Genomic DNA, 57,221 nt, shown 5'->3' with positions numbered 1-57,221 from the left:
GGGCTTCACCTAACAATATGCTACCTAAAATCAGAGCGATGGCAGGAACAGAAAGCTGGCTAACCGCTGCTTGTAACAGAGATAACTTTTGCATTACCTGATACCAAAGTACATAACCAAAACCTGAGGCGATGGCACCCGATGCAATGGCTAATAATGTACCTTTTAAGGTTACTTGAATTGAATCTAATAACAGTGGGGAAAGTAAGAGTCCTAAGATGGAAGCGGTAATGAACCCCCAAGTAATCCCACTGCTCGGAGTTGGGGCGTGTTTACCTAGAGCGGTGAAGCCTGCCCAGCAAACACCGGAAAGTACCATCAATACAGCAGACCAGACATCTGGTCGAGTTGCCGATGGCAGCATGAGCCAAGCAAACCCCGCTAACGACACCGCAATGCCTAACACTTCGAGCGATTTAAAGCGCTGCCCTTGCCACCAATAAAGGGCGAGTAAGGTCAGCTGTACAGCACCAAAAAGTAACAAGGCTCCGGTTCCAGCTGCTAGTTTTATATAGGCGAAAGAAAACAGGGCGGCATATCCAAATAAGGCTACTCCTGCAAACAGACTGAATTTGGTTGTCGGTAGCTGGCTGCGAAAGTTTCCTCTCAGAAGTAGGATGGCAACTAAGGTGACTGCACCAGAGAGTAAACGGATAAGGGTGAAGCTGCCCGCGTCTATGAGACCTGCTGCTAATGCTAAGCGACACAGCAGTGAATTGGCAGCAAACGCCAACATAGCAATCGCGGTCAGTAAAAATGTCGACATTCCTTATCCTCAATCCTAAGTAAGATACGCAGTGTAGCGCCAAACATAAGAAGCTAATTAGTTGATAAAGTGATTAGTTATAGCTGAAAACGCACACTCATGGTGCATTGAGATATCGAAGTCTTGCCAAATTGAGTGAAAATAGTAATTGTTATAACATAACAATTTGGTTCGATAATAAATACAGAATGAGGAATTCGGGTTGAATCTATTTGTTAATGATCTCACGGTTATTGATGCATCGTATTTGTGTGAAAAACGAGGCATGGTCGGCGAGAGCTGGATTCTGGATGTCGTAATGCATGGCGATCTCAATGAGATGAGCATGGTGCTGGATTTCTCGAAAGTGAAGAAGCAAATCAAACAATTGTTCGATCAATATGTTGATCACCGTTTGCTTGTTCCCGTAGATAATGACGCGGTGGAAACCACAAGTATTCAATCAGGCTATTCCCAAGTCGACCTTATGCGTGGTGAAAAGGGCATTCATCTACATTGTCCGGATGAAGCCTTTTGCTTTGTTGATGCTAAAGAAATCTCAATAGAAAGCGTGACGAAACACATTCACCATGTTCTACAAGGTCATCTACCGAGTAATGTGGCATCGATTGATGTGACCTTACGTCATGAAAAACTCGATGGCGCTTACTATCATTACACCCACGGTTTAAAAAAACACGATGGTAATTGTCAGCGTATCGCACACGGACATCGTTCACCGATCCAAATCCTAGTGGATGGGCAGCGTGATATCGAACGCGAGCACGCTTTTGCACAGCGTTGGCAAGATATCTATCTCGCCTCCATCGAAGACTTAGTTGAAGTTGAGCATTTAGAGTTGAGTGAACACGCTAATGGCAGCATTAGCGATACCCACTTTGGCTTTCGTTACACCACGTCTCAAGGGGACTTCCAGTTAGCGATTGCACACAGTGAAACCGAAGTGCTGAACACGGATACAACGGTGGAACTGCTTGCCGTATTTATCGCTAATGAAATTGCTCCTTCATTAAATGAGGGGCAGTCACTGCAAATTATCGCCTATGAAGGTGTGGGAAAAGGAGCGATGGCGTTTCGCTAAGAGGGCGCTGCTCAATCTCAATTAAAACTCACTTTTACTCAATATTTGGAATATCACTTTTATGGACAAACTTAATCGTGTTCTGCTCGTGGCAGGTACGCATGGTAACGAGCTTTCTGGCATTTATCTTCAAAAGCTCATCAAAGATCGCCTCTATGTTGCTGACCGTTCGACGTTCAATACTCAGTGTGTGCTTGGCAACCCTGAAGCGGTAAAGCAAAACGTTCGTTATGTGGAGACCGATCTCAACCGTGAATTTGCCTTGGCGAATCAATCATCGCCTGCGACTCAGCAAGAAACTGAAATCGCGCAGCAATTCACGCAAGTACATGCTCACCAAGAGAATCAATTGATCATCGATCTGCACAACACCACCAGTAACATGGGTGCGACCTTGATTTTGGTTTCTAATGACGTGTTCTATCGCAAGATGGGGGCGTATGTGAAGCAACGCATGCCAGAAGCCAACATCTTGTTTGAAGACAGAAAAGCGTGGGATGACCAACCTTATTTGTGCACCACCGGGCAGCATGGCGTGATGATCGAAGTTGGAGCTCAAGCACATGGTTCACTGAAGTACGACACTCTAGAGCTAATGAAAAAGATGCTGACCATGGTATTAGATTACCTTGAACAGCATAACCTTGATCGTGTTGGTGAGTTGAACGACTACGACGCGTATTTTTACACCGAAGAAGTCATGATCCCTGTCGACCACGATGGTATGCGTGTCGCGACAGTACATCCTATGATCTGTGGACGAGATTTCGAGGTAGTCAAACCGGGCGAACCACTACTCGCGACCTTCTTTGGTTACGATATTTTCTGGGAAGGCAAACAGGATATCTATCCGCATTTCATCAACGAGAGTGCGTACAGCAAAGCCAATATCGCTATGGCACTTGCTGAGAAAAAATGCGTTCGCACGAGTGATTGAAACCGAGCTTAGCTTGAATGTTCGCCCTCAATTCTGAACTGTTTATAGTGTTCTTCGAATCGGTCGCTTATCCAGTCCATAAGCATTTTGACTCTTGGTAGTTGATATTTGACTGGCGGACAGACGAGCGAAAGTAAGGTTTTTTCTGACCATTCCGGGAGCACCTCGATAAGTCTTCCGGATGCCAAATCAGCATGGCAGTACACATCGGTTAGTCGCGTTACCCCTAGTCCAGAAGCCGCCGCGTGCCGCATGGTCCTGCCAGTAGCCGCTTTAATACCTTGCCCTACATTGATAATGCGCTGTTCTTTGTGATTTTTCATAATCCAATGATCAACACTGCCATGAATCAAAGGCAAGGCTTTAAGATCTTCTGGGACGAGGATGTTCGGGTGTCGTTCCAGAAAATCTGGACTTGCGACATAGTGCGTGCGAAGTGTGGTGAGTCGGCGCGCGATGAGAGTGGAGTCTGGCATTTCGCCGACACGGAGGACTAAGTCGTAGCTATCTTCAATAAGATCAACGCGATGTTTTGAGAAATCGAGCTCTACTTCTACGTTCGGGTAGGCGGATTGAAAACTCATCACCAATGGTGCAATGAGCTCTTCGCCAATCGGTCCTCCGACAGAATTCATGTGGATCCGACCCTTAATTTCGCTGGTGGTTTGCTGTGCCCACTCTGCGGCGGCATCCAGTTGTAGCATTGCTTCTTTGCACTTGCGAAAGTAGCCATCGCCAATTTCAGTAAGGCGAAGCTGACGTGTGGTTCTATAAAGCAATTGAACACCTAGCGAGGACTCTAATTCACTCACGAGCTGACTCACGTTTGCCTTTGATGCGCCCATCGCTTCGGCTGCGGAGGTAAAGCTTCCACATTCCGCCACATAAATAAACGCTCGAATACCTCGCCAAGATAGATTGTTCATGTAAACCTAACAGTGTTTTCATAATGCCTATATATATCTGAATAATAGCGCTCCTTATACTGGTTTAAAAGAGAGGAGCAGAGTACAAATGTTTGTGAATGCTCGTCTCTATCGTCTAAAAAACCGTTAACTATAGAGAGTGAATCGAGTGACAGTAACAAGATATGAGGCTTCATTTTTCAGCAATGGCAACCGACTTGCAGCGGAAATTCATCGTCCATCTGTAGTGGAGAATCCTTTACCCGCGGTTTTGATTGCAGCGCCACAGGCGGGTGTGAAAGAGCAGACGGTAAGAATCTACGCCGAGAAAATTGCTGCCAAGGGATTTGTGGTATTAACGTTTGACCATGCCAGTTTTGGCGCGAGTGAAGGTGCACCAAGATTTCATGAGAACCCATACAGTAAAGCGGAAGATTGCCGCAATGGGGTCACTTATTTACGTTCTTTAACGTATGTGAACAACGAGCAAATCCATGGGTTAGGTGTTTGTTCTGGCGGCGGGTATTTAGCTCATGCCGTTGCGACAGATAGACGCGTAAAATCACTTGCGACTGTGAGTGCTTACTTTGACCACCGAGGTTTTTATCACAACGTAATTGGTCGAGAGGGTTTGTTAGATTTACTGCTTAAAGGTAATGAAGCGAGAGAACGTTATCTTGCTACTGGGCAGATTGATTTTCTGCCTCATGCACCAACTGAAGACAGTGAGGAAATGCCACGTCTGTTTAGAGAGTTCTACCAGTACTACATGACAGAGCGCGGAGCAAAAGGCTTATACGAAAGCAAGTTTTTGCCTTGGTCTTATGAGACGTTGGCTAACTTTTCTGCGTTGGATATTGCTGCAAACCTGACACCGACACCACTGCTGATGATTGTCGGTACAGAAGCGGATTCCGCATACGAAAGTGAGCAAATGTTTGATGCGGCTTCGCAGCCTAAACAATTGATTAGAATTGAAGGTGCGAATCACATTGGGCTCTATGACGAAGACGAATACGTTGATCAAGCTGTTGAGCAGATCATTGAGTTTTTTAGCTAATCACACCATTAGAAGAAAAAGGGGCGAGAATATCGCCCCTTTTGCTATTTATCGATGTCACTGGAACAACCATAAAGTGACTTAATGGTATTTCGTAACCACACCAGTTTTGGGTTGTACGCATTACGTTTGTGCCAAATCATGGTGAACGGGATCAGCAGTTTATCTTGTTGAGTTTGTTCCAATGGAATGGGTAGACACACCAAATCTGGGTGTAGTTTCTTGGTGTAACTTTCACAGTATTGCGGTGCGGTGGTCAGCATATTGTGGTGTGGCTGTGCGGCCATAAATAGAGACTGCTCAAAGCTCGACATGGTTAAGCCAATTGAGCGCTGTAAGCCCAGTTCACTCAATACTTCATCCAATGCCCATGTTTCACTCTTTTCCCAAACAATATTGATGTGTTGATAGCTCAAAAAGGTCTCAAGATTCCATTCCTGCTTCAAAGCAGGGTGATCTTTGTGCAGGTACACCATAGGTAGGTCTGAGAACAGCACTTCAAAATCGAGGAAGTAAGGGAGCAGGTCGAGTGACTCTTTCGAGCGGGGATGGCTCTCTCTTCCGGTAAAGCCGATGTCTGCTTCTCCACGCACAATCGCATCGAGTGAATCATAATCCCAATTACTGGTTTTGACTTTAGCATCCGGGTAACGCTGGTGGATTGCGATAAGAAGCTCATCAAGAATCGTCAGCACTAACGGGGATTCAATGGTCAGATCAAAGCGTACGCCTTTTGGTGCTATATCGCTGCGTTTTTCCGCAATTTGGCTGCCAATTTGTAGCCATTCCGCCAGATCTTGCTCCATGCTTTGTGCTAACGGAGTCGGCGCTAATCCTTTCGGTGTTTTGACAAACAGAGGATCATCAAACCAGTCACGAAGCTTATTGAGCGATTTACTTACCGTTGACGGCGTAACGTTTAATTTCTTCGACGCTTTGGAAACACTCTGCTCTTGCAGCAGCAATTGCAGAGTGAACAATAAGTTGAGATCAAGACGGACTAGTGATTTCTTCATAGTGGCTTTCATGAGCAGGCTTAGGAATAAATAGTATTAGAGCCAAGCTGATTACGCCACCTATTGCTAAGATAAACACCAACATATTCAGCGCATTAACGCCAATCAATCCCATGAACCAGATGTAGATCGCAGAGCAACACACTTGAGCGATGCCCAGCAATGAGCTTGCTACACCTGCACGTTGAGAGAATGGGCTGAGCGCTTGACTCATGGCCACGCCAAAGCCAATCGAGAAGCCAGCGCAAATCAGCCCAAATCCGAATAAGTAAAATTGGATTCCCCATTGGTCTAGATGCGCAAAACCAATCACCATCGCAGCACTGACAAGCACGGTTTGCGACGTCAGCATCAGTGTACGTTGTTTAAAATAAGACAAAGCCAATGGCGCAGAAAAAGAGGTGAGCATACTGACGAGTGCCGTGCCTGCCATGACAGAAGAATAGCCACCACGATCAAAACCAAGTTCGCCCATCACCAGCATTGGAGAGACATTCACGTAGGTGAGAATGGTGGTCACGCCAATGGCAGTAATGATGAGTCGGCTAATAAAAAAGCGCTCACAGAAGGTTTCTTGGTTAGAAGCTGAAGCGGCGCTTTGTTGTGGTATTACGTTAGGTTTTGATTCTTTGAGCACCAAGGTTGAAAGCAAACAAACCACCACACCCATGCCTGCCATTGTGGTGAACAGGCTTGGCCAAGGGAATTTGAGCATAATGAGATGGCCAACAACGGGGGCGATGACAGGAATGATGCAGGTAATGCCGTTGAGCATAGATAGTACCTTCGCGCGACGTTTGTCATCCAACGTGTCGCGAAGAATGGCAAAAGCAACCACATAGCAAGAGCCAGCTCCAATACCTTGGGTAAATCGAGCAATTAAAAACGTCGTGGACTGCTCAGCCATGCTACCAAGTAGTGATGCTGCAATGAAGATCGCAGCGCCAACCATAGCAACAGGTTTTCGACCAATGGAGTCGGCGATCTTTCCTGCAAACAACATAGTCGTTGCCATACCGGCAAGGTAGATAGAGAACGCAATGTGTAACTGTGATTCACTGGCGCTTAAATCCGCGGCAATTTGAGGCAAACCTACAAGGTAAAGATCAATCGCGGTAGGATAGAGTAATACAAGGGAAAAACTACAAAGCAAAAAACGGAACATGGCAACCTCACTAACAATTGGTGAGGATCATAATGTGTGAAACGTTTGCCAGCGAGTGGGAATTGCGACCGTAGGTATTTCCATTTACGACATACCCTGTATGAAATGGGTATAAAAACAGCAAGGATGATTATGATTACCATTGAAAAGTACACGCCATGTCGTCATGAGCAAACCCTTGAGCTGCAAGTCTTGGAAGATCAAGCTCAGTTTACGGTTGAGAATATTGGTCAGCGATTGGAAAGTCTTAAACCGACAGAGCTGCCTCATTTGATCCTTGAAGATGATCGTGTGGTCGGGTTCTTTTTATTTGATGCTGCGTACAGTGAAGATTATGACTTTTGCCCTCAAAGAAGTTTAGGTGTTCGCTCATTACTGGTGGATCATCGCCATCAAGGCAAAGGTATTGCGAAGCAAGCCATTGGTTTGTTTAGGGACTTTGTTAAGTTGCACTATCCAACATTTGAATTTCTCTACCTAACGGTTAATTGTCGAAACGTCCCCGCCTATCAGTGTTACCTAAAGGCGGGTTTTGAAGATACTAATGAGCTTTATCATGGTGGACCAGTTGGACCTCAGCACATCATGCGACAGGAATTGTAAAGAAGAACAAAGCAATAGATTGTACCTACTAAAATTTTGCAATAAATTTGATGCAACTGAATGAATAACCACGAACTCTCAAGGGCGATATGTGAAAATTGAAGTCGACAATTTAGAAAGAACAGCCGTAATCGCATTACTAGAAGAACATCTACAAGACATGTATGCCACATCGCCGCCAGAGAGTGTGCATGCGTTAGATTTAGCTAAGCTCAAAGCGCCAGAAGTGACATTTTGGACCGGATGGAAGGATGAGCAACTGCTTGGGTGTGCAGCGATTAAAGAGCTGGATGATCAACATGCTGAGCTTAAATCCATGCGCACCACGCCAGCGGCAAGAAACCAAGGTGTGGCGTCTCAATTATTGATTCATGTGATTGAGCAAGCGAAGCAAAAAGGTTTGCAGCGCTTAAGTTTAGAAACTGGCTCGATGGAATTTTTTAAACCTGCGCGCCTGTTGTATGAAAAGCATGGCTTTGTGTATTGCGATCCGTTTGGTGACTACGAACTCGATCCAAATAGCCAGTTTATGACCCTAGAATTGAGCTAGGGTCATTGATTGATAGTGAATTGAAATTAGAAGTTCAAATTGAAATTGATGGTTGGCGACAAGAGGTTTGAACGTTCGTCAGCCAATCGCTTTCTCTTCTCTTTTAAGCGTTTAGCGTTGTCTTTATCTGGGTTGTTATCCAGTTGATTATCGATGATAGAAATTTCATTATCGATCTCTTGGATGCGCTGTTGGCGTTGGTACTCTTGATGGCCTAACTGATAGTTTTCAATGAACTGTTTATTGCTACACACACCATAATATTCTTTCCCTTCAATACCGACGGTATAGCCATTGTCTGGTGAGCAGTAAAGAATCGTGCCTTTATCAAAGCCTTCTTTCCACTGTTCTCGATCTGGAGTGACACCCGCTTCACCACAGTCTTCAGCGTAGCTGTTAATGATGCTCGGATTGTTACCTTCCTGCCCATCTTTGTAGCCTACTCTGTACCAGTCTGCTGTCTTACACTCATCTGGAGACATGCTGGTGCAACCAGAGAGCAAAGTGAGTACTGCTAGGGGGATTAGCGCTCTTTTCATCAGTTACTGTCCTTTAAACAAAATCGAATTGATATGGTTGAGTGTAAAATGAACACTGTTCATATCAATAGTTGAAATCATTGTATTCGCAATTGTAGTGAGTCATCAGTATCAGTGATAAGTTCAATTCGCTGAATGAATTCGAGTTTGATTAATATTGTTCACGGATTTTGCCTTTGTTGTATCAATTCGATAGCCTTTGCATCAAAGTAGACACGCAACAACGACATTAAGATAAATATAGTCAATGAGGTTTAGACATTGAGTGACCAATCAACCGTTGTCATTATCGAGGATGAATCTGCTATTGCCGACAACTTGATTCATGTATTGGAGTTGGATGGCTACCACGTAGAGTGGTTTGCAACGGCAGGAGAAGGTTTCGCTTTTTTGCAGCACAATACCGCGGCTTTGCTTGTATTGGATGTTGGCTTGCCAGACGGCAACGGATTTGAGCTTTGCAAAGCTATCCGTGAGTTTTCTGATATTCCAATTATCTTTCTCACCGCAAGAAGCGATGAAATTGACCGTGTAGTGGGCTTGGAGATTGGCGCGGATGATTACGTGACTAAGCCATTTAGTCCGCGTGAAATGTTGGCGCGCATCAAGTTACGAATCAAATCCAAAGCACCGATGGTGGAACATAAACCAGAACCAACATTAACCATAGAGCAATCTCAATTTAGTCACGATTTGGTTGCGCAGAACTTTGATTATGGTGTCGGTGGACAAATGCTTGGGTTAACAGCGGTGGAATTTAAGATCCTCGATAAGCTGATTTCCGTCTCTTCCAATGTATTGAGTCGAGAGCAACTTATGATCGCGGCAGACATGGCACCAGAGGCTGCATATGAGCGTAATATCGATACCCATATCAAAGCGATTCGCCATAAGTTGAAGCCGTTTGAGATGTCTGAACGCATCTGTACCAAACGTGGCTTTGGTTACTTTTACTGCATTAAAGGTGAATGATGAATCGTTGGCCGAAGATCCCACTTGGACTCAGACTGTTTTTTCTCTACTTCATCTTAGTCGGAATGACGGCTTACATGGTGAGCAAAACTGTCGTCCAAGAACTTAAGCCAACCGTGCGCCAAACCACCGAAGAGACGCTGGTGGATATGGCGAACTTGCTCGCGGTATTGGCAGAAGAGGACGTTGCAAACGGAAAGTTGTCTGAGAGTCGCTTCTCCAAACTATTAGCGGCTTATGGGCAGCGAGAACCTCAAGCGCGAATTTGGGAAATTGGCAAAAAAGCGATTAACCATCGAATTTACATCACCGATAAACAAGGGGTTGTGATTGCGGATTCTTGGCAGCAAGACGTAGGCAAAGACTACTCGCAATGGAACGATGTTTATCTCACGTTGCGCGGTCAATACGGTGCGCGCAGTACCATCGAAGACCCGAAAGATCCGCTCTCAACCGTTATGCACGTTGCTGCGCCCATTTACCACAGAGGCGAAATCATTGGCAGCGTGACGGTGGCAAAATCCAATCGCTCAGTACAACCCTTCATCGATCTGTCTAAACGCAATGTGTTGTTTTGGATGGTGTGGATGAGTGGTTTAGTGCTTTTGGCTGGGGCGTTGTTTGCTTGGCGAATTCACTCGGCACTGAACAAGCTAGAAGACTACGCGACCAAAATGGGTGAGGGCGAAAAGGTTTCTAAGCCAACATTTCGTATCTTTTATGAGTACGGCACGCTAAGCGACGCATTGGAGAAAATGCGCAACCAGCTCGATGGTAAACAGTATGTGGAAGAGTACGTACAGACGCTGACTCATGAGCTGAAAAGCCCGTTGTCAGCGATTAAAGGCGCGAGTGAAATATTGCAAATGCCGTTGCCTGAAGAAAAGGTCACGCGCTTTGCTGGCAACATTGAGCGAGAAAGCGACCGCATGCAGTCATTGATTGATAAGTTGCTAGAACTTGCTCGCCTTGAAAAGCGCCCTGAACTAGAACAAGTCGAAGCTATCTCGCTAAAACAAATGGTCAATGAAGTGGTTGAATCGGCGGATGCGCGCTTGAGTGCAAAATCGGTGATTGCCAACATCCAAATTGATGACCATCTCGCTGTGCTTGGTGATGCCTTCTTACTGAAACAAGCCGTTTTTAACCTGATGGACAATGCGCTGGATTTTGTTGATTCAGAGGGATGCATTGAATGGAAAGCTGAGGTCGCGAAAGAGAAAGTGTGCCTGTCGATTTTCAATTCAGGTCCTCACATTCCCGACTATGCAATGCCTCGTTTAACCGAGCGCTTCTACTCCCTCGCTCGGGAAAATGGTGTTAAGAGCACTGGGCTCGGGCTGAATTTTGTTGAGCAAGTGATCAAGCTGCACAAGGGTAAGTTGCAAGTCGAAAACGTCGATTCTGGCGTGAAAGTGACCCTGATTTTACCAACTCCATAGAAACTCCACATTAGCTCCATTCGTTCTCCAAATTGCTGATTTAGATTACTCCCATCAGCAAATGGAGAATGAAACATGAAAAAGATCCTCAATAACCAACTCGGCACGAAGTTCGCCTTCGTGCTGTTTTTGTTTGTCTTACTGCAAATCCCGCTTTCAATGGTCACAGGGCTGATCTCAGAGCGCTCATATCGCCAAGATGAAGTCAGAAACGACATCGCACGCAGCAGCAGCGGCGAACAGCGCATCATTGGTCCATTCATCATGGTTAACTACACCGAAACCAGTTACCGAGATGACAAAGTACAGATTAAAGAGCGTCGTAAATTTCTTTTACCTAGCACTTTTGATATGAGCGCGAATCTGGACAGTTTTGAAAAGTACCGAGGCATTTACCGCGCGCGTTTATACAAAGCACAAGTGGCACTGAAAGGCACTTTTGATGCAGACGATCTCGCGGCGTTGCAGGGGCTTGATATTGACAACATGAGCCTAGTCGTTGGCATTGAAGACAGCCGTGGATTGATTCGTTTGGATGACATGACCATGGCGAGCTCTGATATCGAAGTCGCACCGGGAACGGGGTTAAATCAGTTACCACAAGGCTTCCACAGTGATCTGACACTTGCAGACCTAAACCCAGCACAACCTTTGGCATTCGATCTTAACTTCTTGCTACAAGGGATGGGACAGCTTCAAGTCACACCAATTGGCAGTCAAACAACAGTGGAGCTCTCTTCAACTTGGGCACATCCAAGCTTTATCGGTGATTACTTACCGGTGTCATCAGAAGTATCTGAAGATGGATTTAAAGCACAATGGGCGAGCAACAACTTCTCTACCAATATCGCGCAACTGTTCCAAAGCTGTTTGTCATCGAATCACGCTTGTCACGAGCTTGAACAGCGACAAATGGGCGTAGATTTGATTGATCCCGTGGACCACTATTTGAAATCTCACCGAGCTGTGAACTATTCACTGTTGGTTATCACATTAGTATTTGCGAGTTTCTTCTTACTGGAGCTGTTCCAAGCGCGTCCGGTTCACCCAGTGCAATATGGCTTTATTGGTCTGGCTTTAGCGCTTTTCTATCTATTGCTGATTTCGATGAGTGAACATCTGGGCTTTAACTGGGCGTATGTGGTGTCAGCAGTCGCATCGACGGGGCTTTTAAGTGTGTACGTGAGCGGTATGTTGAGCAACACCAAGCACGGCGCGATATTCGGGGCGTGTTTGCTCACTCTCTACGGATTACTGTTTGGCTTGCTACAAGCAGAAAGCTACGCATTGGTTATGGGGGCATTGCTGTGTTTCGCGATTTTGAGCTTCACTATGGTTATTACACGCAACATCGACTGGTACGCACGAAATAAGAAAGCAGAAGAAAGTGCAAAGGCGAATCATGAAAATGTTTAAACGAGCAATTCTCACTGGGCAGCCAAGCAATATGGTTGAAGAGTCGTCTGCTATCCACCTGCGATTTTCTGCAAAAAATGGACTGAAAAGCTTGGTGTGTTTTATCGCATTGGTCGTTATTGCGCTCTATATTCGAGACAGCTTTATTCGTCCGACATTTGGTGATGTTCTGGTTGTGGTTTGGCTCTACTACTTTCTTGCAAGCTTGTTCTCCATGCCCGTTAACTGGCTGGTTTCACTGGTGGTGTTGATTGCGTTTGCTGTCGAGTTGGGGCAATTGCTTCAGGTCGTAGCTTGGCTTGGTATCGAACCTTCATCGCCTCTGGCTGTAATTTTGGGCGCCACATTTGATTGGAAAGATCTGCTGGCTTATAGCATCGGAGGTCTACTGTGTTGTTGGATGGAAAAGAAATGAAAACCGAGATGAAAGCCATTGCGCTACCAGACCGACTTCGCCATTCCAAACGAGGTATTCGTAAGAGGCTCAAAATCAGTTTACTCAAGCGCGTGTACCTTTGGTCACTGACCAATAGAGAACTGCTGTAAACCTCACCTCTTTATATGAAATACAAAAGGGAATCTTAAACTCACCGGCGCACAGGGTGAGTTAAGATTCCCTTATTAATAGACCCCTAACTAAGACGTCTAGCTTCTACTTTTAATCAGCTTTCAAATGAAAGTTTATCGCCGAACGTCTCTTTCCAGTCTTTATCGAACTGCTCAACCGCCGGTTTTACTGCTGGATGTGCGAACATTTGTGCCGCCACATCGGTTGGCAATGTAATGGCTTCGATGCCTAGTTTCATCACCTCCATCGCTTGTTGAGTGTTTTTGAAACTGGCTGCCAAAATCTTCGCTGGTAGTTGGTTTTGATCGAGCAACAATTGAAGATCCGCGACCACTTCAACACCATTGCCGTTCATCGCATCAATGCGGTTTACGTAAGGCGCTAGGTAGTCAGCACCGCACAGTGCCGCTAGGAAACCTTGTTGAGCTGAATAGATAGCAGTAGCAAGAACCTGAATTCCCTCTTTTTTCATTAGCTTAATTGCTGCCAAGCCGGTTTCTGTTGCTGGCACTTTTACCACCATATCGTAAGGCAATTCATTCAATTGGCGTGCTTCTGCCACCATGCCTTCGACGGTTGAACTCACGACTTGAGCGTGAAAGCGAGGTGTACCGTCAAGTGCTTCTTGCATGCCTGCTAGGGTTTCATTCAGTCCCTGTTTTGACTTCGCCAAAATGCTTGGGTTTGTCGTCACGCCTTTTAGCGGTAGGCACTGGTTAAAGCGTTTTACTTCTGCCACATCAGCAGTATCTAAATAAAGTTCAATCATGGTTTCGACCTTAAACAAAATCTTCGTTTTGATGATGGGATCACTATAGATCTGACAATCGAACGAGATCTTGATTTTGATCAATTGAAATTTCATTTGAAACTATAATAATTTCATTAAATGAAAGTTAAGTGAAACTTGTAAACGCTCAAATGAAGCTTTCAGTTCGAACAAAGAAAAGCCGCTGATAAGACTTAACCAGTAAGAAACGAATTAGGTACACAGCGGTAGCACAGACCAAGAGGCAAGCAGAGATGTATTTCAATATCCAACGATTCTCTACCCATGATGGCGATGGCATTCGTTCCATTCTTTTTCTTAAAGGATGCAGCTTGTCTTGCCCTTGGTGTCAAAACCCAGAAAGCCGCAGCGAAAAGCATTCACTGTTGTTTGATCAGCGAAGCTGTATGGAAGGTTGCCAACTGTGCGTTTTTGCTTATCAAGCCACAACTCAATCTACAGCGGATAGTGAAACGGTAGGTGATGGTATTCAATGTATCGACAACCAGATCATCATCAATCGCAAAACCATCAAAGAAGACCAACTGATCGCGCTGCGAAACGTCTGTCCTACGCAAGCACTGACCGTCTGCGGTGAAGATGCAAAATCAGACATGCTGTTCGACACCTTAATGAAAGACAAACCTTTCTATGACCAAAGCCAAGGTGGCGTGACCTTCTCGGGTGGTGAGCCACTCATGCAAGCGGATTTAGTGGCAGAACTCGCACAGCGTCTGCATGACAACCAAGTCTCTACCGCTATTGAATCGTGCATGCATGTGCCGTGGAAGAACGTCGAAAAAGCCGCGCCGCATATTGATTGCTGGTTGGCGGATTTAAAACACACCGACGAAGAAAAGTTTCTTAGCTGGGCGAAAGGTTCACTAAAACGCATCAAAGACAATTTCCGAAAACTGGCACCTATCGCGAAACGCATTGTGATTCGCGTTCCAGTGGTGCCGGGGTTCAATGACACCATCGAAGAGTTGAAAGACATCATCGATTTTGCGGCTTCACTAGAAAGCTGCCAAGAACTTCACTTGCTGCCGTACCACACGCTCGGCATCAATAAATACCGTTTGCTCGATATGCCTTACGAGTGTTCTGACAAGCCATTAAACAAACCAGAACTGCTAGAAAGCGCCATGCAATACGCAAGCGAAAACACCCAACTTAACGTGATTGTAAGAGGTTAACTATGGACCTGAATTACCTTCCTGAGCGTATCAAAGCGCACAAATCGGCACTGGTAAATATCGTAACGCCACCTGTCTGTACCGAGCGTGCAGAGGCATACACTCGTGCTTATCAAGCAAACGAAGACAAACCTGTAATTGTCCAACGTGCGCTAGCACTGCAAGAGCACTTACGCACTCGTACGATTTGGATTAAACACGATGAGCTAATCGTCGGTAACCAAGCGAGCAAAGTACGTGCTGCGCCTATTTTCCCAGAATACACAGTGCGTTGGATTGAAGCGGAAATTGATGAGCTAGCCGATCGCCCAGGTGCAGGCTTTGCTGTTACTGAAGAAGATAAGCAAAGAATCCACAGCATCACACCGTACTGGCGCGGTAAAACCGTTCAAGACCGTTGTTATGGTTTGTTTACTGATGAGCAGCAAGAAATCTTAGCCAGCACCATCATTAAAGCTGAAGGCAACATGACTTCGGGTGACGCGCACCTTGCAGTGGATAACGAGAAAATCTTGAAGCTAGGCATGAACGGCTTGTTAGAGGATGTTCGTCAGCACTGTGCTAACAATGATGTTTCGACCTTTGAAGGCTTGAAGAAAGAGCAGTTCTATAAATCAGTCGAAATCGTACTGCTTGCGATTCAAGATCACATGGTGAGCTACGCTGAATTAGCAGCAAAAATGGCGTTAGAAGAGACGCGCCCGCTGCGCAAAGCTGAGTTAGAAAGCATTGCGGCAAACTGTCGTCATGTAGCAAGCCACGCACCAGAAAACTTCTGGCAAGCACTGCAATTGAGCTACTTTGTTCAATTGATGCTACAAATCGAATCGAACGGTCACTCGGTTTCTTTCGGTCGTATGGACCAATTCCTCAACGAGTTTTATGTTCGCGATGTCGAAAACGGCGCGATTGAAAAAGACTTTGCACTAGAGTTGCTACAAAGCTGCTGGTTGAAGTTGCTTGAAGTTAACAAGATTCGCTCTGGTGCGCACTCGAAAGCATCGGCAGGTTCTCCGCTGTACCAAAACGTGTGTATCGGCGGTCAGAAGTTGAATGAAAAGGGTGAGCCTGAAGACGCAGTGAATCCCCTTTCTTGGGCGATTCTGGAATCTTGTGGTCAGTTACGTTCGACGCAACCTAACTTGAGTGTGCGTTACCACGAAGGTTTGAACCAAGAGTTCTTAATGGGTTGTATCGAAGTGATTAAATGCGGCTTCGGCATGCCTGCGTTCAACAACGATGAGATTGTTATTCCTGAATTCATCAAGCTCGGCGTAGAGAAAGAAGACGCTTACAACTACGCATCTATCGGCTGTATCGAGACGGCGGTTCCGGGCAAATGGGGTTACCGTTGTACGGGCATGAGCTTCATTAACTTCGCTCGTATCCTGCTCGCTTCATTGAACGAAGGTGTGGATGCAACAACGGGTAAAGCCTTCTTGCCGCACGATAAGTCATTAGCAAAAGGTAACTTTGAGAACTTTGAGCAAGTGACGGCTTCTTGGGCAGAGCAAATCCGCTACTACACCCGTAAATCGATTGAGATTGATACGGTAGTCGACAGTGTGCTTGAACAGCAGGCACAAGACATCTTCTGTTCAACGCTGGTGGATGACTGTTTGGCTCGCGGTAAAACCGTGAAAGAAGGTGGCGCGAAATACGATTGGGTATCTGGTTTGCAAGTCGGTATCGCAAACTTGGGTAACAGCCTAGCCGCCATCAAGCACCTTGTTTTCGATGACGCGCAAATCACTCAGCCAGAGCTGGCAAAAGCATTGGCAGAAGATTTCGACGGCATGGAGAACGAACAGCTTCGCCAACGTCTTATCAACTTTGCACCAAAATACGGTAACGATGACGACGCGGTAGACCAACTGCTCGCAGACGCGTACCAAGTGTACATTGATGAGCTAGAGCAGTTCGTTAATACGCGTCATGGTCGTGGTCCAATTGGCGGCGGTTACTACGCAGGTACATCAAGTATCTCGGCAAACGTCCCGTTCGGCGCTTCAACCATGGCAACGCCAGATGGTCGTAAAGCGAAAACACCACTGGCAGAAGGTGCAAGCCCGTCGTCTGGGTCAGACCGTTTAGGTCCAACGGCAGTGTACAACTCGGTCGGTAAAATCCAAGCGAATAAGATCCTTGGTGGCGTGCTGCTTAACCAGAAGTTAAGCCCGGCAGCGGTTGAGTCTGAAGGGGATAAGCTCAAGCTTTCTATGTTGATTCGTACCTTCTTCAACCACCACAAAGGTTGGCACGTGCAGTATAACATTGTCTCTCGTGAGACCTTGCTAGCTGCGAAGAAGAACCCAGAGCAATATCGTGATCTTGTTGTACGAGTTGCAGGCTACTCAGCCTTCTTCACCGCGCTATCACCAGATGCTCAAGACGACATCATCGCACGTACCGAGCACGAGCTGTAAGTACACTCACTAAGTAAAACAAAAGGCACCGATTGGTGCCTTTTGTTTTTTGGTATGAGTTTATTTACCCATATGCTTGTGGCGCATTTTACCGCAAGATCGACTGCGCCATTTGTAATGGAAGAAAATTAGCGAGTTTTAAGATTAGCTTTCTTGTTGTTTAACGAATTGTCCCGGTGTCATACCGAAATGGTTTTTGAACGCTCGAGTAAAGTGGGATTGATCATTAAAGCCAAGCTCGTGCGCCGTTAAAGCAATATTGACTGAGCCAGAAGAGAGCGCCACTCGTGCTTGCTCTAAACGTTTATTCATCAGGTACTGATAAGGCGTTACGCCGATGAGCTTTTTGAACTCCCTCAGAAAGTAAAACTTACTGCAACCGAGCAAGTCTGCGAGATCATCGACCGAGATGTTGTTGCCGATGTTTTCTTCGATGTATTGGTCAATCTTATCGACTTGGTGTTGGTCGAATTTAGAGGCTGCAAGCTGGTTGTTCTTAAGGTCAAAGTAGTTGGAGTAGTTTTGGATATAGTGGGTTGCCAGGAGTGAAACCAAGTTGTTGAGGTAGGTTTTGCCATTTCGTCCTTTGGCTTTCGCTTCCAACATAAACAGCTCAATGATGCCTTTGATGGTTTCATCCAACACGTTGTAGTTGCTCAAAAATTGCAGCTCAATTCCCTCTAAATTAAGCGGGCAGTGTGAGAAAAACTCTTGTTCTTCAATCGCTAAAATCACGAAGTAACAAGGCTCTGCCACATCATGGGTAAACGGGGTTTTAGGCGGATTAATCCAAATATTGCCTGGGCTGGTTTTTAGATCAGCGAACGTGCCATCTTTTTCGACGCTCCAGTTCAAATCTTTTTCTAGTGCCAATGCAAAGTAGAAGTATGGGGTGTAGACATTCTTTGGATAGAAATAAGGGGACGTGCCTTTTTCTACCAATACGCCCGACCAATCTAATCCATGGTTTGAAAACTCAATATCCAGCACGTCGCCACAGCTTGATAGCGCATTAGATTCAGAGTCATAAAACTTTAGCTCGGACTTCATTTTCTTTCCTTTGTTCTCTTCCACTTGCTAGCTGAAATTAGCCGAGTTTTGCACATTTCGTCAACTCATTGAGGGGGCAATAAAGTACAAAAACTTGGGCAGGAATGTTCAATCTTCTCTCGCGGTGCAGCGCTAATCTATACCCAAGTTAGCCGGACAGCTTAGGCAAAACATAAGACAGAGAGGATGCCATGTTTAAGAAATCGCTTTTACTACTATTAGGTAGTTTGCCGTTCACCACCTTTGCTCACTCAGTTTCTGCAAATGACAACAACACGAACCTAGCTTTAGAGGACACCACCATGAAACACATCGAACTCAATACTCAAGTTGGTCAATTAGCTGCAAACCTTTACCTACCAAAAGGTGCGAAGAATGCCCCAGTTGTTATCGTGACGGGCGCGTGGACAACAGTGAAAGAGCAGATGCCGGCGGTTTATGCCCAAGCATTGGCAGAGCGAGGTTACGCGGCATTGACGTTTGATTTCCGTGGTTGGGGTGAAAGCAAAGACCAAGTGATGTACTTAGAAGATCCTGCGCGTAAAACCGCAGACATTCGCGCAGTGATTGAAGCGGTGAGTCAACTCGATGGCGTTGATGCATCACGCATCGGTGGTTTGGGTATCTGTGCATCGGCGGGCTACATGCTAGATGCGGTTGCCGGTAATGACAAAGTAAATGCAGCGGCAGTGGTTGCTCCTTGGTTGCACGATAAAGCGATGGCGACTGAAATTTATGGTGGCGAAGAAAGCGCGAAAAACTTACTCGCAGCAGCGGAAGAAGCAGCGCGCTCAGCGACTCCCGTTTACATTGAAGCGGCAAGCACAACCAATGAGAACGCACTGATGTTCCAAGCGCCTTACTACACAGAGACAGACCGCGGTTTGATTCCGGAATATGACAACCAATACAACGTTGCATCATGGGCTGGTTGGTTGAACTACGACGCTCAAGCAAGCGCAGCAACACAAGATAAACCAGTGCTAATGGTGGCATCTGAAGCCATGGCTCTGCCTGCTGGTGCGCATCGTTACATCGAGAATGCCGGTAGCAACGTTAACGCAGTATGGCTATACGACATCAATCAATTCGATTTCTATGACCAACCAGAAGCGGTAAAACTGGCTGTCGATGAAGTTGTAGAGCACTTCGAAGCGAACCTATAAGGAGTCACGTGATGAAGCTTAAACAACTGTGGTTGCTGTTTATCGGAGTGATTGCCATGAATGTGAATGCTCAAACCATGTCTTTGGACGAAGCGAAAATTCGTAGCAACATTAACAGCTTCTCGGCTTTGGCAGACCAAGGCGCATTTGAATACTTAGGTCGATTGTTCGCTCCAGAATTGACGGTGGATTACACCACGCTATTTGGCGGCGAAGCTCAACAAGTTAAACGCCAAGATTTAATGCAGCAGTGGGCGGGATTCCTGCCTGGGTTTGATGCGACATTCCATGACTTGAGTAATCTGAACGTCTCTATTGATGGCGATAAGGCGAGTGCGACAGTGGATTTCACCGCAAGTCATTGGCTCGGTGAAGAAGGTTTCTGGGCGGTTTCGGGTGAATACGAGTTTGGTTTGCAACGAGCAGGTGATAACTGGCAAATCACTTCAGTGACACTGAATCGAAAAGCAGAGCAAGGCAGCCGAAATATCTTGGCAGACGCGCCTAAGCATGCGGCGCAGAACCTAAAAGCACGCGAAGCACTGAAAGTGACGTACTAATAAACGCGTCAGAGCGTCACAAAGGCACCAACTGGTGCCTTTTTCTATTTGAGCTGTATCGTGTTTAGTTGCATAACTGATTGATTAATTGAGTGGTTTAAATAGGGTGGGAGAAAATTAAAAAGAAGGGTAGAAGAACGGATGTTTTTACTCATCGCAATACTTGCAGGGGTAGCGGCGTTAATTTGGTTTTATCGAGAAGGGCAAGTCATTGGCTTGAACCGGATCCTCGGCATACTTTATTTTATTACTTACGCTGTGGTGTATTTGTACATTCCACCATTTCTCGAAATGGGGCATCAATACATTGGCAAAACTTACGAGTTGATCCCCATTGCCTGCCTTTATGGCATTTTGCACCCAGATCCTGAGGAAGCAACGACTGAACAGAAGGCGATAAGCTTTTTTTCATGGTGTGGCTTGATCTTTATCAGCTGTTTCTTGTTGTATTTCAAAATGAATGTCTGGTGAGAAACTAAACACTAAGTTCAAGGAAGATAAATGAGTGCCAGTCACTACCTAAAAGGGCTACGCAGCAAAGTTGGTAATCAAGTATTAATGATCCCAGGTGTTGCTGCGGTGATCCTCAATCAAAACAACCAACTTCTGTTGCAAAAGAAATCTGATGGCAGTTGGAGCTTACCAGCAGGCATGATTGAACCAGGTGAGTCACCTTCGCAAGCTGTGATTCGAGAAGTAAGAGAAGAAACCGGACTCGCGGTTGAAGTTGAACGTGTGCTCGGTGTTTTCGGTGGAGAAGGATTTGGTTTTACTTATCCAAACGGCGACCCAGTCGAATACACAGTTGTCTTGTTAAAGTGTCTGCAAACGGGACACTTTGAAGAACAACTAGATGACGAGACTAGCGAGCTAGCTTGGTTCTCGAAATCAGATATGCCGACACTTGCTTTGCCTTATCCTCTTGAGTGCTTATTTGCAGAAAACATCGAGCCATTAGTTTCGTAATAATCATCGAACTAGAATGTATTTATCCTGTTGATTTTGTGAGAAAGATTATTGAGGCATTGAATTAAAACTGTCAGTATCCAACATTCGATGCTGATTATTCATTTGGCGTCATTGGTTGTTATTTATAAGCAGAGAAAAAATATGTTTAAAAAAGCTCTAGTTCTAGCTCTTCCTGTTGTATTAGCAGGTTGTTCCGCACCTAAATATACGGCTGAGCCGATTGCGCAGTCGAATCAAAGCAAAGAAATCACCATCGTAAAAGATAATGCGACAAGAGCAGTGTTCTTAGATTCTTTGCAAGAATGGTGCTTAGACACTGCGCGTAAATGTACAGTGGTCAGTGATGGCACTGCACCTAAGGCAGATGAACTGACGCTAACCTATGTGTCTCGCTGGAGTTGGGACTTTAGAACCTTTATTGCGGATGCAAAGATTAACGCTTATAAAAATGACCAGAAAGTTGGTCAAGTTGAATTTAAAGCACCAAACAATGGTAATTTGGACAAATTTGGTACAGATACCAAGCGTATCGAGTCGATGATTAAGATCCTATTTGGAGAGCAGACAATTAGCGATGCTCAACAGAAAATTAAATCTGGTGAAATCTAAATACATAGCTTAAGAACATAATGAAAGCTCAAAAGTAATGTCCTTCTTTTGAGCTTTATTTTTTGTGATATTTAAGCCTGAAAGATGGTGCTATATGGAAATAGTTAAAGCCAATCTCAGCCATTTTGAAGCGTTTGAGCAGTATGTTGAAAAGTGTGCTCTGGCGGGAATGGAAATGTACATCATCGCCCAAAGCGACAGTGAAGCGTTGCTGAAAAAACGAATTGGATACGCGAAAGGCGAAGGCTTGCCGGAAGGTTGGACGCCGTCTTCGACATACTTCTGTATCGAGGAAGGGGTGATACTTGGTTCGATTCGGGTTCGTGATGGTAATAACGACTACCTTGAAAATGTGATTGGGCACATTGGTTACGAAACTGCGCCTGATGTTCAACGTAAAGGCATCGCCACATTCATGTTGAATTGGGTGAAAGCCGAGGTTATAGAAGACAGCGCTATCGTTACTTGTGATGTGAACAATACCGCATCAAAACGCGTGATCGAAAAAGCGGGTGGCGAGTTCCTCAATACATTCTATTCAGAGCAAGATAAATACGAAGTGCGCCGCTATCGATTGTCGGCAGAGTAAGCTCATTGAGATGAACAAACGCCCTCGTGAATGAGGGCGTTTGTTATTGAGAATGTTCCATTATGAAGTGAGAAATTAGAACTCTTCCTCTTCAAAGCGTCCTGCGTTCTCTAGCCATAAACCATTAATGACGCCAAAGGCGCAGGCGAGTAATACGCCAAGTACCCAACACATGTACCACATACTTGCCTCCTTAATAGAGCGATGAGCTGTTGCTGCGGATGTAGTTGTTATCCAAACGTCCGAACATTTTGTAATAACACCATGCGGTGTAGCCCAAAATCACAGGAACAACGATGATGGCAACGATAGAGATAATGCCAAGCGTTTTCTCACTCGATGTCGCATCCCATAACGTTAAGCTGTGTGATGGGTTGATGCTTGATGGCATGATCATCGGGAACAAGGTGACGCCTGCGGTTAAGATGATGCAAGCAATCGCAATGCTCGACATAGTAAACGCCACTCCAGCACGGCGAGAGACTGTTGCCCAAAAGCACACGAGTAAGCTGGTTACCGCAGTGAACGGAATCAGCCAAAGTTGTGGCATTTCGCTGAAGTTATGCAATAAGTCACCTGCAATACTCACCACTTGTTTGTTGAGTGGGTTTGAAATGCCATCTTTTAGCATCGCGCCGATGATGATGTAACCTGATTGCGATGCCGCAAACAAACCACCGAACATAAACAACATCATGGTTGCACCCGCACCCCACAACGTAATGTTTTGAGCTCGTGCACGTAGATCATGTTTTGTCTTCATTTGAAGGAAAGCAGCACCTTGCGTCACCACCATGGTCAAACTCACCAAGCCACACAGAATTGGGAATGGAGTGAGCAAGTCAAAGAACCCACCTTGATAATCGAGCATCAGCAAGTTGTTTAACTCGAACGGTACGCCAACCAACAAGTTACCGAAGCCAACCCCAAAGATAATCGGTGGAATCACACCGCTGATGAACAAGGCGACATCACACACATTGCGCCATTGCGGATTATCGATTTTAGCTCGGTAATCCATACCAATAGGGCGCAACCAAAGGGATGCGAGTACCAAGAGCATGGCAATATAGAATCCGGAGAACGCTGCGGCGTATACCAAGGGCCATATCGCGAAGATGGCACCGCCAGCGGTGATCAGCCAAACTTGGTTGCCGTCCCAGTGCGGCGCGATAGCGTTAAGCATTACGCGGCGCTCTAGGTTCTTTTTCCCCATAACAGGGAGCAGCGCGGCTACCCCCATATCGAATCCGTCGGTGATGGTAAAACCAATCAACAGCACACCAACGATCGCCCAAGTAAATAGGCGTAGGTTTTCGTAATCAAACATAGTGCCTCCTTAGTGCTGATCAATCAGTTTGAATGTGTCGGATTGTTTGTCTTTTTTGTTGTTTTCTTCGTGGTGATAGCGACCCGTTTTAAGCACGCTTGGTCCACGTTTGGCAAACTTCACCATCAAGAACATTTCTACAATCAAGAACGCTGTGTAGAGCACATAAACAAACCCGAGTGAAATCCAAATGTCACTTGGTGCGAGGTTAGATACTGCCATATTGACCGGAAGCACCTCACCAATTGCCCATGGCTGACGTCCATATTCGGCAACGAACCAACCTGCTTCACAAGCAATGAAAGGCAATGGAATCGCCCATAGTGCCGCTCTCAATAGCCAAGGGCTCGAACCTAATTTTCTGCGGCAGACTTGGACGAAAGACAAACCGATAATCGCGAACATCAATACCCCACAAGCCACCATGATTCGGAAGCTCCAGAACAGTGGTGCCACTTGAGGAATCGTGTCTTGCGCCGCTTGCTTGATTTGGCTTTCAGTCGCGTCGGTGACGTTCTCGGTGTATTTCTTCAATAGCAAACCGTAGCCGAGATCTTTCTTCATCTCATCGAATTGAGCGATGTTTTCAGGACTGTCGTTACCTGCGCGAAGTTCCTCTAGCATGCCGTAAGCTTGGATACCATCGCGGATACGATCTTCGTTCTGCGCCATCAGATCGCGTAAGCCCATCACTGGCTCATCCAGCGAGCGAGTCGCGATGATCCCCATTAGATATGGAATCTTAATGGCGTAGTCGGTTTCCATGGTTTCTTGGTTTGGTAAGCCAAATAGCGTGAACGAGGCGGGTGCTTCTTCGGTGTGCCATTCGGACTCAATTGCCGCGAGTTTTACCTGTTGCACGTCACCAAGCTCGTAACCTGATTCATCACCCAGCATCAATGTCGACACAATCGCCGCCATGCCAAATGCGGACGCCACCGCAAACGAACGGCGAGCGAAAGAGATATCTCGGCCTTTGAGTAAGTAGTAAGCACTGATGCCCATCACAAACAAAGCACCTGTGGTGTAACCGGCAGCCACGGTATGAACGAACTTGACTTGCGTGACGGGGTTAAACACCACATCAGCAAAGTTGATCATTTCCATTCTCATGGTCTGGTAATTGAACTCTGCGCCGACTGGATTTTGCATCCAGCCATTCGCCATCAAAATCCACAACCCAGAGAAGTTAGAACCTAGCGCTGTCAGCCAAGTGACCGACAAGTGTTGGCGTTTTGACAATCGATCCCAACCGAAGAAGAACATGCCGACTAAGGTGGATTCGAGGAAGAAGGCAATCAAGGCTTCGATGGCAAGTGGCGCCCCGAAAATATCGCCCACATAGTGAGAGTAATACGCCCAGTTGGTACCAAATTGAAACTCCATGGTAAGACCGGTCGCCACGCCCACGGCGAAGTTAATCCCGAATAACTTACCCCAGAACTTGGTCATGTCCTTGTAGATGGTTTTCCCCGTCATGACGTACAAAGACTCCATAACAGCCAGCAAGAAAGACAAACCTATGGTCAGTGGGACGAATATAAAGTGATAGAGTGCGGTACTAGCGAACTGAAACCGCGACAGATCAACGACATCTGCAAACATAAGGACTCCTTCCCGCTACCAGAGTAGCGGGTTAGATAAGGTTATTATTAGTCTGTTTAATTAAGCGTTAAAGCTTGGGTGCACTTGAATTACGCCTTTGCTGGTATGCGAGAGAAAGGTTTTCTCAACCAGTAATCCAAGCTTACATAGCGACCACCGCCGTAGAAGAACAGCACCAGCAACATCACAAAGTAGGTGGCTGCGAACTCCATACCGTTGTTGAGCATTACTGGGTCGCCCAATTCGGTGATGTAGTTGTATCGACCTGGGAAGTTGGTTGCTAACCATTCAATAAAGCCGTTCAAACGTACTGTTGCTTCCATGCCGCTGGTGGCGATGGCATCCCAACCGTGTTTCCAGTGCACCATTGCGCTCGCAACGCTCATCAAGAAAATCATCGGAATCGACATCACTCGAGTAAACAAACCCAAAGCGATACAAATACAGCCAAGCACTTCCGTACCTGCGGCAAGAAACGCTAACAACTCGGGAAATGGTAAGTTCAAACCTCCATCTGCGGTGGACGCGCCAAACCACGCGACGGTGCCAGAGAAGCCCAGCACCTTAGAGCGAGCGCCAACGAAAATGACCGGAATGAGGTAGAGACGAATCGCAAGCAACGCTAAGTAATCGTATCTTTTGCATTTCTCGACGAGACCGTCGAACCAATTGAGGGCTGACTTAATCATAATTTTTCTCCTGAAGGGCGGACGCTGACGAGTCCTAGTTCACTGAAGTGTTGAGCCCACTCCATGAAACTGAATCTGGCGAGTTGCTGAGCAATCATTTGTTGTAGTTGCGCCAGAGTCAGGTTTGGTTGCTGTTGTAATAGCTGAATCAATGCGACATCCACTTCTCTGAGCTTTTGCGATATCACATGATGTTGTGAGTTCCGAAACACGCCATAAAACATAGGGTGACGCCTTTGAGTTAGGAAAGTCACGGAGTCTTGATGCAGCAATAAAGGCACTTCTAGCAGCCTTAATGTTGGGTTGAGTTGCAGCACTTGGTTCTCTTCTAGTATCGGATTCGATGAAGAAGTGAATGCCGCGACTAAGGTGTCAATTTCTACATTGAACGCCACCCATTCATATTCCATCAACGCCATCTGATCGGCAGAAATAGAGCTAGAGTCTTGATGCACTTTCTGCTGCAAAAATTGAACAAACTCGGTGGCAATATGATGAAACTCAGGCTCGGATGCGCCATGCATCACCACAAAGTCATCCACCATGCGCTCAAGTTGTTCATCAGCGAACTGCGAAGAAAATAGAGGGAACGTATTCGCAACGACACCCAAGATGTTGTCGCGGATAAATTCGCTATATCGACACAGCGCATGCTGATTCATAGGCGTGCGAATTAGAGCCGTTAGGGACTCGGTTTGCGCGCGCATTTTGCTCGGAGGATTAAGCATTGAGCACCTCCTTACACAACACTTCGAGTGTTTGACTGAAATCCAAGATCTCGCCATGAATGCTGCGAAGCTCTTCAGCCAGAACAAGCAACGACGGCACATTGTGGTCGCGCTCAAGCAGTAAAGGTTTGCTGCCATGCACCGAGTAGGTGTAACGAGCCAGATCAATCACTTCATCAGGCACTGGCTTTCCATGGGTATCGAGCAAGAAGTCATCACGCTCTTTCAAGTGACCCGCAATGTGGTAATAACGAATCGCGTCGCTTGGTAAAGTACTCAGCATGTCGTAAGGGCAGAAATGATGATTTCGGCTGTTGACGAACACATTGTTGATGTCGATAAGCAGCTCACATCCACTGCGGTCACTCACTTCAGCGATAAACTCGCCCTCTGGCATTTCATGTCCGTAATCGTGGTAGTAAGAGATATTCTCTAACGCCAATGGACGCTGAATAATGTCTTGCACGCGTTGAATGCGTTCGACCAAATACGGAATGTTCTCTTTATGTCGAGGGATCGGAAGCAGTTCATACAAATAGCCCTGATTGTCTCTAGAGAAACTCAGATGTTCGCTATAGATGTCGATATTAAATTCATCGAGAAAGCGTGCGACGTCTCGTACAAAAGACTCGTTTAACGGTTGGCAATCACCAATCGATAAGCTCAAGCCATGAGCGACAAGCGGATAATATTTCGCAATGTCTTGCAGCTGTTCACGTTTCAAGCCGCCAATATTCATCCAGTTTTCCGGTGCTAATTCGAGGAAATCGATATCTGGGTGCTCGGGCAACTGACACAGCAAATCAACGTGTTCGCTGCGCAGCCCAATCCCTTTTGATGTATCGGTTATTGTCCGCATACGCCACCTGTTACTTTGCTTTTGGTGAGTTTGATGGTTTCTTCTGAAGGGTTAATACCTTCGCCAGTCACGCCACATTTGCCGTCACGAGCGCGTACCAAGCGACCTTGTGGATCGTTCTTTAGTTCTTGTTTCTCAAAGCGTTTCTCTGTACCACATTTACCAGCCGCACACTTACCGCCATGTTGAGAGCTGGATTGAGCCTCTACGGGAGCTTCTGTGGGTGCATCGGCAAACGCCATGCTTGAGTTCAAAGTAATGACAGACGTCATCGCGATAGATAGAGCAAGTTTATTGTTCATGAGACATCTCCTTCGCTGCGCTCATTGGGTAGCTAGATAAATCGTGACCAGCAATAACTTGACCGTGGTAGTACTCTTTAACGATCTTGATGGAAGCTGGTTTAAGTTTTAGACCTAAGCCCATCCAGTGGTTAAGCACCAAAAGTTTTGGATTCACTTCTGCGGCGATCTTGCCGACAACCGATGGCTTAGCGTGCATAAACGATGAGACTTCGTCGGCTTCTTCATGAATAGCTAATGGCATCAATAAGATGTCCGCACCTTTAGCGAAGTCGATGAAGTCAGGGTTACTGCCGTTTTGGTCAGCGGAAATCACCATCACGCCTTCGGCACTTTCGATTCGAAAAGCGAGACAAGGAACGTCGCCGTGTGGGATACCCAGTGCGTAAATGGTTAACCCATCTTGCTCGTACACCTTGGTGCCTTGGGAAGTTTTGTATGGCACATCGGTAATGGTGACAGGGAACAAGCCATCGCTGCCATCAAACAAACCGTTCAGATATGCGTACGCGCCTTCATCACCGTCGAAAAGCGCTTTCATGTAACCAGTCAAGCTAGGAAATGCAGAGCCCGCTTCTGGACCCGCGATATCGAGAGGATCTTCACGATCAAAGAAGTACCCCCCTTTTAGCAGGGCTGGAACGTCGGCAACGTGGTCGGTGTGAAAGTGACTTAAACCAAGGAAATCTAAGTCTTCCAGTTTGCCGCCCGCCTGCCCAAAACGCAGATAGACACCACCACCGGCATCGATCATCACGCGTGATTTTCCTTTCCACCAAACCAGTTCACCAGACGAGGCACGAAGGTCATCAGAGATTGGTCCGCCAGAACCAAGAAGTTGCAAAGTAAAATCTTTGTCTAGCGGTTCGAGAGAGAGTGCGTAACTGTTGGCGGCTCCGAGAGATAACCCCAGAGCCAGCACTAACGCTTTTAAAGGCTGTTTCATATCAAATACCTATGAGTTTGATTTTTCTTATTTATTTCCTTTGGGTGAGCATCCAAAGAAGTGTTGAAGAGGCAGGAAAAACGATTTGTTTTTGATGTCCGTCAAAGCACAGGAATAAGATATCCAATATGAATGGTTAATTATATCTAGTAATTTTAAAGTTTCGTTCAGGTAAATTGAACGTTATTAGTTTGAGCTGAACAAGCATCAGAATGTAAAAAGGCACCGTGAAAGGTGCCTTTTATTTGTGTTTTGCAAGAACAATCAGGGCATGCATTGTCGCTTTACCATGAAACCGATAAGCTGTTTGGCACCTTGCCAAAATCGCAATGTTAGGAAGCGCATCATGGATCTCGATATCTACCAAGTGGACTCTTTCACCACCGAACCTTTTAAAGGAAACCCTGCCGGAGTTTGCCTTTCACAAGAACCTTTACCAGAAGCATTGATGTTCTCTATCGCTGAAGAAATGGCGGTATCAGAAACCGCTTTTCTCTGTTTGAAAGACATGCGACTGCGTTGGTTCACACCTAAAGTCGAAGTGGCGCTATGCGGTCATGGCACATTAGCTACAGCGCAAATCTTAAAAGAACAAGGATTAGCAAAGGTTGGCGATACCATTGCCTTTCAAACCCTCTCAGGTGAGTTACATGCAAAAGTAAACCAGTCGACGATTGAGCTCGATTTTCCTGCTACTCAGTTTGAAATGGATGTTGAACAAGACATCGCATTGCTAGCAGGACTTGGATTGAAAGCGGAGCAAGTGGTTTCTTATGCTCAATTTGACAGCAAAGGCTTTATTGAAGTCGACAATGAAAAAACCGTGTTGGAACTCGAGCCTAACTTTGACGCATTAAAGAACATTCAAGGGCGTGGTGTGGTGGTAACTGCTCAATCGAATTCTCCGGATCTCGACTTTATCTCGCGTTACTTCGCCCCCTGGGTGGGCGTGAATGAAGATCCTGTCACAGGCTCAGCCCATTGCGCACTGACTCAGTTTTGGTCGCAAAAACTCGGTCAAAATCAGTTCCGCGCTTATCAAGCCTCAGCCCGCGGTGGACATTTACAAACCGAACTGTTAGAGAACGGACGCATTAAACTGATTGGCTCCGCAAAGACGGTAATCAGCGGAAAACTAAAGGTATAACGCGATGAAACAATCCATTATCCATATTGCTTTGGTCGTAAAAGATTACGATGAAGCGATAGACTTTTATGTGAATAAGCTGAAGTTTGAGCTGGTGGAAGATACGTACCAACCAGAGCAAGATAAGCGCTGGGTTGTGGTTTCTCCACCGGGTTCTAATGGTGTGACATTATTGCTAGCCAAAGCGTCTAAGCCAGAGCAGCATGACTTCATCGGTAATCAAACTGGTGGACGGGTATTCCTATTCTTGAACACCGATGACTTCTGGCGCGACTACAACCGAATGGTAGAGCTGGGCATTCAGTTTGTTCGCCCGCCAACGGAGCAGGACTACGGCACAGTCGCTGTATTTGAAGATCTCTATGGCAACCTGTGGGACTTACTAGAGATGAGTCCAAGCCACCCAATGGCTTCGCGTTCATAGATTCATACTAATTGATATTAACAGCGTCTTTCGGGACGCTTTTTTGTTTTGGGCATTTGCCCCTTCCGTTTCTTCCCAATGTGCTTCACTTTGCTTATCAGCTTAATTCTCAAATTGATAATGGCATTTCAGCCAATATAACTTGTTGTTTTTAAATAAGGTGTTTTCGGCATCATATTTGCGTTAACCCTCTACGACCAACGATTCAGTTGATGAGGGGAATAATATGAAAGCAGGGAAACTTATTGCGCTAACCAGTTGTTGCGTATCGATGTCCGGATACGCACTCACTACCAGTGATTTATCGTTCGAATCAGGCAGCGACAATTCAAATTACACCATCAAGGGTAAACCACTTGAGACCATTTCTATTGCGGATACTTTGCCTCAAGATACCCTGACGAATGTCTATTCGATGCTGCCAGAAGGTACTTACGTCAATACCGCATTTATCGCGCCGGACCGTTATTCTAATATCGACATCGATGATGAACTCAACGGTGCGGATTATGCGACAGCGTCTGTCACTTTTTTAAACGAAGGGGCTGGGTATCGTAATTCTCTCGGGTATTTTGTTTATGACACTGACAACCCGCCAGCAAGCAAAGACGATATTGTCACTCATATGGTTATCTTCCCGAACGCATCCAAAGCGCCTGATGGGGATATGCAAGAAGGGGACACGATTGAACTTGATGTTCAACTGACCGCAGGACAAACCTTAGCTTTCTTTGTTATTCCAAATGGTTGGAGTGCAAGTACTTACAATAACATTCCGTATCTTGGTCCCTGGAATACGCCTTTCTACAGTCTATCCAGCTTGAATCCAGAAACGACCGCTAATTACCGTCGCCACAATGTCGCGTTCTTGGATACTGAGAACGAATTTTTAGTGCTTGGTTTTGAAGACATTCGCCGCCCAAGTGGTGATAACGACTTCAACGATTTGATCTTTACTGTGGATATTTCACCTTTCTCGGCGGTAGATGGCGTGAATACCGATGGCACGACCGACTCGAAATACGAAGTCTTGGTTCAAGAAAATGATCCGGAAGTCACAGTGACATCAGTTTACCCAAGCTCTGATACTTACGCGACGATGGCGTTCGAAGATCGCTGGCCGTTAATGGGTGACTACGACTTCAACGATGTGGTGTGGCGCTATCGTGTAACCGAACTTTTGAATGGTCAACGTGAATTAAAGACCATTACCGTCGATTACACCCTGCAAGCCATGGGAGCAGGCTATTCCAATGGTTTTGCCGTGAATCTCCCTAATGTGGATTCGTCCAACGTAGCATCAGTAACGGTGACCAAAAATGGTCAAGCGGTGGAACATACGGTGCTTCAATCTGGCAGTGAAACAGTGTTGGTGGTATCTGAGAACTTAAGAGCGGAACTGGATGCACTCGGCGTTTTGACATCAGGTTGTACTTATTATCGTACTCAGAGCAATTGTTTGAATCAGCAAGCGACCGATATTCTCAGCTACCAAATGGTGGTTGAACTGACCACGCCAGTCGCACGAGACCAAGTCGGCTACCCGCCTTATGACTCATTCATCTTTGCGGCAGAAGGCACGTACCACGGTGACTTTGTCGCAACCTTCCCGGGGATGACGTGGCAAACCCACCTTAAGTCGTTTTCTGGCACAAGCGAGATGAATAACGCTTTGTACAACTTGCATGACGATGACACGGGCGGTTCAGAATACTTCCTAACCAGTAACAATATGCCTTGGGCAATCAACATTCGTGATGAATGGGATCACCCAACCGAGAATACTGACATCAGTCACGCCTACACAGGATTCCCAACATGGGTAACCAGCAGTGGCGAAACGGATACTGATTGGTACAAGACGGCAGCCAGCGGCAAAGCTATCTCAGCAACGGAATAACAAGGAGCATCACATGAATACTTCGACAAAACTACTGACCATCATGTTTGCTTCAACCTTAGTCGCTGCTTGTGGAGGCGGGGGCGGCGGAGGTGGCGGTTCTTCTACGCCAGCACCAACACCTGTTGCTGACGAGGTTGATGATACGCAAGACATTGTGGCGCAGCGCGACTTTTCTTTTGATATTGGTGAGACGATTACTCTGTCCATGAACTACCAAGGCTCTGCTGATGGTGCATTACACCTCTATACTAAAGCGGCATTTACCACTGAGAATGGGGATGTGATCGCGGACCCTATGTCACGGATCACAACAGTCTACCCAACGCGAACCAGCCAGGTTGAGTTGGAGGTGAATGGTAATTGGACCAAGTTGTACGCACAATGGGTGCCAATGAGCGCTGGTGAATCTGAGAAGAACTGGGTGATTTCGCTGAACCAATCCAACAACAATTACCATCTCGATTTTTAATCCAAGATATTGTCAGTAAGCAAAGCGTGGCGAAAGTTGCGCTTTGTTTTTGATAAAAATCCTTCGCAACATTAGCGTGATCTATATCACCTATTGAACGAATCAGATAGAATGGCGTCCACTTTCAATATGCCCTTTTCTAACCGTATCTCGAAAGTGATTTAACAACTTGTTATTTAAAAGAAATTTCCTTCGAGGACGCCGCTATCATTAGTACAAACAATATCACCATGCAATTTGGTGCCGAGCCACTGTTCGAAAATATCTCTGCTAAATTTGGCAACGGCAACCGTTATGGTCTGATTGGCGCAAACGGCTGTGGTAAGTCGACATTTATGAAAATCCTGAGCGGAGCATTAGCGCCAAGCTCGGGCAACGTTTCTATTACTCCGGGGCTGAAACTGGGCGTATTGAGCCAAGATCAGTTTGCGTTCGAGCAATACAGTGTGATTGATGCTGTGATCATGGGCGACCGCAAGCTCTGGGAAGTGAAGCAGGAACGTGACCGCATCTATTCATTACCAGAAATGAGTGAAGAAGACGGCATGAAAGTCGCTGAGCTGGAAAGCGAATTCGCAGAAATGGACGGCTACACAGCAGAAAGCCGTGCTGGCGATATTTTGCTTCAAGCGGGTATTGAAGAAGAGCTGCATTTTGGTTTGATGCAGCAAGTTGCTCCGGGCTGGAAACTGCGTGTGCTTTTGGCGCAAGCTCTGTTTGCAAACCCAGATATTTTGCTGCTTGATGAACCAACCAACAACTTGGACATTCACACCATCAACTGGTTGGCAGAAGAGTTGAACCAACGTAAGTGTACGATGATCATCATCTCGCACGACCGTCACTTCTTAAACTCTGTGTGTACTCACATGGCAGATATCGATTACGGCGAACTGCGTATTTACCCTGGCAACTATGAATACTTCCTTGAAGCATCTGGTCTTCGTCGTGAACAGTTATTGGCTTCCAACGCGAAGAAAACCGCTGAAATCAATGAACTTCAAGAATTCGTAAACCGTTTTGGTGCGAATGCATCGAAAGCAAAACAAGCCAGCTCTCGCGCTAAGAAGATGGAAAAAATCCAACTCGACGAAGTGAAAGCAAGTAGCCGTGTTAGCCCATCGATTGATTTCGGTGAGGGCAAAAAACTGCATCGTTTAGCATTGGAACTGCAAGACCTTGGGCACTCGTTTGGTGATGAGTTGTTGTTTGAAAAAGGCAACTTGTTACTTGAAGCGGGCACTCGCCTTGCGATCATCGGTGAAAACGGTGTGGGTAAAACGACCTTGCTACGTTGCCTAGTGAACGAACTAGAGCAAACTCAGGGCGTAGTAAAATGGTCTGAAAACGCTTCGATTGGTTACTGCCCACAGGACAGTAGCGCGGACTTCGATAATGATCTGACCATCTTTGAGTGGATCTCACAATGGCGTACCGTGAAGCACAATGACCTAATGGTGCGTGGCATTCTAGGTCGCTTGCTGTTCACCGCTGACGATGCCAACAAAAAAGCGAAAAACTGCTCGGGTGGTGAGAAGAACCGCCTGCTGTTTGGTAAGCTAATGATGCAAGACATCAACGTTTTGGTTATGGATGAGCCAACCAACCACATGGATATGGAAGCAATTGAAGCGTTAAACAGCGCGTTAAAAGACTACACTGGCACTTTGATCTTCGTTAGTCATGACCGTGAGTTTGTATCGTCATTGGCGACTTCAATCATTGATGTAAAAGACAAACAGTTGGTGAGTTTCCAAGGTACATTTGAAGAGTACATGGCACACCAACAAAAGGTGCTTAGCGCTGCGTAACCAAGCGCCGATCATCGTGAATAATTGGACGTAAAGATCGTCTTTGAGACGAAGAAAACAACAGATTATTCGCAATAATGATTTAATCTAAACCTAATAGAGGTAAGGTGGTGAGTACAACGCTCGCCACCCACAATTAAGGAGCCGTTCATGAGCCATGAATTTATGACCGACGAAGAACGTATTGAACTGCAGAAGAACAACCCTCTGCATGGTCTTAAATTAGAAGACATGTTGCAGCAGCTTGTTGACCATTACGGTTGGGAAATCCTCGACACAGCAATGCGTATGAACTGTTTCAACACCAAGCCAAGTATTGCGAGCAGTGTTAAGTACCTGAAGAAAACAGAATGGGCTCGCGAGCGTGTAGAGAACTTTTACCTATACCGCTACAAGCGCATGCCAAAGGCATCTGAATACGAGTACAACCTGCCACCACGCGCACGTACTTTCCGTCATGGATTGGAGCCACGTGAACCAATGGAGCTGACGGTAGAATCGATTCTGGCTTCACAAGCAAAGGCTGCGTCTGCGCACAAAGAGCGTTCAGCAAAGCAACGCTCAGATCGTGCTCGCTTTAATAACCGCCGTCGATAAACTTTTAGTTCTCGTGTGCTTGTAGGCTTGATGCCTAGGTGCAGGATGATTTTGATTAAAAGCCAAACTACCCAGTTTGGCTTTTTTATTGTCTTTTCTTCAGCTAAACCTTGTTATCAAGACCCTAGCTTAATAATCGAAGAGTACATCTGCTGCGGATCTGACTGACGGCTGAATCGCGCTTGGAAGCTCTCCACCACATAATCAATAAAGGCTCGTAACTTTTGCGATTGCTCTTTGTGGTAAGGGTAAACGATATACAGCGCGTGCTTTTCCATCTGCCACTCAGGGGTAATCTCAACCAATTCACCTGAAGCTAACTGAGGCTCAACAAAGAAATCCGGTAGTAGGGCGACACCGAGTCCTGCACATGCCGCTTGGGTGAGTGCCAAACCGCTATTGACGGTGTAAACACTCGCAGGCAGATCAACTTCCAATACCTCACTGCCATTTTGAAATGTCCAACGGCGAGACGTTGAAGAGAGACTATAGCTAAGTAGGCGATGGTTTATAACGTCACGTGGAGATTGAAACGGCTGCGACTCTTCAAGGTATTGAGGGGAAGCGCAAAGTACACGGCGGATATCCAATAGTTTACGCGAGCGTAGGCTAGAGTTACCCAATTCGCCTCCGCCACGAATGGCAATATCAACCCCTTGCTCAATCAAATCAATATGTTCATCACTCATCACCACTTCGATGGATAGCTCTGGATGCAGCTTCATAAACTCACAGATGATGGGATTCAGCTCAATCAACCCTAATGACATCGGCATACTGATTTTGAGTGTGCCCTTTAATGTGTGGGAAGACTCAATCACCGAGCGGTCTGCGTTGTTGAGTGCATCGAGAACCTGACACACTTGCTGATAATAGAGCTGACCATTATCGGTAATGTGCAAGTTACGCGTCGTGCGGTTAATCAAAGGGCTTTTCAAATAGCTCTCTAGTTCATTGATGTTCTTACTTATTGCGGCTTTTGAGAGATTTAAATCTTCTGCTGCCGCGACGAAGCTACCTAGCTCCACCACTCGACGAAATACGGTTAATGCTCTGATCTTATCCACGCATTAGTTTCCTCATGTTTTTATTGTTCACTAATGGTGAACTATATAGCCACTATTATAGTGTTTATTCACTGGTGGGAGTTAATTAATATCACCTCATTCACTGAGTGCCCGACATAAGTAGGGGCAAACGTAATTAGGATTCCACTATGAAAAAGATTGTCGCATTTACTGGTAGCAACAACAGCCAATCAATCCACAGCCTTTTAGTTCAAGCGTTGGCAAACCAAGCTAAACAAACAGAAGTAAACACCATTGACCTAAATGACTTTGAATTGCCAATGTACGGCTTGGACGTTGAAGGTCAGGGCATCCCAGAAAACGCACACAAACTGCGTGCAACGTTAAACGAATACGATGCGATCATCATTGCATCACCAGAGCACAACGGCTCAATGCCAGCATTCCTGAAAAATGCGATTGATTGGCTATCACGTGTTGCACCTCAAGGTACGTCTTTCTTTGGCGACACGAAGAAACCAGTTCTACTGGTGAGCACATCGCCAGGTGCAAACGGCGGCGCAACTAATATCAAAACCATGGCTGAGTTGATGCCTTGGTGGGGTGGCGATGTAAAAGGCACATACAGCCTAGGCGGTTTCTACGACAAGTTCCAAGATGGCAAATTTGATGCTGCGACCTCAGCGGAACTGAGTGAGCTAATGATGTCTTTCGAGAAGTCTCTGTAAGTTATCTATACTCGCATGAGTAGTGATTCATCAGGGTAGCTAATCAAGAAGGTAGGGTAAGATATGGCGGTATTAGAACAAGGCGTTTGGTATCCAAACAAAGACGCAAGTGAGCTGACAGCAGAAGATCAATTCGCGTTACCAAGTCAGATCGAAGCAGGTCGCTATCACTTGTATATGTCGTTGGCTTGTCCATTTGCCCATCGCCCTTACCTAGTGATCAAGTACCTTGGTTTGGATGAGGTCATTTCCATATCTTCCGTTGCAGCAAAGCGTTACAACAATGGTTGGGAGTTTGATGGTGCACATCCTGATCCTCTATACCGCGCGGATAATCTAGCTGCGTTGTATGTGAAAGCGAAAAGCGACTACACCGGACGCGTAACCGTCCCTCTACTGTGGGATAAGCAAAACCATGCAATTGTGGGCAATGATTCAGCCGCAATGGCAATGGACCTCGCTACGAATTGGCTACCTTTGGCAAAACATCCGGTGGCGTTGGTACCAGCCGCATTGCGTGGAGAGATCGAGAGCCTAAATCGATGGCTACACAGCAATGTGAATGGCAAAGTGTATCAAGTCGGCTTTGCAACCTCGCAAGCGCAATATGACCAAGCGAGTAAAACCTTGTTTGATGCGCTAGCGCAACTGGATCAGCGTTTGGGACAGTCGCGCTACTTGCATGGCGAAGACGTTACCCTATCTGACTTGTTCTTGTTGCCAACATTAGTGCGTTTTGAGGCAGTATATGAAATACACTTCAAAGCCAACAAAAAGCCCCTAAAGGCGTACCATAACTTGTATCGTTACATGCTGGATTTGGTTGCCGATGAGCGTATTCGCAGCACCATCGATATTGATTACATGAAGCTGCATTATTTCTTCTCGCACAAGCACATCAACCCAAATGGGATTGTGCCTGCTGGACCTGAGATTGAGTGGATCTAATTCGAATCTAATAAAGAAAGCCGGAGATTACCTCCGGCTTTGTTTTTATAGCTGCGCCGTAATTTCCTCTATCTCTTGCTGCCACTGCTTTTGCATCGCTGGTTTTTGATGTTTGGGTTTTCGCCCCAAATCGGCTTCCAGTAAGCTTTCCAGTTCCAACAGTCTTTCCAGCATTTGCTCTTCGGATTGTTCATCAGACGCGGTGTTTGTTTCCATCGATATTACTTCATTACAATGATGCGATATGGCTGATTTTGGAGCAGTATCAGTTACGCGTTGATACACTTCTTCCGCGCTTAAATACTCCGTCAGTAAGCCATTTGCAATAAACCAGAATCGATTACAGCTTTGTTCTATCAGGCTTCGGTCGTGACTCACCAATAAGGCAGCACCTTCGAAGTTTTGCAGAGTTTCAATCAGCTCTTCTTTGCCTTCCATATCCAAATGGTTGGTCGGTTCATCTAGAAACAACATGTGATAACGAGCGAGGGTTAAGCCAACAAACAGCAGCCTTGCTCGCTCTCCACCACTTAGACTGACGACTTTCTGTTCGTGTCTTGCGTACTCAAATCCTGCACCAATTAGCGAACGTTTTGCCTGTTCACTGCTGATGCTGGCAAACGACTGCAACGCATCCGTGATGGATTGATGATCGTCGAGTTGCCTTAGAGATTGATCGTAGTAACCCAATCGACAACGATCGTGGAAAGTCACACTTTCATGTTGGTTACCTAGGTCGGTTTGGATGGCTTCATACTGACGATAAAGCAGATTCAATAAAGTCGATTTACCGCAACCATTACTGCCTAGAACGGCAATTCGGTCGCTACTTTTCACGCGCATTTCTGTCATATCAAACAAGTGATAATCACTGTTTGGTGGCGTTACTGAGAAAGGCAAAACCTCTAACAGTCGATTTGCTGGCATTGACTCACCTTGAAGTTGTAGCGCCCACGGTGTGCCTTCTGTCAGTTCGGTTTGTTCTTCCTCTAAACGTTCTTTGCGTGCAAACATCGTCTTGGCTTTTCGAGCAAGATCTTCGTTGTCGTAGACTTTGCCCCAAGTGGCTAAACGCTTGGCGCTTTTTTCGATTCGGTCGATCTCTTTCTGCTCGCTGGCATGGCGAAGTTGATCGGTTTCATCTTTCTCTTTCAATGCTTGTCTTGCTTGAGAACAAGGCAAAGAGAAATGATGCAGAGACCGATCTCGCATGACCCAAGTGGTGTTGGTGACGCGATCGAGTAAGGTTTGATCGTGAGATACCAATACGAATGAGCCTTTCCAGTTTGATAGGAATTGCTCTAACCAAAGGAGCGATGGCAAGTCCAAGTGGTTGCTTGGTTCATCCAGAAGCAGCAAGTCAGGCTGATGGATAATCGCACGTGCAAGCAGGAGTCGCATTTGCTGACCTCCGCTGCAATTCTCAACCGGCATGTGTCGTTCTGTGGTCGAAAATCCGAGTTCATCCAATAAGAGTTCGGCGCGCCAAATCTCATCATCGGATAAGGACTCTGCTAACGCATCTAAGACAGAATGTGTACTTAAAGACTCAGGTAAATGCTGTTCAACATAACGCATCAAACATGAACTGGCTTTGGCAACCGTGCCTTGGCTTGGTTCAAATTGACCGTTAAGCAGTTTGAGTAGGGAGCTTTTACCACAGCCGTTATGACCGATAAGACCAATTTTGTCGCCACGATGAATCGTAAACGTTAGATCTTTGAAGATTGGTGTTGCTGTGTGAGAAAGGGTTAATGATTGTGCAGTTAAAAAAGTACTCATAGTGTTCTCAAGAATTTTGGGCGTAAGACGCCGTTGTCATAGCTGACAATAATTCTTCGAGCTTGAGGGAAAGTACTCGGGTGACGTGTTTTCGTCGAAAGGTAATTATTCGCTCAAGTCGAGATTATCGCAGCGCGAAATCTGAAACTCTTGAGCGGTCCTTCATGCCATAAAAACGTGGGTTGATTGAACACCACAAAGACATAAATTCCTCCTTAATTTTGTTGTAAGTGTTGCCACTTTTGGTTGATAGATGCGCTAGATTCTAACCCTAAAAGTGGCAATGTACAGATAGCTTGATGAAAAAATGATGAGAGGATCACCAAGGTATCACGTGCTTTTAGCGGTATAAGCTGAACTTCTTGGTCAATTCTCGAAGAGTTTCAGTCTCGCCGAACAAACAAATGCCCAAATATTCTAGCTCCGCTTCTAATGTGTTTTTGGTGGTTTGCTGTTGAACTTCAGAGCCACCTTCTACCATGGTGTGAGTAAAATCGGAGAAGAGGATGCCTTTATCGAGTGCTTCTTGGCGAAGCTTTCTGATTTTGTTGGAGTTGTCCGCTCTCAAGACGATAAACGGATAGTGGGAGATATTGGGATGAACATTGCCGTCGAGGTCGCGATAGTCGGTGTAGACTGCGTCTCCATCAGAAAGTTGATTGGCAAGGCTTACACTCAAGTGTCCTAATACGTTAACGGCACGTCCCACCTCGACTTTTTTACTGATTACGGCAACAAATCGTTTTTGGTTTTCGTCGGGAAGTTGATTCATGGAAGACCTCGTTTCTCTAATAATCTGGTTATTGTTTAACTGTCTCCATTGTATTTCCTCGCACGCGCAATTTTGTTTCTAACATTGTTGTCGGAAAGCCAAGTTTGCAATAAACGAATGATTTAATCGTTTTTCATGCAATAAGATTCCCCAGAGTTTGTAAATAGAAAAGGCACCAAACGGAAGGTCGGTGCCTAAGTAAATGATGAACTAAATTTTATTGTTTGTTTAGCTCTGCCGCGGTATCAACAAAGATGCCTTGGATGTCTTTCGCTTCACGCTCTGTTTGACCACCGTGTTTTAGGAACGCATCGATGATCGCTGCGGTTTTCTGCTCTTTTGCGCGCTCTAAGAAGTAACGCAACTCTAGCTCTGCACCTGCGTCTTCATCTTTGATAGAGGTTGCGATGATCTCTTTGTACATTACGATGTCACGCACTTCTAATTGGCTAATCACGCCCAATGTTGCCGCCCCAGCGTTTTTAGAAAAACATGGTGAGGTGAACAGTTTGGAGAAATTAGAATCTTTACCCGCCACTATTTACGCCGCCCCAGGTTTGTTATTCGATAAATTCGGCTATCAAGATGCTCAAGGTAAACAACAGCATTTTCAGCTTAATGTCGCTTATAAAGTGAATGATGTGGAAATGTTGGCAAGAAGCGCAGCTGGAGGAAATACGCTTGCTGTGGTGACTGCACAAATGGTTCAAGACGAAATCAAACAAGGCAAGTTGGTGCCGATCATGACGCACTTGAACATTGATGATTTCGGTACTTTTTATGCCGTGTATCCGCACCGAGATGCACCGATCAAAACCAAGCTGTTTATCGACACACTCAAATCCATTGTGGGAGAAGAGACGCCCATTTGGGAGAAGAACATCCCAAACTTCGACAAGATGTATGGGCGAGGGAAGTAGAGCTATTAAGCGACTAGGCTTCATCATATTAATCTAGACAAAAGAGGCTCGACGGAGCCTCTTTTACGTTGATTTTAAATGCGAGTTTGAATCTAAATTAAAATGCGCTCAACTTGCTCAATAATAAACGCTTCTTCTAGTGCTTTACCTAACATCAACTGGTGGTTTAGTAGTCCAAGCATTAGGGTATAAAGTGATTCTTTGTGTTGTGCTGAAACGTAGTTTTCCAGCATCGTCATGTACTTTTGATTCGCTAGTAACATGCATGGATCGGTAGCTACGTTTTCTTGCCCAATCACATCAATATAATCAGACACTAACTTCATCTCTTGGAAGAAACGCGGTGCCATCTGTTGGAAAATTAATACAAAGTTCTCTGCTTGTTGTTCAGGGCTAGCGCTTGTTGCGCTCGGTCTTCCTGCCAATATTTCTGCATCGAAGTTAACCATTGCCTCGGTAGCGGCTTTGAACAGCTCATCTTTACTTTTGTAGTAGTGATAGACCGCACTTTTACTCATGCCAAGCTGTTCACAAAGCTGTCTCATCCCAAGATTTTTGTAGCCAAATTCAAGAAATATACCTGTTGCTTTTAGCGCTATTTCTTCTCGTTTTTTATCGTGATCGACGATTTTAGGCATATTTTTCTCTTTTCGATGGTTAGCGTAATCACGGCAGTATATCACAAGATTCTTTTTTTAGACCAAGTGGGCAAGAAAGATCTTTACCTTGTGTTTGAATCGTACTAACTTAAAAAGACCAATTGGTCCAAATAAAGACTAAGGGACTCTTTGTCTTGTTCCTCTACCAAGAATAGGAAACATCGATATGAAAACGCAGCCTCGAATTTTAATTGTCGGTTCAACGGGTTATTTAGGATCGAATATTGTTGAATTTCTCATGGCGCAGCACGCCGAGTTTAAAGCGTTGGCGAGAAACAAAACCAAGCTCCTTGCGATGGGCTTACAAGAGTCGCAGGCAGTAGAAGCTCAGGTGACTCACCCCGATGAGCTAAAAGGAGTTTGCGAGGGTGTGGACGTTGTTATCTCATGCTTGGGCATTACTCGTCAGCAAGATGGATTAGGTTATTTGGATGTCGACTACCAAGCAAACTTGAACTTACTCGAAGAAGCAGAGCGAGCAGGTGTTGGTAAATTCATTTACATCTCTGCGTTCAATGCTCAGAAATATCCTCAAGTTCGTCTGCTAGAGGCGAAAGAGCGCTTTGCGGGTCGGCTTCTGCAATCAACAAAATTAACCCCTTGTGTGATTCGTCCGAATGGTTTTTTCTCTGATATTACCGAGGTGTACAACATGGCGAAATCGGGTCGAGTGTTTACTTTTGGCGATGGTGAAAACTTGCTTAACCCCATTCACGGAAAAGATTTGGCGAGATTTTGTGTTGAGGCTATCGATAGCACTGAAACGGAGATTAACGTAGGCGGACCGAATGTGTTTTCAGTGAACCAAATTGCTCATCTTGCATTCAAATCTCAGAATAAGCCGGAGAAAAATACGCATTTGCCGGATTTGTTGCGCAGAGCTGCACTCGAAATAGTAAGCCACCTACCAGAGAAGTGGGGCGGTCCTGCTGAGTTCTTCCTGACCATGTTAGGCGGTGACAATATCGCTCCGACTTATGGGCATCATCGACTGGAAGACTACTTTCGCAAGCTCTCTGAAGAAGACAACAGCTGAATCAATTCATCGATTTAAACAGGACTCCACCCAAGTACTCAACCATGACTTTGGTCAGAAAGGGGGAGGTCATGTGCTTCATTGTCGATAAAGTAAACAATATCTGAATCGTTAGCAGGGAGCACTTCATGAACCAACGCCAATTACAGCAGCAAGTATTTGACTTAAGTGATCAAAACTTAATTGTCGGCAATGTGGATCAATGTCCATTGCCACCAGAAATCTTGGCGTTTACGACAGCGAACTCAGAGTATGTTGTCGAAACGTTTGAAAGTGGTTTGACGGCGCAGGTATTTCATATTCGTGTCGGCGGACGAGACTATACGCTCAAGAAAAAACGCCCACAGGCGAAAGTGCAAAACCCTGATGGTCAGTACTCCTTTCTGAATGAAGTTCAACGCCGTCTTGATTTTCAAACTCAAAAAGACAATCCGAATTTAACTGAGGATTTTAAACATATTGTTGAGACTGTTTATGCTGATTATCGTTTAGGGATCATTGTTTCAGATTGGATTGAAGGTTCGCCAATTCAAGCCCTAACTGAGGACTTACTAAGGCAGTTATTCTCGACTCTATTTGTCTGTGAGCGAAGTGGATTGTTTGAGTGGGATTTGTGTTCAGGGAACTTGCTGGTGGATAAACAAGGTCAGCTAAAGTTGTTCGATTTTGGTTATATGTATCGGTTTGACCCGTTAAGAGAGTTCAACAGCAATGGTATGCATGACCCTATGTTTGATGCTTGTGAGCGGTTTGAAACGCGCTTCTTCTCTGGTTGGTTATTGGAGCAAAATTATTCCCGAAAAGAGGCAGTGCAGCTATTCAAAAACGTGAAACAACAAGGCGTTAAGATGCTTGAATATAAGCGGGACTGGTTAGTTCAAAACTATGCCGTGCCAGAAATCGTAGAGCGAGTGCAAACGTCGATGGAAAAGATACAAACAGCGCTAAAATCTGATGCTGAGTTGGAACATCTTTTTACGCTTGAGATGTTTCGTTCGCATGTGCTCGATATTGAAGATGATTTGGATGGTAAGAGTTGCACGCCAAACACAATTAAACGTGTGCAGTTTGTTTTAGATATGCTGCAGCAACATTATGATTTGTTGGTTGAAGGAGGTGCGTTGTTTTATCAAAATGCCGCTAAGAGTAAAGCCGAACTGATTCAAACCTACCAAGAGAAACACGAATTGGTGCTGCAGTACCAACTTTAGTTTTCGGCGTCGAGAAAACAAAAAAAGCACACGAGAGGTGTGCTTTTCCATGCAATTGTCTAGGCAGGTGCTACGTGGCATTACTTCGCTTGTTGCATCTCAATCAAGCCACCTGCGTTATGAAGGTTGGTAAATCCTTGCGATTGTAGGTACTGATACGCTTGCCCTGAGCGATTACCACTGCGGCAGTAGAGCACGATTTGCGTATCTTTATCGACATTAGCAAAGTGTTTATCCAACTCAGAAAGCGGAAAGTTAATCGCATTGTCCAAGTGACCATCGGCAAACTCTTGTGGTGTGCGCACATCGACAACCATTGCGCCTTGCTCAATCCATTGCCAACCCTGCTCTGCACGTTCAGAAGCCAATACCGATGGCGCGGTGAAAGCTAAGCTTAAACAAGTGAATACAATCGGTAGTAGTTTTTTCATTGAGTTCCTTTCCTCAAGGTCAATTACCCTCAACAGTCTTGACGAGGATTATACGTGTGATTATCAAACTTCGATGTGGCATTGGTCGAAATGTCGTAATTCAGTGTGTTATGACTTTAACCCTAGCATGGCACCAAACACCAATAATCCAGCGCCACAAGCTTGGTTCAACCTGTGTTTCACGTGCAGTAATAAACTCTGTAATCGAGGTGAGGTAAATAAGATGGCAACCATAGAAAACCAAATCCCGTGCAGCGCAATCATGTAGACTCCGTAGCCTAAAGCTAAGTGCTGCGATGCTGCATTCGGGTCGATGACTTGGCTAAAGATACTTAAGAAAAACAACATGGTTTTTGGGTTAAGTACGTTGCACAAAAAGCCTTGGAAAAAGAACTGCCAAATGGAGATGCTTTCTTGTGTTTCCCCCTCTATCTTCTGCTGAGAATCAGCCCCAAAAATCCCTTTCAATCCGAGATAGATCAGATAAGCCGCACCTAAGTAGCGAATCAAGCTGAACAACCATTCGTTCTGTGAAATTAAGTAACTGATGCCAAGCAATGAATAGGTAATGTGCACCGAAATCGCAAGACTGATGCCCACGGCGCTCCAAATTCCGGCTTGTCTGCCCCTGTTGAGGCTGTTTCTAAGAACCAAGACCAAATCGGCTCCGGGACTGATAACGATGAGTATGCCTAATAAGGCAAGGCTGAAAAGCTCCATGGTGTTTCCTGTTTCTTTGTTGTTATGAATGAGGCAATTGTAGGTCGAGAGTTCGGAGACTATAATCGAAACAAATTCCGCTAAGTGTGAGAAAAAGTCACAGATGAGGCATCTTAAATCCTTCCATGTTTTCCATGTCGCAGCATCGTCTGCGAGTTTTAGTGAGGCAGCAAATAAGCTCAGTATTACGCATGGCGCAGTGAGTAAGCAGATCAAAGTGTTGGAGACCTATCTGGCTCAGCCTCTGTTCTACAAACAGGGGCGCAATATGCTGCTCACTAAAGAGGGTGAGATGCTGAAAAGCTATACCGAGCAAGCATTCCAAGCGTTGGAAACTGGCATGAACAAGCTGGTGCAGGAGAAGCACCAATACCTTGAAGTCTCTTGTGAGCCAACGTTAACCATGCGTTGGTTGATGCCAAGGCTTTCCGCGTTTAATGATGGTTGTGACGCAGACGTTCGGCTTTCGACTGCGGGAGGACCTGTAACGCTCGGCTCGAAAGGGCTTGCTATGGCAATTCGTCGAGATGACTTTGAGCCTTTGTATCACTACCCCAAAACCAAGCTGGTGGAAGAGTGGGTGGGTCCCGTGTTTTCACCTGAATACTGGCAGCAAGTGAAAAGTGATTTGAACTCCGTGAAGCTATTACACAGCCAAACCAGACCCGAAGCTTGGCAAGAATGGATGCAGCGCTCTGGTGATGCGTCGATGAATAGCAAAGCAGAACAGTCTTTCGCACATTTCTATTTCTGCATTCAAGCTGCGGTGGATGGCTTAGGCGCGGCGATGGGCTCTTATCCTCTGGTGATGGACGATCTCAAACGCGGTAACCTTGTCGCGCCATTTGGTTTTGTGCCGTCAGGGCATGACTATGTCTTATTGACTCAAGACAAAGCACGTTCTGAACTGGAACAAAAATTTGTCCATTGGCTGCAAAACCAAATGGCGGAGTGTGTGCCTTGCACCTAAGAAACAGAGAGAGACCCTAGTCAGGGCGCGCTGAGTTACCTAGAGTGGTTGAATACGTGCTACATAATGGAAATTTAGGAAATGGAAAACCTCAATATTGTTGAAATTAAATCTTTTGTTCCGGCGAAAGATTATGAGCTATCAAAGCGTTTTTATCAGGCGTTGGGTTTTGAGATGCCTTCGGATTTTGGTGGTGTGGCGTACTTCTTCAAGGGCAGTTGCTCATTCTTGCTGCAAGATTTTTATGAGCCGAAACATTGCAATAATTTCATGATGCATTTGTTGGTGGAAGATGTTGCCAGCTGGCATGAACATGTTTCGAATGTCGATCTGGCGTCATTCGGAGCCAAGATGACAGAACTGGTTGATCAACCTTGGAAGATGCGAGAGTTCTGTTTGCACGATCCTAGTGGCGTGTTGTGGCGTATTGGTCAGAACATCGATTGATTTGTTTATGAAAAAAGGTCAGCGCTTGCGAACTGACCTTTGAAGAGGGAAGAGTGATAGAGGTTTATTGAGGCGCTTTCATCGCTTCTGATTGATCGCCCGTCATCACGAAGTGCAACTCACCACCCGGTTTGAACTCGGAATGGTCGAAGAAGAAACCGTTATCCAAAGCTTTGCCATTGATGGTGACAGACTTGATGTACATGTTGTCATCGGCGTTGTTCTCTGTGGTGATGGTGAACGTGCCGCCTTTCACCGGAATCACCGCTTTGTCGAATAGCGGACGACCCACAGTGTAAATAGGTTCTGCTGCGTTCACTTGGTAGAAGCCTAATGCAGACATCACATACCAAGCGGACATGGCGCCCACGTCTTCGTTACCAACTACGCCTTCTGGGGCAGCGAAATACATGTCATCAAGAATGTGGTCGACGACTTGTTGCGTCTTCCATGGCTCTGCGGTCCAGTTGAATAGGTAAGGAATGTGGTGTGAAGGCTCGTTACCAAACGCAACTTGACCAATCAAACCAGACATATCCGGTGTTTCAGTGCCTTGGCTTTCTGCGGTGAAGGTTGCTTCTAGGTTTTTCTGGAACTCAGCATCGCCACCCATGATGGTCTTCAAGCCCGCGATGTCATGCGGTACAAACCAAGTCCACTGCCACGCGTTACCTTCGGTGTAGTTGCCTGTCTCGTGTTCTGTGCCGTATGGGTCGAATGGCGTCATGAAGGTTTCATCAATCATCACTGGGCGCATAAAGCCCGTCACGCCATGTTCTGCGTATTCAGTTGGGTTGTAATCGAAGTATTTTTTGTAGCCTTTTGAGCGTTCAAGGTATTGCTCTTCCGCTTGAGTATCACCGGCCGCTTTGGCGATTTGTGCGATAGCCCAATCGTAGAATGCGTTTTCCAGACCGTAAGAAACAGACTCAACCGTGTAGTCTTCAAATACTGGTTCACCATCGACACGCTGGATAGCAGGCGTGAAGCCGTTTTTCTCAATGTAGTCGATGTGCTTGGTTAAAGTGCGATCCAATACGCCCTGATCCCAATCTGCTTGCAGTACCGGGTAGTTGCCGTAAGTCGAAGAGTCGATCGCGGCTTTCAGCGCCAGCTCTTTCTCTTGTTGAGTAAACTCTTCTGGGAACTTGGTCATTGCATCCGCAATCACTGCTACCGCTGGGTAGCCAACCATGGTGCCTGTTTCGTCACCTAAGTGCTCCCATTTCGGCAGCAAGCCGCTTTCAGTGTACTTCTGAACTAGGTTCTTCGCGTATTGCACCGCGCGAGTTGGCTCTGTGATGGTTTTTAGTGGGTGTAATGCACGTTGGGTATCCCATAGAGAGTAAACCGAGAAGTTTGGCTGTTCTTCCGTTGCTTGACCGTAAGCGATGGAGTATTCCCCTTCACCTTCACGAATCGAGCCTTTGCCCATGCCACGGAATCGACCATCCACGTCTTGATGCACCATCGGCGCAATCTTGGTGTGGTAAAGCGCAGTGTAGAAGATCTCTTTCTGATCTTCCGTGCCCCCTTCAATTGAGAAGTTGAGTGCTTTTGCCCATTTCTCACGTGCGTTGTTGCGCGCAGTATCGAAAGAGACATTCGCTTCGGCATCGTAGTTGTTTTCTGCGCCTTGTGGGTCAACCGCAGATAACGCCACTTGAGCATTCAACTCTTGTGAGCCTTCATCTTCAAATTCGATGTAGGCAGTGACGTCCGCTTTGACACGCTTAACTGGATTACCTTGGTCATCGTAAATCAATTCAGAAACGTGCTCTGCCGTTAGGCCGTCAACAGGCTTACCATTAGCAAGGATGTAGACGTCTTTGATCTTCTTATCGAAAGTCGCATAGAAGAAGATTTTTTGGTTTTTAGCCCAACCAGAGAAGTGCGCTGCGTCGCGCTCGCCCGTGATAGTATGACCGTCTTCGCTCACCGTCAGTTTGTTGCGCAGAGAGGTCGAACCCCAGTCACTGTTAAGGATGGAGTTGAGGTCTATCTTCAGACGTTGTGGTTGACCTTGTGGGTAGGTGTAGCGGTGGAAGCCGACACGTTCAGAAGCTGTAAGCTCAGCTTTGATACCGTTCTCAGCAATCTTCACCGAGTAGTAACCCGCTTCTGCCACTTCTGAGGTTTTGTCCATTTTGACTGAAATCGCTTCGCGGTAGTCGTCGCTGTCTTCGATGTATTTAGCTTTATCTTCGGTAAACGGCAGGAACAAAATGTCACCTAAACCGCCCATCCCCGTGCCAGATAGGTGAGTGTGGGAGAAGCCAAATAAGGTCTTTTTATCGAAGTGGTAACCTGATGAAGAGTGCCAGCCGATCAGCTCGGTATCTGGAGAAAGTTGCACCATGCCTTCTGGCACAACAGGACCCGGGAAGGTGTGTCCGTTAAAGCCTGTTCCAATGAATGGATCGACGTATTTTAGGTTGGAAGTATCGACGCTTGGTGAGGTGTTATCGTCGTCATCGTTGCAGCCAGCCAAACCAATAACACTTGCAATCACAGCGGTGGCGATAGCGGTTTTCGTAAAGTTCATAATCTTGATTCCTTAGGCAGGAAGCGCGTCACTTCCTGCCACTGAGTTAATCTATCTGCTTATTCTTTAAACACGAATTACATAAAACGTTACTGAGCTTGAAGCGCTTCTTGCTTGTCACCCGTCATGACGAAGTGAAGCTCGCCACCCGCTTTGATTTCGCTGTGTTTGAAGGTGAAGTTGGCATCCAGCGGTTTGCCGTTGATGGTTACGGACTTCACGTACTTGTTGTGTGGGCTGTTGTTGTCTGCGATGACTGTGAATTCGCCGCCTTCCACTGGAATGGTGATTTCATCAAACATAGGGCGACCGATGGTGTAGACCGGATCCGCAGGCGTCACTTGGTAGAAGCCCATTGCCGACATCAAGTACCAAGAGCTCATCTGACCCACGTCTTCGTTACCAATCAAGCCAGTTGGCTCGCTGGTGTACATCTCTGACATGATGCGGTCTAGGTACTCTTGCGCTTTCCATGGCTCATCCGTTAGCGCGTATAGGTAAGGAATGTGGTGCGATGGCTCGTTACCGTGCATGTACTGACCGATGTAACCCGTCAGATCTGGCAGCTCTTCACCTGTGTTTGAAGAACGCGCATTGAATAGCTCGTCCAAGTCTTCACGGAAGGCTTTCTCTGGCGTGGTGTCTTTGCCTTGTGCCAAGTCTGCTTGGTAGATTTCTTGTTTCAGACGGTTGAAATCGTGCATTGGTTGGAACTTCCATTGCCACGCGTTCCCTTCGGTGTAGGCAAACTCGTCCACGTAGTAAGGGTCGAATGGTAGCAGCGGGCATTTCTCTTTCATCACGCCTGAGCCTTCAGGCCATTCAACCATTTCACACTCATCCAAACGATCTTCATCAATCGGTTGGTTGAACTCCAAAGGCGGTTTGTTTGGTGATGAGCTTAGCGGGTGGTTTTTCGGACGTAAGAAGCCTGTCTCTGCATCCCAATGGTTAAGCCAGTTGTCGGCACGAGTCATAAACTCTTCTTGCAGTTTTACATCGCCAGCCATGCGCGCGATTTCTGCCATTGTCCAGTCGCCATAAGCAAACTCAAGCGTGTAAGAGGCGCTGTTCCAGTAGCCGTGATGAACAAAGCCGTTTTCTTCGTACACCTTCACTTGCACAACGTTTGCTGCGCCGATGTTGTTGTCTTCCGTCCAATCTGGGAATTCAGATGCCTCGTGGTAACGCACCGTAAACTCTGCCGCTTCTTTGGCCAGTTGTGGGTCGATGTCTAAGCCTTTTGCCATCGCGTCAGCAATGATAGAAACCGCAGGGAAGCCGATCATAGTGCCAGTGTAATGGCTGTGCAGTTCCCATTTCGGCAGAATGCCACCGTCCTCGTATTTACGAATCAGGTCGTTGGCAAACTCTTCGGCACGTTCTGGGTCGATGATCGTTTTCAGTGGGTGCGCAGCGCGGAAGGTATCCCACATGGAGTACACAGAGTAGTTTGGTGTGTCGCCCGCGTCTTTTTGAATGCGAGTACGCATCGCAGGGTATTGACCGTCGACATCTTGGAAAATCATTGGCGCGATAGAAGCGTGGTAAAGCGCGGTGTAGAAGATCTCTTTCTGATCTTCCGTGCCACCAGATACCATCATGCGGCTAAGCTCTTGGTGCCATGCGTCGTTGGCTTGAGCGCGCGCAGTATCAAATGACACGTCTTTCGCTTCTGCTTCTAGGTTTTTCTCCGCACCTTCTGTGCCTGTTGGTGACAAGCCTACTTGGATTTCTAGCGGTGTTGATGATGGTGCGAATTCTAAATAAGCGATGGTTTTCACTGCGTCGATGTTGTCGTTGTTTACATCGATTTCCGTTTCTGCGCCGTCAACTAGAGCAATGGCTTTGACAATAGGCTGGTTGAAGGTGGCGTAGAAGTAGACGTGTTGGTTGTTCGCCCAACCGTTCGAGCTACGTAAACCGCGAATGGTGTAAGCGTCGATGAACTCTAAATCACCCTTCATGGTGCGGTTGTTGAAGTGACCTTTGTTGAGAGTGTGGTCTAAATCGAACTTGATGTGTGGCGTGGTGCCTTCTTTGAAGGTGTAGCGGTGGAAGCCAACACGTTGCGTGGCAGTTAGCTCCGCTTTGATTTCGCCTTTGTTCAGTTCAACCGCGTAGTAACCCGCTTCTGCGGTTTCGTTGTCTTTATCGAAGGTGTTGAAAACGGCGTTTTCTTTCTTGGTGAAAGGCAGAACTAAGATATCACCAAGGTCGGTAATGCCTGTGCCAGAAAGGTGAGTGTGGGAGAAGCCATACACTGGGATTTCAGTCAGCTTGCCGTGGTCGAAGTAACCGGCGGCAGAGCCCCAGCCTTCCATTTCGGTATCAGGAGAAAGTTGTACCAAACCGTAAGGCACAACCGCCCCAGGGAAGGTGTGACCATCTGCGCCTGTACCAATCAATGGATTGACGTATTGAGTTAGTGTGGTGTCGAGGGATGGAGTACCAGACTTGCTGTTGTCGTCATCACTGTTACAACCAGCAAGACCAAACATGGCAGCGAGAATAGCGGTAGAGATAAGGGTTCTTTTTAGTTTCATTTTTATGGTTCCACAGAAGTGAAGGTTCTACAGAAAATAAGGGGCGAGGGTGTACCCCTTTATCCCCGCCCCACTTGACGTTGCAACGATGTCGCCTAGTTACAACGCCAAGTAGTTTGGGGATGTTATTTGGATGGGTATCAGTTACTGCGCTTTCATCGCTTCAGATTTGTCTGAAGTCATGACGAAATGCAGCTCACCACCGTCTTTCAAATCGCTGTGCGCGAAGCTGAAGTTGTCACTCAATTGTTTGCCGTTGATGGTCACCGACTTCACGTAGATGCTCTCTTGGCTGTTGTTTTCTGAGGTGATGGTGAATTTACCGTCCGCGACTGGAATCACGGCTTTGTCGAACAGAGGACGACCGATGGTGTAACTTGCTTCGCCCGGCGTGACTTGGTAGAAGCCCAATGCAGACATCACATACCACGCCGACATCTGACCGACGTCTTCGTTGCCAATTAGACCTTCATGCGTTGGGTGGTAGAACTCGTTCATCGCTTGGTCGACGATTTCTTGTGTCTTCCAAGGTTCCGCCGTCCAGTTGTATAGGTAAGGCACGTGGTGATCAGGCTCGTTACCCATCACGAACTGACCGATGTAGCCAGACATGTCGTGTGATTGGCTCGTATCGGCGTTGGAGTCCGCATTAAACAGCGCATTCAGGTTAGCGAGGAATGCCGCTTTGCCTTGTTCGGTTACGTCTTCAGGAAGAGAGAAGTCAGTGCGGTCGATGTGCTCGCCACCCATCACGTTAGCCAGACCGTTCAAGTTGTGCGGTGCAAACCATGTCCATTGCCATGTATTGCCTTCGGTGAAGTCTTCGCCTCGGTGCTCGGCGCGGTAAGGCCAGAACACGTCGCTTTCGTTGAGTGCTTTGCGGTCTTTACACGCGTTGTAGTCCATACCGTCTGGGATAGACAGCGCCATGTTCTCGTCTAAACATTCGGCTTTCAGGTTGTTTGCCCAAACCTTGCTGCCGCTGTTCATGTAAGCCGGACGCATAAAGCCCGTCGCACCCAATGCGTTGCCTTTGGTGTCTTGCAGTTTGCCGTATTGCTCTGGGTTGTAATCGAAGTAGTTCTTGAACGATTCTGAGCGTGCCATGTAACGGTCGTACTGCTGGTCGTTGCCCGCAAGTTTAGCGATCTGAGCGATACACCAGTCGTAGTAAGCATTCTCAAGACCGTAAGACACCGACTCGTTCACGAGCTCGTCGTATTTATCGACTTTTAAGCCTTCCACGTAACCCGGTTTGTCGCCAGAATCCGGAGCCCATTTGGTATTGGCTGGAATAAAGCCGACGTCTTCTTGGTAGTCGTTATGACGAGTCATGACCGTGAAGCGTTTGTCACCGTTCCAAGCATCTTGGTAAGGCACCCAGCTTTCGGTTTTATCAAGGTTGAAGTTGACCGTCTCATCAGCGGCTTTCAACGCCAAATCAAACTCAGCGGCAGTAAAGGCTTCTGGGTGTTTGACCATGATATCGGCGATAACCGAGACCGCAGGATGACCGACCATTTCACCGGTGTAATCCGAGTGCAGTTCCCATTTTGGTAGTACGCCGCCCGTTTGGTATTTGTTCAATAGATCGCGTGCGTGTTCAATCGCGCGGTCTTTGTCGATGATGGTTTTCAGTGGGTGTGCGGCGCGGAACGTATCCCACATTGAGTATACTGAGTAGTTCACTAAGCCATCTTCTGCTTGGTGCACTTTGCCATCCATGCCACGGTATTTGCCATCCACATCTTGGTATAGGAATGGAGCAACAAACGTACGGTAGAGCGAGGTGTAGAACATGGTCTTGTCGGCTTTGTTGCCGCCTTCCAGTTCAAACTCGCCAAGGATGTTTTCCCAAGCCACGCGGTTTTGTTGTACGACGTTGTCGAAATCCCAACCGTTGGTGTCTGCTTCTAGGTTTTTCAGTGCGCCGTCAACGCCAGTGCCAGAAATCGCTACCTTGACTACCAATGGCTCATCGCTCTTACCAAAGTTCAAATGAGTCAGGACATCGTTTGCGCGTTTCGCCAAACGTTCTGGGTCAGGTTCTGGTTCGCCCGGCATTGGTTTGTGCTCCGCGTAACCACGGTAATCTTCCAAGCCAACTTCGGTAGCGTCAGTTGGAGTCAGTTTGCTCTCAGAAGCCAGCTTGGTGTACAGGTTCTCTTCAATGATTGGATCAGAGAATTCTGCCGCGAAGAACACGGTTTGCCATTGACCCCATTCGTTTGAGGTACGCGCGCCTACGACTGTGGTGTCGTTAACGCGCTTGTAGTAGATGCTGCGAGAATGGTTGCCGTATTGTTCTAACAGTTCGTGTTGCAGGTCGATACGTACTTTGCGGTCTTCACCCGGTTTGAAGGTGTAACGTTGGAACGCCACGCGGTCGGTTGCCGACAGTTCAGCTTTTACGCCAGTTTCTACAAGGTCAACCGAGTAGTAACCAACCTCTGCCACTTCCGAGTTTTTATCCATGGTCACGGCGTCGGTATTAAAACCTGTGTATGGCAAGAAGGCGAAGTCGTTTAAGTCGCCTTTACCTGCGCCAGAAATGTGGGTCATTGAGAAGCCAGAAAGCAGGCTGTGCACAGGATCGTATTCAACAGGTGAGCCTTTACCATTCCAACCGTTTGGATCGAAGTTATCTGGTGAAGGTTGAATCATACCTTCTGGCATAACTGGAGATGGGTTAACGTTGCCAAGACCTTTAGTGCCGATCAAGGTATCAACGAATTCCAAAGTAGGGGTAGAGATAACTGGAGTTTCTGGATCAGAGTCGCTGCCACAACCAGCAAGACCAAGCATGGCGGTTAACACTGCGGTAGAAAGTAGGGTTCTTTTTAGTTTCATTGTTTTTATTCCACGAGAAAAGGGGGACACAAGGTCCCCTCAAAATCATTATTCGCCTAGGTTGGCTTGCATTGCTTCAGACTTGTCAGCCGTCATCACGAAGTGCAGTTCGCCGCCTGCTTTGAATTCACTGTGCTGGAAGGTGTTGTACACATCCAGAGGCTTACCGTTGATGGTTACTTCTTTGATGTACATGTTGTCTGGACCGTTGTTTTCAGCCGTTACCGTGAACGTGCCAGAACCAATGTCTACCGTCGCTTTGTCGAAGATTGGACGACCGATGCTGTAGGTTGGATCGGTTGGCGAGATTTGGTAGAAGCCCAGTGCTGACATCAAGTACCACGCCGACATTTGACCTACGTCTTCGTTACCGATGATGCCGTCTGGCGTCGGTTTGTAGAACTGGTCGTAAACTTGGTCTAGGTATTCCTGCGCCTTGTAAGACTCTTCAGTACGGTTGTACAAGTAGATAACGTGGTGCGAAGGCTCGTTACCGTGAATGTACTGACCGATGTAGCCTGTCATGTCTTGGTGTGCTTCGCCGCCATTTGGATCGGCGGTAAATAGGTTGTTCAGCTTGTCGTTCAGACCTTGCGTGCCGCCCATGATTTCAGTCAGCTTGTCTAAGTCTTGCATGAACGCCCATTGCCACTGCCACGCGTTGCCTTCTGTGTAGTAGAACGCGTCAGACTTGTAAGGGTCGAAGTCAGTTGAAGCGTATTTCAGTGCACATGGGTCACCTTCTTTCAGTTCTGTCGGTACAAAGAAGCCCGTGCCGTCTGTGTTACCTGCTTCTGCATCCCAGTGTTTCAAAGAGTTGTAAGAACGAGCTTTGAACTCTTCATACGCGTCCATATCGCCAGCAGCTTTTGCCATTTCTGCGATCGTCCAATCGTAGAATGAGAATTCCAACGAGTACGACACTGAGTTCCAGTTCGGGTAACGAACACACTGTTCTTTCTCGTGGTAGTTCAACTGACCTGCCATGAGTGAGCTTAGGATGTCGTCATGAATCTGTGGGTATTCATGCGGCGTGTAACGTGCTGATTTCACTGATGCGGTGTAAGCTTGCTCTGCATCAATCAAGCCTTTGGTTACCGCATCGCCAAGAATCGCTGCCGATGGGTAGCCGATCATGGTGCCAGTTTCTGAGCCGTGACCTTCCCATTTCGGCAATAAACCAAACTCGTCGTTGGATTTACGAATCAAGTCTTTCACGTATAGCGTTGCTTGGTCTGGGTCGATGATGGTCCACATTGGATGAACCGCGCGGAACGTATCCCACGTTGAGTAAATCGAGTAGTTTGGTGTGTCGCCATCTTTCAGTGTGCGCACCGTGCCAAGCATATCCACGTATTGACCATCCACATCGTAAAACTCGATTGGTGCGATCATCATGTGGTACATGCCAGTGTAGAAGTTGGTTTTCTCTGCGTCAGTGCCGCCTTCTACTTTGATTTTTGCTAGCTTCTCAGCCCACGCGTATTCCGCGTCTTCTTTTACTTGTGCTAGGTCGAAACTTGGTGCTTCCGCCTCTAAGTTTTTCTGTGCACCTTGCCAGTTAACTGGAGAGATACCCACGCGGATTTCAATTGGCTCTTCGCCTGTGCCGAAGTTTAGGTAAGCCGTCAGATCATCGCCTGAGTAAACCGCACCATTACGCATTTCGCGCGTTGGTTCTAGATCTTGTTCGCCCAACAGTGCTTTGGCGATTGGTTGGTTGAATTTCGCGTAGAAGAAGATGTCCTGACCTTGGTGATCTTGCCCTTGGAACCAGCCTGTTGATGTTTTACGACCGCGAATGGTGTATTCGTCCACCACTTCTACTTTGTTCTTCAAAGACTTGCCGTTGTTGTTCATTAGGGTATGACCCAAATCGAACTTAACGTTGCGGTCTGCGCCATCAGCAAAGGTGTATTTGTGCAAACCAACGCGTTTGGTTGCGCTCAGTTCCACTTCGATTTGACCTTGGTTTAGCTTGGTTTTGTAGTAGCCTGCGCTTGCTTCTTCATTGGCTTTGTCGAAAGAGTTAAGTTGTGTGTTCGCCATGTCTGCGTATGGCAGAACCAAGATGTCGCCTAAGTCCGTTGCGCCTGTACCTGAAAGGTGAGTATGGGAGAAGCCGTACAGCGGAACGTCAGTGTTAACCACTTCGCCAGTTTCGTAGTTGGATGAATCCCAGTAGCCAGAAGCTGAGTGCCAAGGGTTAAGTCCTGATTCGTGGTCTGTGTTAGAGCCGATGAAAGTATCTGGAGACAGTTGAACCATACCTGCCGGTACCGTCGCGCCCGGGAATGTATGACCAGAAGCTGCTGTGCCGATCATTGGATCGACGTATTTCAACACCGCAAGATCAACAATTGGATCGCCTGGCAGTGAAGAGGAAGAATCGTTGTCGCTGTTACAGCCAGCCAAGCCACCCGTCAGACCAACCAGGATAGCCAAAGAGATAAGATTACGTTTA

55 protein-coding genes and 2 pseudogenes (2 of these 57 cut by a window edge) are annotated in these 57,221 nt (G+C 46.5%); 31 read left to right on the top strand and 26 right to left on the bottom strand.

The genetic code is table 11. The annotated features are described in order from the left end of the window. A protein-coding gene (locus ABMY42_RS12835; RefSeq protein WP_017189666.1) for a DMT family transporter crosses the window boundary here: on the bottom strand, window positions 1-766 show its 5' portion. Its footprint begins 104 nt before the window's first position; only the first 766 of its 870 coding nucleotides appear in the window; it begins with the start codon at window positions 764-766; the stop codon falls past the left edge of the window. Between the two features lie 202 nt (window positions 767-968). On the opposite strand from ABMY42_RS12835, the gene ABMY42_RS12830 reads away from it, so the two are divergent. Beyond that, window positions 969-1,847: a 6-carboxytetrahydropterin synthase gene (locus ABMY42_RS12830; RefSeq protein WP_349266383.1), complete on the top strand. Its 879-nt coding sequence runs from the start codon at window positions 969-971 to the stop codon at window positions 1,845-1,847. Window positions 1,848-1,908: 61 nt separating this feature from the next. Then, on the top strand, window positions 1,909-2,784 hold the full coding sequence (locus ABMY42_RS12825; RefSeq protein WP_038899278.1) for an aspartoacylase: 876 nt from the start codon (window positions 1,909-1,911) through the stop codon (window positions 2,782-2,784). Between the two features lie 8 nt (window positions 2,785-2,792). On the opposite strand, the gene ABMY42_RS12820 is transcribed toward ABMY42_RS12825, so the two are convergent. Then, window positions 2,793-3,710 carry a LysR family transcriptional regulator gene (locus tag ABMY42_RS12820; protein WP_349266382.1) on the bottom strand — a complete coding sequence of 306 codons (918 nt, stop codon included), beginning with the start codon at window positions 3,708-3,710 and terminating at the stop codon, window positions 2,793-2,795. Between the two features lie 148 nt (window positions 3,711-3,858). Between ABMY42_RS12820 and ABMY42_RS12815 the strand changes: the two genes are divergently transcribed. Then, window positions 3,859-4,749 (top strand): alpha/beta hydrolase, encoded by an 891-nt coding sequence (locus ABMY42_RS12815; protein WP_005453194.1) that lies wholly within the window; start codon window positions 3,859-3,861, stop codon window positions 4,747-4,749. Window positions 4,750-4,793: 44 nt separating this feature from the next. Here ABMY42_RS12815 and yidZ read toward each other — a convergent pair whose 3' ends face one another. After that, the gene (gene yidZ, locus ABMY42_RS12810) at window positions 4,794-5,765 is read right to left on the bottom strand and encodes an HTH-type transcriptional regulator YidZ (protein ID WP_349266381.1); all 972 of its coding nucleotides are present in this window, start codon (window positions 5,763-5,765) and stop codon (window positions 4,794-4,796) included. After that, on the bottom strand, window positions 5,740-6,930 hold the full coding sequence (locus ABMY42_RS12805) for an MFS transporter (RefSeq protein WP_349266380.1): 1,191 nt from the start codon (window positions 6,928-6,930) through the stop codon (window positions 5,740-5,742). The genes yidZ and ABMY42_RS12805 overlap by 26 nt, the downstream gene beginning before the upstream one ends. Window positions 6,931-7,062: 132 nt before the next feature. Here ABMY42_RS12805 and ABMY42_RS12800 point away from each other — a divergent pair, with 132 nt between their 5' ends. Together ABMY42_RS12800 and ABMY42_RS12795 are read left to right on the top strand one after the other, a co-directional pair. Then, entirely contained in the window at window positions 7,063-7,533 is a 471-nt protein-coding gene (locus tag ABMY42_RS12800) for a GNAT family N-acetyltransferase (protein ID WP_069687840.1), read from the top strand. A gap of 91 nt (window positions 7,534-7,624) precedes the next feature. Further along, window positions 7,625-8,083: a GNAT family N-acetyltransferase gene (locus ABMY42_RS12795; protein ID WP_009697975.1), complete on the top strand. Its 459-nt coding sequence runs from the start codon at window positions 7,625-7,627 to the stop codon at window positions 8,081-8,083. A gap of 26 nt (window positions 8,084-8,109) precedes the next feature. Here ABMY42_RS12795 and ABMY42_RS12790 read toward each other — a convergent pair whose 3' ends face one another. Continuing rightward, entirely contained in the window at window positions 8,110-8,622 is a 513-nt protein-coding gene (locus ABMY42_RS12790; RefSeq protein ID WP_050907231.1) for a DUF2799 domain-containing protein, read from the bottom strand. 261 nt (window positions 8,623-8,883) lie between these two features. Here ABMY42_RS12790 and ABMY42_RS12785 point away from each other — a divergent pair, with 261 nt between their 5' ends. The 5 genes from ABMY42_RS12785 (at window position 8,884) to ABMY42_RS12765 (ending at window position 12,998) form a co-directional block, all read left to right on the top strand. After that, a complete protein-coding gene (locus ABMY42_RS12785; protein ID WP_349266379.1) occupies window positions 8,884-9,594 on the top strand; it encodes a response regulator in 711 nt (236 codons plus the stop codon). Further along, window positions 9,594-11,036, top strand: coding sequence for a two-component system sensor histidine kinase CreC (creC, locus tag ABMY42_RS12780; protein ID WP_349266503.1), 1,443 nt, complete (start codon window positions 9,594-9,596; stop codon window positions 11,034-11,036). The genes ABMY42_RS12785 and creC overlap by 1 nt, the downstream gene beginning before the upstream one ends. 75 nt (window positions 11,037-11,111) lie before the next feature. Continuing rightward, on the top strand, window positions 11,112-12,452 hold the full coding sequence (gene creD, locus ABMY42_RS12775) for a cell envelope integrity protein CreD (protein WP_349266378.1): 1,341 nt from the start codon (window positions 11,112-11,114) through the stop codon (window positions 12,450-12,452). After that, window positions 12,439-12,867 carry a DUF2809 domain-containing protein gene (locus ABMY42_RS12770; RefSeq protein ID WP_349266377.1) on the top strand — a complete coding sequence of 143 codons (429 nt, stop codon included), beginning with the start codon at window positions 12,439-12,441 and terminating at the stop codon, window positions 12,865-12,867. The genes creD and ABMY42_RS12770 overlap by 14 nt, the downstream gene beginning before the upstream one ends. Further along, window positions 12,864-12,998: a hypothetical protein gene (locus ABMY42_RS12765; protein ID WP_009697969.1), complete on the top strand. Its 135-nt coding sequence runs from the start codon at window positions 12,864-12,866 to the stop codon at window positions 12,996-12,998. The genes ABMY42_RS12770 and ABMY42_RS12765 overlap by 4 nt, the downstream gene beginning before the upstream one ends. Window positions 12,999-13,114: 116 nt before the next feature. Here the strand turns inward: ABMY42_RS12765 and ABMY42_RS12760 are convergent, their stop codons facing one another. Next, complete coding sequence (locus ABMY42_RS12760; protein ID WP_349266376.1) at window positions 13,115-13,789, bottom strand: fructose-6-phosphate aldolase; 675 nt, start codon at window positions 13,787-13,789, stop codon at window positions 13,115-13,117. A 254-nt stretch (window positions 13,790-14,043) separates the two neighbouring features. Between ABMY42_RS12760 and ABMY42_RS12755 the strand changes: the two genes are divergently transcribed. Beyond that, entirely contained in the window at window positions 14,044-14,985 is a 942-nt protein-coding gene (locus tag ABMY42_RS12755) for a glycyl-radical enzyme activating protein (protein WP_349266375.1), read from the top strand. Between the two features lie 2 nt (window positions 14,986-14,987). Then, window positions 14,988-17,411, top strand: coding sequence for a formate C-acetyltransferase/glycerol dehydratase family glycyl radical enzyme (locus ABMY42_RS12750; protein ID WP_349266374.1), 2,424 nt, complete (start codon window positions 14,988-14,990; stop codon window positions 17,409-17,411). A 144-nt stretch (window positions 17,412-17,555) separates the two neighbouring features. Here the strand turns inward: ABMY42_RS12750 and ABMY42_RS12745 are convergent, their stop codons facing one another. Further along, the gene (locus ABMY42_RS12745) at window positions 17,556-18,461 is read right to left on the bottom strand and encodes an AraC family transcriptional regulator (RefSeq protein ID WP_349266373.1); all 906 of its coding nucleotides are present in this window, start codon (window positions 18,459-18,461) and stop codon (window positions 17,556-17,558) included. A gap of 191 nt (window positions 18,462-18,652) precedes the next feature. On the opposite strand from ABMY42_RS12745, the gene ABMY42_RS12740 reads away from it, so the two are divergent. The 6 genes from ABMY42_RS12740 to ABMY42_RS12715 all read left to right on the top strand — a co-directional run bounded on the left by ABMY42_RS12740 (window position 18,653) and on the right by ABMY42_RS12715 (window position 22,354). Then, window positions 18,653-19,627, top strand: coding sequence for an alpha/beta fold hydrolase (locus ABMY42_RS12740; RefSeq protein ID WP_349266372.1), 975 nt, complete (start codon window positions 18,653-18,655; stop codon window positions 19,625-19,627). An 11-nt stretch (window positions 19,628-19,638) separates the two neighbouring features. Further along, window positions 19,639-20,187 carry a nuclear transport factor 2 family protein gene (locus ABMY42_RS12735; RefSeq protein WP_050907223.1) on the top strand — a complete coding sequence of 183 codons (549 nt, stop codon included), beginning with the start codon at window positions 19,639-19,641 and terminating at the stop codon, window positions 20,185-20,187. A gap of 141 nt (window positions 20,188-20,328) precedes the next feature. Continuing rightward, window positions 20,329-20,658, top strand: coding sequence for a hypothetical protein (locus tag ABMY42_RS12730; protein WP_005453130.1), 330 nt, complete (start codon window positions 20,329-20,331; stop codon window positions 20,656-20,658). Window positions 20,659-20,688: 30 nt separating this feature from the next. Continuing rightward, window positions 20,689-21,153, top strand: coding sequence for an NUDIX domain-containing protein (locus tag ABMY42_RS12725; protein ID WP_047514244.1), 465 nt, complete (start codon window positions 20,689-20,691; stop codon window positions 21,151-21,153). 144 nt (window positions 21,154-21,297) lie between these two features. Beyond that, window positions 21,298-21,765, top strand: a complete 468-nt coding sequence (locus tag ABMY42_RS12720; RefSeq protein ID WP_009697960.1) for an Sbal_3080 family lipoprotein — start codon at window positions 21,298-21,300, stop codon at window positions 21,763-21,765. Window positions 21,766-21,859: 94 nt separating this feature from the next. Further along, window positions 21,860-22,354, top strand: coding sequence for a GNAT family N-acetyltransferase (locus tag ABMY42_RS12715; RefSeq protein WP_050907222.1), 495 nt, complete (start codon window positions 21,860-21,862; stop codon window positions 22,352-22,354). A gap of 75 nt (window positions 22,355-22,429) precedes the next feature. On the opposite strand, the gene cydX is transcribed toward ABMY42_RS12715, so the two are convergent. The 8 genes from cydX to ABMY42_RS12675 form a co-directional block, all read right to left on the bottom strand. Continuing rightward, window positions 22,430-22,537, bottom strand: coding sequence for a cytochrome bd-I oxidase subunit CydX (gene cydX, locus ABMY42_RS12710; RefSeq protein ID WP_069687832.1), 108 nt, complete (start codon window positions 22,535-22,537; stop codon window positions 22,430-22,432). Between the two features lie 10 nt (window positions 22,538-22,547). Further along, window positions 22,548-23,684, bottom strand: coding sequence for a cytochrome d ubiquinol oxidase subunit II (cydB, locus tag ABMY42_RS12705; RefSeq protein ID WP_029788296.1), 1,137 nt, complete (start codon window positions 23,682-23,684; stop codon window positions 22,548-22,550). A 9-nt stretch (window positions 23,685-23,693) separates the two neighbouring features. Beyond that, window positions 23,694-25,289: a cytochrome ubiquinol oxidase subunit I gene (locus tag ABMY42_RS12700; RefSeq protein WP_029788295.1), complete on the bottom strand. Its 1,596-nt coding sequence runs from the start codon at window positions 25,287-25,289 to the stop codon at window positions 23,694-23,696. 89 nt (window positions 25,290-25,378) lie between these two features. Further along, window positions 25,379-25,978, bottom strand: a complete 600-nt coding sequence (locus ABMY42_RS12695) for a DoxX family protein (RefSeq protein ID WP_009697956.1) — start codon at window positions 25,976-25,978, stop codon at window positions 25,379-25,381. Further along, complete coding sequence (locus tag ABMY42_RS12690; protein ID WP_349266371.1) at window positions 25,975-26,706, bottom strand: putative DNA-binding domain-containing protein; 732 nt, start codon at window positions 26,704-26,706, stop codon at window positions 25,975-25,977. The genes ABMY42_RS12695 and ABMY42_RS12690 overlap by 4 nt, the downstream gene beginning before the upstream one ends. Beyond that, window positions 26,699-27,565: a DUF692 domain-containing protein gene (locus tag ABMY42_RS12685; RefSeq protein WP_010453176.1), complete on the bottom strand. Its 867-nt coding sequence runs from the start codon at window positions 27,563-27,565 to the stop codon at window positions 26,699-26,701. The genes ABMY42_RS12690 and ABMY42_RS12685 overlap by 8 nt, the downstream gene beginning before the upstream one ends. Beyond that, window positions 27,553-27,867, bottom strand: a complete 315-nt coding sequence (locus tag ABMY42_RS12680; protein ID WP_009702264.1) for a hypothetical protein — start codon at window positions 27,865-27,867, stop codon at window positions 27,553-27,555. Before ABMY42_RS12680 ends, ABMY42_RS12685 begins: the two co-directional genes overlap by 13 nt. Next, complete coding sequence (locus ABMY42_RS12675) at window positions 27,857-28,813, bottom strand: MBL fold metallo-hydrolase (RefSeq protein WP_009702263.1); 957 nt, start codon at window positions 28,811-28,813, stop codon at window positions 27,857-27,859. The genes ABMY42_RS12680 and ABMY42_RS12675 overlap by 11 nt, the downstream gene beginning before the upstream one ends. Before the next feature lie 346 nt (window positions 28,814-29,159). On the opposite strand from ABMY42_RS12675, the gene ABMY42_RS12670 reads away from it, so the two are divergent. The 6 genes from ABMY42_RS12670 (at window position 29,160) to ABMY42_RS12645 (ending at window position 35,164) form a co-directional block, all read left to right on the top strand. Then, window positions 29,160-29,960 (top strand): PhzF family phenazine biosynthesis protein, encoded by an 801-nt coding sequence (locus ABMY42_RS12670; protein WP_029788291.1) that lies wholly within the window; start codon window positions 29,160-29,162, stop codon window positions 29,958-29,960. A gap of 4 nt (window positions 29,961-29,964) precedes the next feature. Further along, complete coding sequence (locus tag ABMY42_RS12665; RefSeq protein WP_005436281.1) at window positions 29,965-30,384, top strand: VOC family protein; 420 nt, start codon at window positions 29,965-29,967, stop codon at window positions 30,382-30,384. A 226-nt stretch (window positions 30,385-30,610) separates the two neighbouring features. Next, complete coding sequence (locus ABMY42_RS12660; protein WP_038899300.1) at window positions 30,611-32,284, top strand: LruC domain-containing protein; 1,674 nt, start codon at window positions 30,611-30,613, stop codon at window positions 32,282-32,284. A 13-nt stretch (window positions 32,285-32,297) separates the two neighbouring features. Next, window positions 32,298-32,756 carry a hypothetical protein gene (locus ABMY42_RS12655; protein ID WP_038899301.1) on the top strand — a complete coding sequence of 153 codons (459 nt, stop codon included), beginning with the start codon at window positions 32,298-32,300 and terminating at the stop codon, window positions 32,754-32,756. Between the two features lie 206 nt (window positions 32,757-32,962). Continuing rightward, window positions 32,963-34,567, top strand: a complete 1,605-nt coding sequence (locus ABMY42_RS12650; protein ID WP_078609968.1) for an ABC-F family ATPase — start codon at window positions 32,963-32,965, stop codon at window positions 34,565-34,567. A gap of 165 nt (window positions 34,568-34,732) precedes the next feature. Beyond that, entirely contained in the window at window positions 34,733-35,164 is a 432-nt protein-coding gene (locus tag ABMY42_RS12645) for a VF530 family DNA-binding protein (protein ID WP_005436283.1), read from the top strand. A 116-nt stretch (window positions 35,165-35,280) separates the two neighbouring features. Here the strand turns inward: ABMY42_RS12645 and ABMY42_RS12640 are convergent, their stop codons facing one another. Next, complete coding sequence (locus tag ABMY42_RS12640; protein ID WP_349266370.1) at window positions 35,281-36,231, bottom strand: LysR family transcriptional regulator; 951 nt, start codon at window positions 36,229-36,231, stop codon at window positions 35,281-35,283. Between the two features lie 149 nt (window positions 36,232-36,380). On the opposite strand from ABMY42_RS12640, the gene ABMY42_RS12635 reads away from it, so the two are divergent. After that, on the top strand, window positions 36,381-36,920 hold the full coding sequence (locus ABMY42_RS12635) for an NADPH-dependent FMN reductase (RefSeq protein WP_038899303.1): 540 nt from the start codon (window positions 36,381-36,383) through the stop codon (window positions 36,918-36,920). 63 nt (window positions 36,921-36,983) lie between these two features. Then, on the top strand, window positions 36,984-37,868 hold the full coding sequence (locus ABMY42_RS12630) for a glutathione S-transferase C-terminal domain-containing protein (RefSeq protein WP_272760064.1): 885 nt from the start codon (window positions 36,984-36,986) through the stop codon (window positions 37,866-37,868). Window positions 37,869-37,913: 45 nt separating this feature from the next. Here ABMY42_RS12630 and ABMY42_RS12625 read toward each other — a convergent pair whose 3' ends face one another. The 3 genes and pseudogenes from ABMY42_RS12625 to ABMY42_RS12615 form a co-directional block, all read right to left on the bottom strand. Beyond that, complete coding sequence (locus tag ABMY42_RS12625; protein ID WP_349266369.1) at window positions 37,914-39,650, bottom strand: ABC-F family ATP-binding cassette domain-containing protein; 1,737 nt, start codon at window positions 39,648-39,650, stop codon at window positions 37,914-37,916. Between the two features lie 340 nt (window positions 39,651-39,990). Continuing rightward, on the bottom strand, window positions 39,991-40,422 hold the full coding sequence (locus tag ABMY42_RS12620) for a DUF2000 domain-containing protein (RefSeq protein ID WP_005436288.1): 432 nt from the start codon (window positions 40,420-40,422) through the stop codon (window positions 39,991-39,993). A 217-nt stretch (window positions 40,423-40,639) separates the two neighbouring features. Next, window positions 40,640-40,894: pseudogene (locus ABMY42_RS12615) on the bottom strand (enoyl-CoA hydratase/isomerase family protein); the annotation flags it as partial. Between ABMY42_RS12615 and ABMY42_RS12610 the strand changes: the two are divergent. Continuing rightward, window positions 40,887-41,342, top strand: a pseudogene (locus tag ABMY42_RS12610) (LysR substrate-binding domain-containing protein); the annotation flags it as partial. The pseudogenes ABMY42_RS12615 and ABMY42_RS12610 overlap by 8 nt on opposite strands. A gap of 92 nt (window positions 41,343-41,434) precedes the next feature. Here ABMY42_RS12610 and ABMY42_RS12605 read toward each other — a convergent pair. Then, a complete protein-coding gene (locus ABMY42_RS12605; RefSeq protein WP_029788282.1) occupies window positions 41,435-41,980 on the bottom strand; it encodes a TetR/AcrR family transcriptional regulator in 546 nt (181 codons plus the stop codon). A 187-nt stretch (window positions 41,981-42,167) separates the two neighbouring features. Between ABMY42_RS12605 and ABMY42_RS12600 the strand changes: the two genes are divergently transcribed. Beyond that, the gene (locus tag ABMY42_RS12600) at window positions 42,168-43,037 is read left to right on the top strand and encodes an SDR family oxidoreductase (RefSeq protein ID WP_349266368.1); all 870 of its coding nucleotides are present in this window, start codon (window positions 42,168-42,170) and stop codon (window positions 43,035-43,037) included. A gap of 128 nt (window positions 43,038-43,165) precedes the next feature. Beyond that, window positions 43,166-44,248: an AarF/UbiB family protein gene (locus ABMY42_RS12595; RefSeq protein WP_349266367.1), complete on the top strand. Its 1,083-nt coding sequence runs from the start codon at window positions 43,166-43,168 to the stop codon at window positions 44,246-44,248. A gap of 80 nt (window positions 44,249-44,328) precedes the next feature. Here the strand turns inward: ABMY42_RS12595 and ABMY42_RS12590 are convergent, their stop codons facing one another. Then, on the bottom strand, window positions 44,329-44,679 hold the full coding sequence (locus tag ABMY42_RS12590; RefSeq protein ID WP_349266366.1) for a rhodanese-like domain-containing protein: 351 nt from the start codon (window positions 44,677-44,679) through the stop codon (window positions 44,329-44,331). Window positions 44,680-44,787: 108 nt separating this feature from the next. Beyond that, on the bottom strand, window positions 44,788-45,399 hold the full coding sequence (locus ABMY42_RS12585; protein WP_349266365.1) for a LysE family transporter: 612 nt from the start codon (window positions 45,397-45,399) through the stop codon (window positions 44,788-44,790). A gap of 103 nt (window positions 45,400-45,502) precedes the next feature. Between ABMY42_RS12585 and ABMY42_RS12580 the strand changes: the two genes are divergently transcribed. Further along, a complete protein-coding gene (locus tag ABMY42_RS12580) occupies window positions 45,503-46,369 on the top strand; it encodes a LysR family transcriptional regulator (RefSeq protein ID WP_349266364.1) in 867 nt (288 codons plus the stop codon). Window positions 46,370-46,450: 81 nt separating this feature from the next. Then, window positions 46,451-46,816 (top strand): VOC family protein, encoded by a 366-nt coding sequence (locus tag ABMY42_RS12575; protein WP_017189632.1) that lies wholly within the window; start codon window positions 46,451-46,453, stop codon window positions 46,814-46,816. Between the two features lie 64 nt (window positions 46,817-46,880). Here the strand turns inward: ABMY42_RS12575 and ABMY42_RS12570 are convergent, their stop codons facing one another. The 4 genes from ABMY42_RS12570 to ABMY42_RS12555 all read right to left on the bottom strand — a co-directional run. Then, a complete protein-coding gene (locus ABMY42_RS12570) occupies window positions 46,881-49,361 on the bottom strand; it encodes a GH92 family glycosyl hydrolase (RefSeq protein WP_349266363.1) in 2,481 nt (826 codons plus the stop codon). Window positions 49,362-49,450: 89 nt separating this feature from the next. Then, complete coding sequence (locus ABMY42_RS12565) at window positions 49,451-51,907, bottom strand: GH92 family glycosyl hydrolase (protein WP_349266362.1); 2,457 nt, start codon at window positions 51,905-51,907, stop codon at window positions 49,451-49,453. A 144-nt stretch (window positions 51,908-52,051) separates the two neighbouring features. Next, on the bottom strand, window positions 52,052-54,757 hold the full coding sequence (locus ABMY42_RS12560) for a GH92 family glycosyl hydrolase (protein WP_349266361.1): 2,706 nt from the start codon (window positions 54,755-54,757) through the stop codon (window positions 52,052-52,054). 48 nt (window positions 54,758-54,805) lie between these two features. Then, window positions 54,806-57,221 carry the 3' portion of a GH92 family glycosyl hydrolase gene (locus ABMY42_RS12555; protein ID WP_349266360.1) on the bottom strand. Its footprint extends 5 nt past the window's final position, so only the last 2,416 of its 2,421 coding nucleotides appear in the window; its start codon lies beyond the right edge, outside the window — the gene reads right to left on this strand; it ends in the stop codon at window positions 54,806-54,808.

It is taken from the genome of Vibrio sp. SSH13-20 (assembly GCF_040104475.1).
Taxonomy (GTDB): domain Bacteria; phylum Pseudomonadota; class Gammaproteobacteria; order Enterobacterales; family Vibrionaceae; genus Vibrio; species Vibrio harveyi.
Note: the sequence above shows the minus strand (reverse complement) of the source record. Positions and strands in the feature narration are given on the sequence as shown.

Excerpts from the sequence above, each read along its gene's own strand:
- ABMY42_RS12655 (WP_038899301.1), top strand. The coding sequence starts at position 32,298 with ATGAATACTTCGACAAAACTACTGACCATCATGTTTGCTTCAACCTTA.
- ABMY42_RS12690 (WP_349266371.1), bottom strand. The coding sequence starts at position 26,706 with ATGCTTAATCCTCCGAGCAAAATGCGCGCGCAAACCGAGTCCCTAACG.
- ABMY42_RS12625 (WP_349266369.1), bottom strand. The coding sequence starts at position 39,650 with ATGAGTACTTTTTTAACTGCACAATCATTAACCCTTTCTCACACAGCA.
- ABMY42_RS12585 (WP_349266365.1), bottom strand. The coding sequence starts at position 45,399 with ATGGAGCTTTTCAGCCTTGCCTTATTAGGCATACTCATCGTTATCAGT.
- ABMY42_RS12715 (WP_050907222.1), top strand. The coding sequence starts at position 21,860 with ATGGAAATAGTTAAAGCCAATCTCAGCCATTTTGAAGCGTTTGAGCAG.
- ABMY42_RS12700 (WP_029788295.1), bottom strand. The coding sequence starts at position 25,289 with ATGTTTGCAGATGTCGTTGATCTGTCGCGGTTTCAGTTCGCTAGTACC.
- ABMY42_RS12660 (WP_038899300.1), top strand. The coding sequence starts at position 30,611 with ATGAAAGCAGGGAAACTTATTGCGCTAACCAGTTGTTGCGTATCGATG.
- ABMY42_RS12565 (WP_349266362.1), bottom strand. The coding sequence starts at position 51,907 with ATGAAACTAAAAAGAACCCTTATCTCTACCGCTATTCTCGCTGCCATG.
- ABMY42_RS12570 (WP_349266363.1), bottom strand. The coding sequence starts at position 49,361 with ATGAACTTTACGAAAACCGCTATCGCCACCGCTGTGATTGCAAGTGTT.
- ABMY42_RS12635 (WP_038899303.1), top strand. The coding sequence starts at position 36,381 with ATGAAAAAGATTGTCGCATTTACTGGTAGCAACAACAGCCAATCAATC.
- ABMY42_RS12735 (WP_050907223.1), top strand. The coding sequence starts at position 19,639 with ATGAAGCTTAAACAACTGTGGTTGCTGTTTATCGGAGTGATTGCCATG.
- cydB (WP_029788296.1), bottom strand. The coding sequence starts at position 23,684 with ATGTTTGATTACGAAAACCTACGCCTATTTACTTGGGCGATCGTTGGT.
- ABMY42_RS12680 (WP_009702264.1), bottom strand. The coding sequence starts at position 27,867 with ATGAACAATAAACTTGCTCTATCTATCGCGATGACGTCTGTCATTACT.
- ABMY42_RS12720 (WP_009697960.1), top strand. The coding sequence starts at position 21,298 with ATGTTTAAAAAAGCTCTAGTTCTAGCTCTTCCTGTTGTATTAGCAGGT.
- cydX (WP_069687832.1), bottom strand. The coding sequence starts at position 22,537 with ATGTGGTACATGTGTTGGGTACTTGGCGTATTACTCGCCTGCGCCTTT.
- ABMY42_RS12630 (WP_272760064.1), top strand. The coding sequence starts at position 36,984 with ATGGCGGTATTAGAACAAGGCGTTTGGTATCCAAACAAAGACGCAAGT.
- ABMY42_RS12670 (WP_029788291.1), top strand. The coding sequence starts at position 29,160 with ATGGATCTCGATATCTACCAAGTGGACTCTTTCACCACCGAACCTTTT.
- ABMY42_RS12740 (WP_349266372.1), top strand. The coding sequence starts at position 18,653 with ATGTTTAAGAAATCGCTTTTACTACTATTAGGTAGTTTGCCGTTCACC.
- ABMY42_RS12790 (WP_050907231.1), bottom strand. The coding sequence starts at position 8,622 with ATGAAAAGAGCGCTAATCCCCCTAGCAGTACTCACTTTGCTCTCTGGT.
- ABMY42_RS12600 (WP_349266368.1), top strand. The coding sequence starts at position 42,168 with ATGAAAACGCAGCCTCGAATTTTAATTGTCGGTTCAACGGGTTATTTA.
- yidZ (WP_349266381.1), bottom strand. The coding sequence starts at position 5,765 with ATGAAGAAATCACTAGTCCGTCTTGATCTCAACTTATTGTTCACTCTG.
- ABMY42_RS12765 (WP_009697969.1), top strand. The coding sequence starts at position 12,864 with ATGAAAACCGAGATGAAAGCCATTGCGCTACCAGACCGACTTCGCCAT.
- ABMY42_RS12665 (WP_005436281.1), top strand. The coding sequence starts at position 29,965 with ATGAAACAATCCATTATCCATATTGCTTTGGTCGTAAAAGATTACGAT.
- creC (WP_349266503.1), top strand. The coding sequence starts at position 9,594 with ATGAATCGTTGGCCGAAGATCCCACTTGGACTCAGACTGTTTTTTCTC.
- ABMY42_RS12675 (WP_009702263.1), bottom strand. The coding sequence starts at position 28,813 with ATGAAACAGCCTTTAAAAGCGTTAGTGCTGGCTCTGGGGTTATCTCTC.
- ABMY42_RS12755 (WP_349266375.1), top strand. The coding sequence starts at position 14,044 with ATGTATTTCAATATCCAACGATTCTCTACCCATGATGGCGATGGCATT.
- ABMY42_RS12580 (WP_349266364.1), top strand. The coding sequence starts at position 45,503 with ATGAGGCATCTTAAATCCTTCCATGTTTTCCATGTCGCAGCATCGTCT.
- ABMY42_RS12800 (WP_069687840.1), top strand. The coding sequence starts at position 7,063 with ATGATTACCATTGAAAAGTACACGCCATGTCGTCATGAGCAAACCCTT.
- ABMY42_RS12575 (WP_017189632.1), top strand. The coding sequence starts at position 46,451 with ATGGAAAACCTCAATATTGTTGAAATTAAATCTTTTGTTCCGGCGAAA.
- ABMY42_RS12595 (WP_349266367.1), top strand. The coding sequence starts at position 43,166 with ATGAACCAACGCCAATTACAGCAGCAAGTATTTGACTTAAGTGATCAA.
- ABMY42_RS12645 (WP_005436283.1), top strand. The coding sequence starts at position 34,733 with ATGACCGACGAAGAACGTATTGAACTGCAGAAGAACAACCCTCTGCAT.
- ABMY42_RS12685 (WP_010453176.1), bottom strand. The coding sequence starts at position 27,565 with ATGCGGACAATAACCGATACATCAAAAGGGATTGGGCTGCGCAGCGAA.
- ABMY42_RS12805 (WP_349266380.1), bottom strand. The coding sequence starts at position 6,930 with ATGTTCCGTTTTTTGCTTTGTAGTTTTTCCCTTGTATTACTCTATCCT.
- creD (WP_349266378.1), top strand. The coding sequence starts at position 11,112 with ATGAAAAAGATCCTCAATAACCAACTCGGCACGAAGTTCGCCTTCGTG.
- ABMY42_RS12730 (WP_005453130.1), top strand. The coding sequence starts at position 20,329 with ATGTTTTTACTCATCGCAATACTTGCAGGGGTAGCGGCGTTAATTTGG.
- ABMY42_RS12770 (WP_349266377.1), top strand. The coding sequence starts at position 12,439 with ATGAAAATGTTTAAACGAGCAATTCTCACTGGGCAGCCAAGCAATATG.
- ABMY42_RS12605 (WP_029788282.1), bottom strand. The coding sequence starts at position 41,980 with ATGCCTAAAATCGTCGATCACGATAAAAAACGAGAAGAAATAGCGCTA.
- ABMY42_RS12825 (WP_038899278.1), top strand. The coding sequence starts at position 1,909 with ATGGACAAACTTAATCGTGTTCTGCTCGTGGCAGGTACGCATGGTAAC.
- ABMY42_RS12750 (WP_349266374.1), top strand. The coding sequence starts at position 14,988 with ATGGACCTGAATTACCTTCCTGAGCGTATCAAAGCGCACAAATCGGCA.
- ABMY42_RS12745 (WP_349266373.1), bottom strand. The coding sequence starts at position 18,461 with ATGAAGTCCGAGCTAAAGTTTTATGACTCTGAATCTAATGCGCTATCA.
- ABMY42_RS12725 (WP_047514244.1), top strand. The coding sequence starts at position 20,689 with ATGAGTGCCAGTCACTACCTAAAAGGGCTACGCAGCAAAGTTGGTAAT.
- ABMY42_RS12590 (WP_349266366.1), bottom strand. The coding sequence starts at position 44,679 with ATGAAAAAACTACTACCGATTGTATTCACTTGTTTAAGCTTAGCTTTC.
- ABMY42_RS12820 (WP_349266382.1), bottom strand. The coding sequence starts at position 3,710 with ATGAACAATCTATCTTGGCGAGGTATTCGAGCGTTTATTTATGTGGCG.
- ABMY42_RS12620 (WP_005436288.1), bottom strand. The coding sequence starts at position 40,422 with ATGAATCAACTTCCCGACGAAAACCAAAAACGATTTGTTGCCGTAATC.
- ABMY42_RS12760 (WP_349266376.1), bottom strand. The coding sequence starts at position 13,789 with ATGATTGAACTTTATTTAGATACTGCTGATGTGGCAGAAGTAAAACGC.
- ABMY42_RS12695 (WP_009697956.1), bottom strand. The coding sequence starts at position 25,978 with ATGATTAAGTCAGCCCTCAATTGGTTCGACGGTCTCGTCGAGAAATGC.
- ABMY42_RS12560 (WP_349266361.1), bottom strand. The coding sequence starts at position 54,757 with ATGAAACTAAAAAGAACCCTACTTTCTACCGCAGTGTTAACCGCCATG.